Origin of the sequence: Terriglobus saanensis SP1PR4 (assembly GCF_000179915.2) — a bacterium.
GTDB classification, from domain to species: Bacteria; Acidobacteriota; Terriglobia; order Terriglobales; family Acidobacteriaceae; genus Terriglobus; species Terriglobus saanensis.
Window position 1 is genome coordinate 3,566,857 of the sequence record NC_014963.1, and the last position, 56,164, is coordinate 3,623,020.

57 protein-coding genes and 1 pseudogene (1 of these 58 cut by a window edge) are annotated in these 56,164 nt (G+C 55.9%); 33 read left to right on the plus strand and 25 right to left on the minus strand.

Annotated elements, in window-relative coordinates:
• Window positions 1-400, plus strand: partial view of a DMT family transporter gene (locus ACIPR4_RS14245; protein WP_013569364.1) — the 3' portion only. It extends 53 nt beyond the left edge of the window; only the last 400 of its 453 coding nucleotides appear in the window; the start codon falls outside the window, past its left edge; the stop codon is at window positions 398-400.
• Window positions 401-723: 323 nt separating this feature from the next.
• On the opposite strand, the gene ACIPR4_RS14250 is transcribed toward ACIPR4_RS14245, so the two are convergent.
• A complete protein-coding gene (locus ACIPR4_RS14250) occupies window positions 724-1,815 on the minus strand; it encodes a two-component system sensor histidine kinase NtrB (protein WP_013569366.1) in 1,092 nt (363 codons plus the stop codon).
• Between the two features lie 396 nt (window positions 1,816-2,211).
• Here ACIPR4_RS14250 and ACIPR4_RS23540 point away from each other — a divergent pair.
• Both ACIPR4_RS23540 and ACIPR4_RS22770 read left to right on the plus strand, forming a co-directional pair.
• A pseudogene (locus tag ACIPR4_RS23540) lies at window positions 2,212-2,379 on the plus strand (PepSY domain-containing protein); the annotation flags it as partial.
• Window positions 2,367-2,513: a hypothetical protein gene (locus ACIPR4_RS22770; protein ID WP_187290187.1), complete on the plus strand. Its 147-nt coding sequence runs from the start codon at window positions 2,367-2,369 to the stop codon at window positions 2,511-2,513. The pseudogene ACIPR4_RS23540 and the gene ACIPR4_RS22770, both read left to right, overlap by 13 nt.
• Window positions 2,514-3,241: 728 nt before the next feature.
• Here the strand turns inward: ACIPR4_RS22770 and ACIPR4_RS14260 are convergent.
• The 3 genes from ACIPR4_RS14260 to ACIPR4_RS14270 are packed head-to-tail and all read right to left on the minus strand — an operon-like array spanning window position 3,242 to window position 6,122.
• Window positions 3,242-3,940 carry a VIT1/CCC1 transporter family protein gene (locus ACIPR4_RS14260; protein ID WP_013569368.1) on the minus strand — a complete coding sequence of 233 codons (699 nt, stop codon included), beginning with the start codon at window positions 3,938-3,940 and terminating at the stop codon, window positions 3,242-3,244.
• Between the two features lie 57 nt (window positions 3,941-3,997).
• Window positions 3,998-5,467: a sensor histidine kinase gene (locus ACIPR4_RS14265; protein ID WP_013569369.1), complete on the minus strand. Its 1,470-nt coding sequence runs from the start codon at window positions 5,465-5,467 to the stop codon at window positions 3,998-4,000.
• Window positions 5,448-6,122, minus strand: coding sequence for a response regulator transcription factor (locus ACIPR4_RS14270; RefSeq protein ID WP_013569370.1), 675 nt, complete (start codon window positions 6,120-6,122; stop codon window positions 5,448-5,450). Before ACIPR4_RS14270 ends, ACIPR4_RS14265 begins: the two co-directional genes overlap by 20 nt.
• Before the next feature lie 565 nt (window positions 6,123-6,687).
• On the opposite strand from ACIPR4_RS14270, the gene ACIPR4_RS14275 reads away from it, so the two are divergent.
• From ACIPR4_RS14275 to ACIPR4_RS14290, 4 genes are read left to right on the plus strand one after another with little or no spacing between them, the layout of a single operon-like run.
• Complete coding sequence (locus ACIPR4_RS14275; protein ID WP_245536351.1) at window positions 6,688-7,041, plus strand: c-type cytochrome; 354 nt, start codon at window positions 6,688-6,690, stop codon at window positions 7,039-7,041.
• A 56-nt stretch (window positions 7,042-7,097) separates the two neighbouring features.
• Window positions 7,098-7,343 (plus strand): hypothetical protein, encoded by a 246-nt coding sequence (locus tag ACIPR4_RS14280; RefSeq protein ID WP_013569372.1) that lies wholly within the window; start codon window positions 7,098-7,100, stop codon window positions 7,341-7,343.
• A gap of 25 nt (window positions 7,344-7,368) precedes the next feature.
• Window positions 7,369-8,061, plus strand: a complete 693-nt coding sequence (locus ACIPR4_RS14285) for a methyltransferase domain-containing protein (protein ID WP_245536352.1) — start codon at window positions 7,369-7,371, stop codon at window positions 8,059-8,061.
• A complete protein-coding gene (locus tag ACIPR4_RS14290) occupies window positions 8,058-8,687 on the plus strand; it encodes a DUF2306 domain-containing protein (protein WP_013569374.1) in 630 nt (209 codons plus the stop codon). The genes ACIPR4_RS14285 and ACIPR4_RS14290 overlap by 4 nt, the downstream gene beginning before the upstream one ends.
• Window positions 8,688-8,730: 43 nt before the next feature.
• Here the strand turns inward: ACIPR4_RS14290 and ACIPR4_RS14295 are convergent, their stop codons facing one another.
• Window positions 8,731-9,492, minus strand: coding sequence for a hypothetical protein (locus tag ACIPR4_RS14295; RefSeq protein WP_049780942.1), 762 nt, complete (start codon window positions 9,490-9,492; stop codon window positions 8,731-8,733).
• A gap of 166 nt (window positions 9,493-9,658) precedes the next feature.
• Between ACIPR4_RS14295 and ACIPR4_RS14300 the strand changes: the two genes are divergently transcribed.
• Window positions 9,659-10,828 carry an NAD(P)/FAD-dependent oxidoreductase gene (locus tag ACIPR4_RS14300; protein WP_281046806.1) on the plus strand — a complete coding sequence of 390 codons (1,170 nt, stop codon included), beginning with the start codon at window positions 9,659-9,661 and terminating at the stop codon, window positions 10,826-10,828.
• Window positions 10,829-10,885: 57 nt separating this feature from the next.
• Window positions 10,886-11,449: a YceI family protein gene (locus tag ACIPR4_RS14305; RefSeq protein WP_013569377.1), complete on the plus strand. Its 564-nt coding sequence runs from the start codon at window positions 10,886-10,888 to the stop codon at window positions 11,447-11,449.
• 170 nt (window positions 11,450-11,619) lie between these two features.
• Here the strand turns inward: ACIPR4_RS14305 and ACIPR4_RS22965 are convergent, their stop codons facing one another.
• From ACIPR4_RS22965 to ACIPR4_RS14335, 6 genes are all read right to left on the minus strand, one after another.
• Window positions 11,620-12,108, minus strand: coding sequence for an MFS transporter (locus ACIPR4_RS22965; RefSeq protein ID WP_222829234.1), 489 nt, complete (start codon window positions 12,106-12,108; stop codon window positions 11,620-11,622).
• Window positions 12,047-12,841 carry a Bcr/CflA family efflux MFS transporter gene (locus ACIPR4_RS14310; RefSeq protein ID WP_222829235.1) on the minus strand — a complete coding sequence of 265 codons (795 nt, stop codon included), beginning with the start codon at window positions 12,839-12,841 and terminating at the stop codon, window positions 12,047-12,049. The genes ACIPR4_RS22965 and ACIPR4_RS14310 overlap by 62 nt, the downstream gene beginning before the upstream one ends.
• A gap of 501 nt (window positions 12,842-13,342) precedes the next feature.
• Entirely contained in the window at window positions 13,343-15,712 is a 2,370-nt protein-coding gene (locus ACIPR4_RS14315; protein ID WP_144312690.1) for a zinc-dependent metalloprotease, read from the minus strand.
• Window positions 15,713-16,374: 662 nt separating this feature from the next.
• Window positions 16,375-16,656, minus strand: a complete 282-nt coding sequence (locus tag ACIPR4_RS14325) for a transposase family protein (RefSeq protein WP_041586111.1) — start codon at window positions 16,654-16,656, stop codon at window positions 16,375-16,377.
• A 146-nt stretch (window positions 16,657-16,802) separates the two neighbouring features.
• Window positions 16,803-17,453 (minus strand): Crp/Fnr family transcriptional regulator, encoded by a 651-nt coding sequence (locus ACIPR4_RS14330; protein ID WP_013569379.1) that lies wholly within the window; start codon window positions 17,451-17,453, stop codon window positions 16,803-16,805.
• Window positions 17,454-17,974: 521 nt separating this feature from the next.
• Window positions 17,975-18,424, minus strand: a complete 450-nt coding sequence (locus ACIPR4_RS14335) for an ester cyclase (RefSeq protein ID WP_013569380.1) — start codon at window positions 18,422-18,424, stop codon at window positions 17,975-17,977.
• A 328-nt stretch (window positions 18,425-18,752) separates the two neighbouring features.
• On the opposite strand from ACIPR4_RS14335, the gene ACIPR4_RS14340 reads away from it, so the two are divergent.
• Both ACIPR4_RS14340 and ACIPR4_RS14345 read left to right on the plus strand, forming a co-directional pair.
• Window positions 18,753-19,172, plus strand: coding sequence for a very short patch repair endonuclease (locus ACIPR4_RS14340; protein WP_041586819.1), 420 nt, complete (start codon window positions 18,753-18,755; stop codon window positions 19,170-19,172).
• Entirely contained in the window at window positions 19,165-19,668 is a 504-nt protein-coding gene (locus ACIPR4_RS14345) for a methylated-DNA--[protein]-cysteine S-methyltransferase (protein ID WP_187290188.1), read from the plus strand. Before ACIPR4_RS14340 ends, ACIPR4_RS14345 begins: the two co-directional genes overlap by 8 nt.
• Here the strand turns inward: ACIPR4_RS14345 and ACIPR4_RS14350 are convergent.
• A complete protein-coding gene (locus tag ACIPR4_RS14350) occupies window positions 19,655-20,329 on the minus strand; it encodes a DNA-3-methyladenine glycosylase family protein (protein ID WP_013569383.1) in 675 nt (224 codons plus the stop codon). The two genes, ACIPR4_RS14345 and ACIPR4_RS14350, sit on opposite strands and share 14 nt — an antisense overlap.
• 107 nt (window positions 20,330-20,436) lie before the next feature.
• Between ACIPR4_RS14350 and ada the strand changes: the two genes are divergently transcribed.
• The 7 genes from ada to ACIPR4_RS14390 all read left to right on the plus strand — a co-directional run bounded on the left by ada (window position 20,437) and on the right by ACIPR4_RS14390 (window position 27,957).
• The gene (ada, locus tag ACIPR4_RS14355; protein ID WP_013569384.1) at window positions 20,437-21,516 is read left to right on the plus strand and encodes a bifunctional DNA-binding transcriptional regulator/O6-methylguanine-DNA methyltransferase Ada; all 1,080 of its coding nucleotides are present in this window, start codon (window positions 20,437-20,439) and stop codon (window positions 21,514-21,516) included.
• A complete protein-coding gene (locus tag ACIPR4_RS14360) occupies window positions 21,513-22,286 on the plus strand; it encodes a 2OG-Fe(II) oxygenase (RefSeq protein WP_013569385.1) in 774 nt (257 codons plus the stop codon). The genes ada and ACIPR4_RS14360 overlap by 4 nt, the downstream gene beginning before the upstream one ends.
• Before the next feature lie 8 nt (window positions 22,287-22,294).
• Complete coding sequence (alkB, locus tag ACIPR4_RS14365) at window positions 22,295-22,948, plus strand: DNA oxidative demethylase AlkB (protein WP_013569386.1); 654 nt, start codon at window positions 22,295-22,297, stop codon at window positions 22,946-22,948.
• Window positions 22,949-23,389: 441 nt separating this feature from the next.
• Window positions 23,390-24,154: a TMEM175 family protein gene (locus tag ACIPR4_RS14375; protein WP_013569388.1), complete on the plus strand. Its 765-nt coding sequence runs from the start codon at window positions 23,390-23,392 to the stop codon at window positions 24,152-24,154.
• A gap of 355 nt (window positions 24,155-24,509) precedes the next feature.
• Entirely contained in the window at window positions 24,510-25,319 is an 810-nt protein-coding gene (locus ACIPR4_RS14380) for an AraC family transcriptional regulator (RefSeq protein WP_144312691.1), read from the plus strand.
• 121 nt (window positions 25,320-25,440) lie between these two features.
• The gene (locus ACIPR4_RS14385) at window positions 25,441-26,616 is read left to right on the plus strand and encodes a 4-hydroxybenzoate 3-monooxygenase (RefSeq protein WP_013569390.1); all 1,176 of its coding nucleotides are present in this window, start codon (window positions 25,441-25,443) and stop codon (window positions 26,614-26,616) included.
• A 213-nt stretch (window positions 26,617-26,829) separates the two neighbouring features.
• Entirely contained in the window at window positions 26,830-27,957 is a 1,128-nt protein-coding gene (locus ACIPR4_RS14390) for an IS110 family RNA-guided transposase (protein ID WP_013567006.1), read from the plus strand.
• A 390-nt stretch (window positions 27,958-28,347) separates the two neighbouring features.
• Here ACIPR4_RS14390 and ACIPR4_RS14395 read toward each other — a convergent pair whose 3' ends face one another.
• The 5 genes from ACIPR4_RS14395 to ACIPR4_RS23180 form a co-directional block, all read right to left on the minus strand.
• Window positions 28,348-28,788, minus strand: coding sequence for a LysR substrate-binding domain-containing protein (locus ACIPR4_RS14395; RefSeq protein WP_041586112.1), 441 nt, complete (start codon window positions 28,786-28,788; stop codon window positions 28,348-28,350).
• Complete coding sequence (locus tag ACIPR4_RS23545) at window positions 28,763-28,888, minus strand: DUF4113 domain-containing protein (protein WP_083812001.1); 126 nt, start codon at window positions 28,886-28,888, stop codon at window positions 28,763-28,765. Before ACIPR4_RS23545 ends, ACIPR4_RS14395 begins: the two co-directional genes overlap by 26 nt.
• Window positions 28,889-28,918: 30 nt before the next feature.
• Window positions 28,919-32,194 carry a DUF3857 domain-containing protein gene (locus tag ACIPR4_RS14400; protein ID WP_041586824.1) on the minus strand — a complete coding sequence of 1,092 codons (3,276 nt, stop codon included), beginning with the start codon at window positions 32,192-32,194 and terminating at the stop codon, window positions 28,919-28,921.
• Between the two features lie 224 nt (window positions 32,195-32,418).
• The gene (locus ACIPR4_RS23175; protein WP_245536354.1) at window positions 32,419-32,811 is read right to left on the minus strand and encodes a PDDEXK nuclease domain-containing protein; all 393 of its coding nucleotides are present in this window, start codon (window positions 32,809-32,811) and stop codon (window positions 32,419-32,421) included.
• A 27-nt stretch (window positions 32,812-32,838) separates the two neighbouring features.
• Window positions 32,839-33,243 carry a DUF1016 N-terminal domain-containing protein gene (locus tag ACIPR4_RS23180; RefSeq protein ID WP_245536355.1) on the minus strand — a complete coding sequence of 135 codons (405 nt, stop codon included), beginning with the start codon at window positions 33,241-33,243 and terminating at the stop codon, window positions 32,839-32,841.
• 154 nt (window positions 33,244-33,397) lie between these two features.
• Between ACIPR4_RS23180 and ACIPR4_RS22555 the strand changes: the two genes are divergently transcribed.
• From ACIPR4_RS22555 to ACIPR4_RS14415, 3 genes are all read left to right on the plus strand, one after another.
• Window positions 33,398-33,547, plus strand: a complete 150-nt coding sequence (locus tag ACIPR4_RS22555; RefSeq protein WP_187290189.1) for a hypothetical protein — start codon at window positions 33,398-33,400, stop codon at window positions 33,545-33,547.
• Window positions 33,548-33,930: 383 nt separating this feature from the next.
• Complete coding sequence (locus tag ACIPR4_RS14410; protein ID WP_013569392.1) at window positions 33,931-34,551, plus strand: DUF433 domain-containing protein; 621 nt, start codon at window positions 33,931-33,933, stop codon at window positions 34,549-34,551.
• Window position 34,552: 1 nt separating this feature from the next.
• Window positions 34,553-34,972: a DUF5615 family PIN-like protein gene (locus ACIPR4_RS14415; RefSeq protein WP_013569393.1), complete on the plus strand. Its 420-nt coding sequence runs from the start codon at window positions 34,553-34,555 to the stop codon at window positions 34,970-34,972.
• 251 nt (window positions 34,973-35,223) lie between these two features.
• Here ACIPR4_RS14415 and ACIPR4_RS14420 read toward each other — a convergent pair whose 3' ends face one another.
• From ACIPR4_RS14420 to ACIPR4_RS14445, 5 genes are all read right to left on the minus strand, one after another.
• Window positions 35,224-35,598: a winged helix-turn-helix transcriptional regulator gene (locus ACIPR4_RS14420; RefSeq protein WP_013569394.1), complete on the minus strand. Its 375-nt coding sequence runs from the start codon at window positions 35,596-35,598 to the stop codon at window positions 35,224-35,226.
• A gap of 102 nt (window positions 35,599-35,700) precedes the next feature.
• Entirely contained in the window at window positions 35,701-36,024 is a 324-nt protein-coding gene (locus tag ACIPR4_RS14425) for a hypothetical protein (RefSeq protein ID WP_013569395.1), read from the minus strand.
• Window positions 36,025-36,091: 67 nt separating this feature from the next.
• Entirely contained in the window at window positions 36,092-37,438 is a 1,347-nt protein-coding gene (locus ACIPR4_RS14430; RefSeq protein WP_013569396.1) for a TolC family protein, read from the minus strand.
• A 338-nt stretch (window positions 37,439-37,776) separates the two neighbouring features.
• Window positions 37,777-39,366: a DHA2 family efflux MFS transporter permease subunit gene (locus ACIPR4_RS14440; protein WP_013569398.1), complete on the minus strand. Its 1,590-nt coding sequence runs from the start codon at window positions 39,364-39,366 to the stop codon at window positions 37,777-37,779.
• A 25-nt stretch (window positions 39,367-39,391) separates the two neighbouring features.
• On the minus strand, window positions 39,392-40,564 hold the full coding sequence (locus tag ACIPR4_RS14445) for an HlyD family secretion protein (RefSeq protein WP_187290190.1): 1,173 nt from the start codon (window positions 40,562-40,564) through the stop codon (window positions 39,392-39,394).
• A gap of 176 nt (window positions 40,565-40,740) precedes the next feature.
• Here ACIPR4_RS14445 and ACIPR4_RS14450 point away from each other — a divergent pair, with 176 nt between their 5' ends.
• The 3 genes from ACIPR4_RS14450 (at window position 40,741) to ACIPR4_RS23345 (ending at window position 42,762) form a co-directional block, all read left to right on the plus strand.
• Window positions 40,741-41,655: a LysR substrate-binding domain-containing protein gene (locus ACIPR4_RS14450; protein WP_013569400.1), complete on the plus strand. Its 915-nt coding sequence runs from the start codon at window positions 40,741-40,743 to the stop codon at window positions 41,653-41,655.
• Window positions 41,656-41,806: 151 nt separating this feature from the next.
• Entirely contained in the window at window positions 41,807-42,223 is a 417-nt protein-coding gene (locus tag ACIPR4_RS23340) for a phytoene/squalene synthase family protein (protein WP_281046811.1), read from the plus strand.
• Between the two features lie 68 nt (window positions 42,224-42,291).
• Window positions 42,292-42,762, plus strand: coding sequence for a squalene/phytoene synthase family protein (locus ACIPR4_RS23345; RefSeq protein WP_281047450.1), 471 nt, complete (start codon window positions 42,292-42,294; stop codon window positions 42,760-42,762).
• Window positions 42,763-42,786: 24 nt separating this feature from the next.
• On the opposite strand, the gene ACIPR4_RS14460 is transcribed toward ACIPR4_RS23345, so the two are convergent.
• Entirely contained in the window at window positions 42,787-43,521 is a 735-nt protein-coding gene (locus ACIPR4_RS14460; RefSeq protein ID WP_013569401.1) for a siderophore-interacting protein, read from the minus strand.
• A 200-nt stretch (window positions 43,522-43,721) separates the two neighbouring features.
• Between ACIPR4_RS14460 and ACIPR4_RS14465 the strand changes: the two genes are divergently transcribed.
• The 9 genes from ACIPR4_RS14465 (at window position 43,722) to ACIPR4_RS21775 (ending at window position 54,174) form a co-directional block, all read left to right on the plus strand.
• Window positions 43,722-44,504: an AraC family transcriptional regulator gene (locus ACIPR4_RS14465; RefSeq protein WP_013569402.1), complete on the plus strand. Its 783-nt coding sequence runs from the start codon at window positions 43,722-43,724 to the stop codon at window positions 44,502-44,504.
• 305 nt (window positions 44,505-44,809) lie between these two features.
• Window positions 44,810-45,850 carry a tetratricopeptide repeat protein gene (locus ACIPR4_RS14470; RefSeq protein ID WP_013569404.1) on the plus strand — a complete coding sequence of 347 codons (1,041 nt, stop codon included), beginning with the start codon at window positions 44,810-44,812 and terminating at the stop codon, window positions 45,848-45,850.
• Window positions 45,847-48,396: a TonB-dependent receptor gene (locus tag ACIPR4_RS14475; RefSeq protein WP_013569405.1), complete on the plus strand. Its 2,550-nt coding sequence runs from the start codon at window positions 45,847-45,849 to the stop codon at window positions 48,394-48,396. The genes ACIPR4_RS14470 and ACIPR4_RS14475 overlap by 4 nt, the downstream gene beginning before the upstream one ends.
• A 4-nt stretch (window positions 48,397-48,400) precedes the next feature.
• Window positions 48,401-49,084: a Fe2+-dependent dioxygenase gene (locus ACIPR4_RS14480; RefSeq protein ID WP_013569406.1), complete on the plus strand. Its 684-nt coding sequence runs from the start codon at window positions 48,401-48,403 to the stop codon at window positions 49,082-49,084.
• 71 nt (window positions 49,085-49,155) lie between these two features.
• Entirely contained in the window at window positions 49,156-49,467 is a 312-nt protein-coding gene (locus ACIPR4_RS14485; protein WP_013569407.1) for a DUF3649 domain-containing protein, read from the plus strand.
• Complete coding sequence (locus tag ACIPR4_RS14490; protein WP_013569408.1) at window positions 49,464-51,065, plus strand: PepSY-associated TM helix domain-containing protein; 1,602 nt, start codon at window positions 49,464-49,466, stop codon at window positions 51,063-51,065. The genes ACIPR4_RS14485 and ACIPR4_RS14490 overlap by 4 nt, the downstream gene beginning before the upstream one ends.
• Window positions 51,065-51,364: a DUF3325 domain-containing protein gene (locus tag ACIPR4_RS14495; RefSeq protein WP_013569409.1), complete on the plus strand. Its 300-nt coding sequence runs from the start codon at window positions 51,065-51,067 to the stop codon at window positions 51,362-51,364. The genes ACIPR4_RS14490 and ACIPR4_RS14495 overlap by 1 nt, the downstream gene beginning before the upstream one ends.
• A gap of 12 nt (window positions 51,365-51,376) precedes the next feature.
• Entirely contained in the window at window positions 51,377-51,622 is a 246-nt protein-coding gene (locus ACIPR4_RS14500) for a hypothetical protein (protein WP_013569410.1), read from the plus strand.
• 503 nt (window positions 51,623-52,125) lie between these two features.
• Window positions 52,126-54,174 (plus strand): PAS domain-containing sensor histidine kinase, encoded by a 2,049-nt coding sequence (locus tag ACIPR4_RS21775; RefSeq protein WP_013569411.1) that lies wholly within the window; start codon window positions 52,126-52,128, stop codon window positions 54,172-54,174.
• Here ACIPR4_RS21775 and ACIPR4_RS14510 read toward each other — a convergent pair.
• Together ACIPR4_RS14510 and ACIPR4_RS14515 are read right to left on the minus strand one after the other, a co-directional pair.
• On the minus strand, window positions 54,149-54,841 hold the full coding sequence (locus ACIPR4_RS14510; protein WP_013569412.1) for a transposase: 693 nt from the start codon (window positions 54,839-54,841) through the stop codon (window positions 54,149-54,151). The genes ACIPR4_RS21775 and ACIPR4_RS14510 overlap by 26 nt on opposite strands.
• Window positions 54,842-55,205: 364 nt before the next feature.
• The gene (locus ACIPR4_RS14515; protein WP_013569413.1) at window positions 55,206-56,138 is read right to left on the minus strand and encodes a GGDEF domain-containing protein; all 933 of its coding nucleotides are present in this window, start codon (window positions 56,136-56,138) and stop codon (window positions 55,206-55,208) included.
• Window positions 56,139-56,164: the final 26 nt, after the last annotated feature.

The window sequence follows — 56,164 nt, forward strand, 5'->3', positions numbered from 1 at the left end:
ACAGAGTTGCGGAGCGGCCATGAACGGTCAACTCAACAAGCATGTCGTGAACCCGTGGCTTGCTTCGGCTATTTCCTTTGCGCTCATAACCTTCTTTTTTGCAGGCGCTACGCTGATTCATCCCCAACCGCTGCCCACACAGAAAGATTTGGCTGAATTACCCTGGTGGGCAGTCGTCGGAGGTCTCGTCGGAGCAGTACAGGTCTATGCAGGTCTCACGTTCGTTAATAAGGTTGGCGCTGGGCCGTTTGTTGGCTTTACCGTGACTGCCGCCCTTATTACGTCACTGTTGATCGATCACTACGGCTGGTTCAGGATGCAGCCTCACCCGCTGAACGCCGGCCGTATCATAGGCGGCGTTCTCTTGGTTGGCGGCATCAGCCTCATCGCCAGATTCTGAGGCGCTCTATGTCGGGCCTGGCTGGCCAAAACCGGTAGTCACGGGTGGAGCGGAGTTAGTGACCGACTCAAAGGTAGATACGCGAATATCGCCTTCGATGCTGCACGCAGCAGAGGGGACGTGTAGGAAGGGCGGAACGAGTTGCCACGAAACCTGCTGGCTGAGGTCGTTTACGACACCATCTTAGTTGTTGCGGCGGCAATCCAAAAACCAATGGCCCATTTCGGGGCCGTGAATCGTGCGAGAGGTCGAACATCCAGACGTGCCATCGGTCGGGCGGATGATAAGGTATTCCATCCGACCCCTCTGCCAGTAAACATACCCTAAGAGCGAATCTTGGGCTCAGCCCCTTCAAGGGAGAGCTCGAAGACCGTGCCGCGTCCTACGGCACTTCTCACTTGCATTGACGAACCGCACCTCTTGAGAATCTCAAGACTGAGCCAAAGTCCAAGACCGTTGCCCGCCGCGCCCTTGGTTGTATAAAAGGCTTCGAATACTCGAGCCAGAACTTCAGGGCTCATCCCAATACCCGTATCCGCAACGGTCAGACGAACACATTGCTTACCCGTTCGGCTGTTCACGAACTTCCGGATGCGAAGGATGAGACGGCCACCGGTTGGCATGGCATCCAATGCATTACCTACGAGATTCGCGACCACCTGCCGCAACTCTCCCTGCGGCGCGGAGACGAAAACACCGCGAGGCAGCTCCGCCTGGACTTTCACTCGCGAGGTGCTGATGCGTCCGCGAAAGAGATTGAGTACTGTGTCTGCAAGATCGGCCAAGTCGAATGTCGTAAGGCCAGCCGGGTCCTGGTAGAACCGAAGCGTGTTCGTGGCAATTTCCGCCACCCGACTCAGCTCACCCTCAGCTTGTTCGATGTACTCCGAACGCTTTGTCTCCGAGGATTCCGAGCGAATGAGGTAGAGGAGACTCATGACAGCGTCTACCGGATTTCTAATCTCGTGAGCAATGGATGCGGCCAGACGTCCCGTGACGGCAAGCTTTTCAGCTTCGATGAGCGCGTCTTGGATCTTCCGACGCTCTGTTCGATCAAGCACAGTACCGATGAATCGTGTGGCCACTCGTTGCCCGTTCTGCTCCTCAAAGAAAGCTTTGCCTTTGCCTCCAACCCAACGAACGGTGCCGTCTGGGTAGAGGACACGGTAGTCCAGCTCGTACAACCCTGTTCCTTTTGGATCAAGGGCGTGCTCGACCATAGCCTCGACCAGAGCGCGATCATCAGGGTGTACGGCTGATAGAAAGTCTTCGTAGCGGAAAGCAGCGTCAGCAGAGAGACCGAAGATCTCTCTACATCTGGGCGAACTGCGGAGTTCATTCTCTGGAAGTGTCAGGTGCCAGGTACCGACACCAGCTGTCTCCGCAGCCAGTTGCAGCGTTTCTTCGATTTTCACGGGGTCCTGGCAGATTCTAAGATTTTGTGCGGTACCTCGGGACTTCGCCAAAACCGCCAGTCGTTCGTCGTTCTGTCGGATGGCACACTTTGCAGGCAGCTTTCCGCTTCAGCACTTCCTGACTTCGGATGACCGCCAACTCTCGTGCGTGTAATCAGATAGATGCCATATAGGAGCACCTTGTTGTTCGGTGTCTCTGGAGGACTTTGAAAGGAACCCCAAACGCCGAGGATTTGTCTATACCATTTGGCACATCACAAACAGCGCCGCAGGCAGTAACCGTACGCTTCGCGACGTGCTTCAGGCAGATTCGCAGAGTGGGACGATCGTAAGCCGCCAGAACTTCAACCAGCGTTTACTTTTGGATCGCATGGTCGGAGTAGGGTCGCTGCGCATGAGGGCCAGCTCTTTGGCCTCTTCAATCAGCTGCTCGGACTCACAACCGCCATGGGCCTCGTTTTACTGAGCGTGAGCGCAGTTATCCTCTGGTGGAGGCGCAGGCAGGTTAGTGTCCTCGGTGCTCCTATACCGGTCGGGAAGCCACGCTGCCCGTGCCTCTCATAGCAAGTGTTCTTGCCCTAGCGCTTTATCTTCCGGCGATGGCCGTCTCCCTGATTGCCGTGATTCTGTTGGAAAGTCTTCTGTTGTCCCGTATCCCTGCTGCGAGCCGTTGGCTCGGTCTGGCTTCGTCGCCCTAGCGCCCATCCTATGTGCCTGCTCTTGGACGCACGAACCTTGCTCATTTATCTCTTGTTACGAATCAACCCTTTCGAAACCGCCTGATGAGAATCTCTCACTTGAATCGAGGTCTTTTCGCAGCATCTTCATTACTCCCCTTTGATTCCTTCCGAATCTGATCTCCGATTGAGTGTGCCTTTTTGAACGTGCCCTTTGCGCGTGCACTCCAACCGCGCCTGCGTCTCCACGCCCGAGCAGCCGGCACTTTCCCGGAGACAAAAGGATGTCAGCTTCAACGATCGTTCATCATTGTGTGTTTCCGGTAATCTGGGTAGCTTCGTTCATCGTTTTCACAGCCCAGGAGCTCCGCTTAGAAGAAATTCGAAATCGCAAAGGAGAGCAAATGAACAGATATCAACAAGGGGGCCTCTTTAAGGCAAGGCTCCGCTCTTAATGACCCAAAATCCAGAAGATTCGCAGGACGTACCGGTAATATCCTTCTAAAACTTCAATGCACAGAAGAACGCTTACAAGAGTGGGTCATCCAGCACCCTGAGACACTCCACCCCAACTCGATTAGCCGCGATTATGTTACGGATCAAGAATGCGTTTCGTACGTCAAGATTGAGGATTGGCCGCATCTGGAAGATGCGGTGCTGGGATGCCATGAAGACTGGGATTTTGGGACCTTCGACGTGCCGAGTCCAACCAATCAACGGACGTTTCCCCAAGCCTTGCCCGCAAGCCGTCACAGCCCTCTCCTACCCATCGCAGCTCCTATTCCGGCGGTTACTGCCATCGCAAACGCTCCCCAGAATGTGACTCTTAAAGAGCCCTTCCAGATGGAAGCTCCGCCCACGTACGAGGCTAACCCCCCTAATAGGGCAAGCGTGAGCAGCGATCCAAGGACGATGAAAGTAGCCGCGTGGGACTCAGGAACCAGTAAGGCGATACAAAGAGGAAGCGCCGCTCCAGCAGTGAAACTGGCAGCAGAGGCGAGCGCAGCTTGAACTGGCTGTGCGTTCGTTTCTTCTGTGATGCCGAGCTCGTCCCGAAGGTGCGCGCCAATCGAATCGTGCCGCATAAGCGCACTTGCGACCTGGGTGGCCAAACCGTGATCGAGGCCTCGGCGGACATAGATTTGTGCGAGTTCTTCGTGTTCGGCATCAGGATACGCAGCCAATTCTGATTCTTCCCTCGCACGTTCGGCGGCCTCCGTATCAGCCTGGGAGTGGACAGAAACGTATTCCCCAGCAGCCATTGACATCGCGCCGGCCGTAAGGCCCGCGATTCCCGAAAGGAGAATGCTGCTGTGCGATGCGTGCGCACTGGTAACGCCAAGCATGATGCTGGAAACAGAAATGACACCGTCGTTGGCGCCCAAGACGGCAGCGCGCAACCACCCGATTCTGTCGTTCTTGTGGTGTTCATGATGTCCACGAGTCATTTCATCTCCTGTGTACGGACCGACGAGAAACGTCGCGATAGCGCAGGGGCCTTGAAACTATTGGCCGACCAGGGCAGCGACGGCGAGCTCCGAAGATCCATGACTCTCCAGTGAGGGGAGGGATACCGTAATACGGATTCCGCCGCCCTCACGGTTCGCGGCTTCGACCGATCCTCCATGAACACGAACCACCGCCCGCACAAATGCGAGACCCAAACCATGACCGCGTGAGTTCTTGCCCTTCACTCGACGTTCAAAAAGATGAGGAAGAACATCCGAATCGAACCCAGGACCGTCGTCTTCGATAATAAGAAGCGCCACCTCGCGAGCTGCTTGAACAGACACCCATACCGTTCTGGAGGGTGGAAGATGCTTGATTTCGTTGTCCAAGAGATTCGCAATCACTCGATGCAGGAGGGCCGCGTCCGCTGATACGTAAACAGCTTCCATGATGCGGACCTGGAGCGAACACCCGCGTTCGCTAAAGCTCGGCTCGAAGAAATCTGCGATTGCGCCGACCAAGCTTGCGAGATCTATTTCGGCAGGCGAAACCCTCAGTGCATCAGCCTTCGCTTCTGACACATCAAGGGTTGTGTTCAGGAAGTTGTTCAGGCGGTCTAACTCCTCGATAGCGGAGACGATTCGTTCCGTCGGATCGGTGGATGCACCAGGCAACAATGCAGCTTCCAACTTGCCGCGTATGGCTGTGAGAGGACTCCGCAAATCATGCGCGAGAGCGTCGGTAATGGTATGTAGTTGGCCTACCGTCGCTTCGATGTGGTCAAGCATTTGATTCAGAGTGCGTGCGAGGCGTCCGATTTCGCCTTTTTCTTCTGGAGCAGGAACTCGGCTGCTCAAGTCGGCCCGTCCGATATGAGCTGCAACGACTGCTATGTTGTCTACCTTTCGGAGCATCCTCCATGTCGCATAAAACACAACGAGGAAACCGAGCAGAACGATGACGAGCCACAGCGCGAGGAACCGCAGTCTTAGATTCCTGAGGACGCGGAGTTCATCCCTCTCAGAGAGGCCTAGATAGATGTAACTGCCGTCCGCTATCTTTACGCTCGCAACACGAAACGGAGTCGCAAAACCTCTGATCCGAACGTCGTAAGGGGAGTCGCCTCGTGCAGGAACCGATCGTATTGCCGCGACGGCGGACGCTCTATCTTCGGTTCCCACCCAGAGAGCATCGTCACCACCCGTGCCAACCTGCAGGAAGAAGACGGAATCACTTCCGTTGCCAGAAGACCGATCTCGATTAGGCACTTCGCGGCTAGCCAGTTCAGCAACTTCTCTAACGACCTTGTCGTAGAGTCGGTCCTTAGGGGTCCGGCCAGCGACATCCCCGAGCACTTCAACTTCTCCGGATAGCCAGGTATCGCTTCTGCGTTGAATGTCTTTGGCTACAAAATTCTGCAAGCCCCAGAAGACGAGCAACGATCCGATTGCAAATGCGAGCGTGGCCCACAGGGAGATACCCCAAGCCTCGCTATGAATCAGCGATCTAGTGCGTCTGGAAGACATACCCAACACCTCGTAGAGTCTTGATGCGTGACTCCGAACCTTCAGGATCAATTTTTCCGCGGAGCCGATACATATGGACGTCGACCATGTTCGTGTCGGGTTGAAACTGCATACCCCAAACCTCGGCAAGCAGCATTGAACGTGTAACCACTCGACCAGCGTTGCGGCAGAGATATTCGAGCAGTAAGAACTCTTGCGGGGTTAGGTTTAGCAGTTGCCCGTTCCGAGTCGCCCTACGTTTGACGGCATCGATCTCCAGATCATGAATCCGAATATGGCTGATGTTTTCCTTTTGCGATGCCAATCGAACTAGATTGCGGATGCGAGCGACGAGCTCAGCGGCGGCAAACGGCTTTGTAAGGTAATCATCCCCACCCAGTTCGAGACCCTTCACGCGTTCGTCGACCGAGCGTCGCGCAGAAAGGATAAGTACAGGGGCCTTAATCCCTGATCTGCGAAGCCGCAGAATGAGGTCGATTCCGTCAAGGTCAGGTAGGCCAAGGTCGATGATCAAGGCATCAAAGACGTGCTTCGTCACCTCCTCGAGTGCCGAAGTAGCATCGTCAGCCGTTTGCACGTCCCACCCAGCATCAATCAACGATTGTTTGACGAAGCCTTGAATCTCCAGTTCGTCCTCAACCAGCAAGAGTCGCATATGGGCATCGTAAGCCAACTGGCGCTGTGCCGCACAACGTCGGTTGCAGATGGCACTCTGCACACACGACTTATCGGTAAGTCTCCTCTCAATCTGACCAAATCGTAATCGAGTGTCAGTCGTCCGAGTGCAATCACCGATGTGCTCTCCCGTCTAACGAACTGAGCACGTGGGAATGACAGGCCTTGGCTATTGAGAACGGAGGTTGTCCGTGTTTGCTTGAGTTCTCGGCTCAGAGCCGGTCTTACCAAACTGACCATAACGTCATCGTTGCGCTCGTAGGGATGTTCTATAAGCGAACTAGCAGCCCGATACGGACAGGCGTTTGCGATTTATAACTCTGAGGTCTTGCAGAACGATGAGAGAAACGGCTGAAGGATCGATGTCACGGAGTCGCCAGATTGGTCTTATCGCAATAGGCTTCGCGGCGGCCGTTGTGGTGCTTTTCGGCGGTGCGGACGTTTACTTGCGATTTGGGCATCCTCCGGTCGCAGCAGTGGACCCATCGTTTCCGATGGAGGCGCAAATTGTTCACGTACCGATGAGAGCAAGAATCGCGAGAGAGATGGAATCACCCCCTTTCGAAGGTAGCGAGCAAGCTTACGAAGCGGGAGCCGTCGTCTATAAGGCGCAGTGTTCGCAGTGTCACGGTCTCCCCGGGCATGACGTGGATTACACAAAGTGGATGTACCCGCGCGCACCGCAGCTCTTCAAGAAGCATTCCAAGGGCAATGTCGTTGGTGTAAGCGACGATGAGCCGGGCGAGACGTATTGGAAGGTAAAAAACGGCATCCGGCTCACGGGGATGCCCGCTTTCCAACACATACTGAGTACCGAGCAAATGTGGGACGTCACGCTGCTGCTGAAATCTGCCGACCATCCCATGACGGAAATCACTCAAGAGAAACTCAAGAATTAGAACTCCGCAAAAAAGAGTCAATGCGTTCACGCATTTCGGCTGAGGGCCTACTTTAGATGACGACTGCTCACATTAACCGCATCGCAACCGCTGTACCAGAGCACGAGGTGTATGACTCATTCGTCGTCTTTGCAGAGAACATGCTGGAGGATCCCAGATTGCGCTCGGTCTTTCGTCGCATGGCGAGCCCGTCGGAGATATCCCACCGGCATTCGTTTTTGAATCCTCACATCGAACCTGAGTGTGCGATGGCGTTTGGACCTGGTCTGACGGCAGAAACGATGCGCTTTCATGTGGTCTAAACCAAAGATCGATTTGAGTCAGAGGGTGTCTCCACGTGAACTGCCCGAGTTGATGGATGGACCTTGTACATATGAGGAATTCCGTGACTGCCTACGCAGTCTGGGAAGAGTAAATCGTTGGTTCCTGGGGTATCGGCCCACACTGGCTTGGCTGGAGGGGATACCGCGCGACCTGCGGGAACCCATTCACATCGTTGATGTGGGCAGCGGGGGCGGCGATCTGCTGCGTGAAATTGCGATTTGGTGCAAGAAGTGGGGCGTTGCCGCAAAGCTTACGGGAATCGACATGAACCCTCATGCAGCGCGCGCAGCGGCGGAGTCGACCCCGGCAACTCTCGGAATCTCATGGGTGACGGGCGATGCCATGCGGTACTGTCCGGAGAACAAGATCGATGTGATCGTTAGCTCGCTGATGACCCACCATCTGGAGAATGAAGAAATTGTTGCTCTGCTCCGGTGGATGGAGACGACGGTGCAGCTAGGTTGGTTCATCAATGATCTAGAGCGAGCGGAGTGGAGTTATCGCATGTTTAGCTGGGGCCGGTGGCACTCCATTGTTCGACATGACGGGCCTGTGTCATTCCGAAGGGCCTTCCGAAGTGAGGACTGGAGTCATCTGCTGGCCGAAGCTGAGGTCCCGCAAGAGGCGATGACGCTGGAGCATTGGCGGCCTGGAAGGTTGTGTGTGGGGCGATGGAAGGGAGGTCAACCACTATGAGCCAACTTGTTCGCGTGAGTTCCGGCGGCTCGAGATTCAAGACGGTTCTCTGGATTTCGCTCGGTATCACAGTGCTGTTCGTGTTCATCACTTCAGAACTGCTTCTCATTACCGACTATCCGATGTACCACGCCTACCGGCTGCAGGTGATTGCTGACCGCGGCCTGCTCATTCCGCATACGGTCGCAGGTACCCTTGCTCTCGTGATCGGCCCCATCAACTTGTCTTCGCGATTCCGTCAGCGCCGACTTGGACTGCATCGCATCCTCGGTCGCGTGTATGTCGTATCGGTGTTTGTGGGTTCATTTACTGGAATTGCTCTCGCCGCAGGTCGCCCGGGTCTGCCCGGAACGTCCATGCAGGCTGCTGCTTGGATGGTCTGCACCACCGCCGCTTTCATCACCGCCCGCAATCGGCAGATCATGCAGCATCGTCAGTGGATGACGCGCTCGTACGCGGTCACGTTCACCTTCGTTTCTAGTCGAGTGCTCAACCTCTGGCCGCGATACTGGAGCCATCTCGGAGACGTACTCTCCGCTGTTGGAGTGATCGCTTTCACGCTTGCCTCCCTGCTCATTGTCGATATTGGTTTCAACTGGCACGAACTCACCACCCGTCGCGACTGATTTGGGCAAGACACGGTTTCGAATGGAGATAGAAGCGACATCGTTATTTCGCGAAGTCAGTTCCTACCAGGTCAGAACTGACAACAGGCCCATAGCCCCCAAGCTGTCCGATGACTACCGCCACCGCAGGATCGTCGCCCTCCAAGACCCAGACAGTCACATCTTTCGGCTGGAGCCCGATCATTCGGGCAAACAGGCTCACGATACTCCCCAACACCGGATGAACGCGAAACACTGTCGCTTGGAAGGTCTGTCCTCCCAACTGAACCGTCTGATCGCTCTGTGGCGAAACTTCGAGATGAACTAAACGACCACCTCCAACTGCAGCTAGCATTCCCACCCGAAACGGTGCCGTATCATGCGGCACATTGAGTAACAAAGTACCGACCATGCCGTTCGCCAAATCAGCCGGCAATGCCATGTGCTTGCTTTGGTCGTGAACCTTGCCATCTCTGTCTACGGATCTGAAGGTTACTGTGCCTGTGGCGGCGTGCACCGTGAAGTCGACAGGCTTCGTAAAGAACGGGCCCTTCTGTAGGTGATGGTTGCTCACTAACCGAAACGTTCCGCCTTGGGTATACGTTGTCTCCTCGTCATCAATCGAGCCATCGCCAAAGCGATATGTCAGACGCATCATTACTTGAGAGCCATGCACAACCTGCGTGAACTCACCACTCGCAATGGTCTTTCCGTCGTCTGAGCGGGCCACCATAAATCGGTGCATAGGCTTTTGATTATGCCTCACCGGGATGGACTCCGCGATCGCCTTTGCCGCAAAGGCGAATACCGCAAGCACGACGATCAAGAGGTCACTACATCTCATCGAGTCACACCGTCCTTCATCATTAGACGGGTTAGCAAAACCTGCTCATCCTGCCCAAAATGACGATTCGGCCAGAATGTCATGCCGAAGCGTTTTCTAGTCGTCTACTACATACAGCCGTCCACGAAACAAACCACGTGGATCGCGAGTGTATGAATGCGTCCTCGAAGCGCCAGGAGAGATAGAGTTGCAAAGCGAAGTACTTATAGTCGGCGGTGGAGTGGCAGGCTGTGCAGCCTCGATAGCACTCGCTCGAAAAGGAAGAATTGTCACGTTGATTGAACGTGAGGCGACCCCACGCCATAAGGTCTGCGGAGAATTCTTGAGCGGAGAAGCCTTAGAGGACCTTCATGGACTTGGGATAGACGTTTCCACGCTAGGTGCTGTTTCTCTGGGCTATGTTCGTCTAGCTGCGGCAAGACGGGCCGCCGAGGCTCCCTTACCGTTTCTTGCGGCTTCACTCACACGCAGAGCCCTCGATACTGCGCTCATCGCCGAGGCTATCGCTGCGGGAGTTCAAGTCTTGCGTGGCCGGAGTGTGAAGTCGCTCACCCGCACGATCACCGGTCTCTGGCAGGCTACGCTCGAAGACGGTACCAGCTACGTAGCTCCAACGGCCTTCCTCGCTAGTGGTAAGCACGATCTCCGTGGACACGGGCGGCCCAGGGATCCTCACCAATGGGTAGCCTTCAAGATGTACTACCGACTGTCTCCTACGCAAACCGCCGACTTGCAGGGAGCATCGGAGTTGACTCTCTACTCCGGAGGTTACGGTGGTATCCAGCCTGTCGAAGATGGCGTTGCTAATTTTTGCTGCGTGGTCAAGCGGCATTATTTCGCACAGGCGGGGCTGCGCTGGGAGGGACTCATAGCGAGGATGCAAGAGGACTGCCCCCACCTTGCTATGCGTCTCGCCGGCGCCGAACCCCAGATCGATAAGCCTATAGCCATTACGCACATCCCGTATGGTTACTTGCGCCGCACAACCGACGAAGGGCTTTACTGCATTGGAGATCAGGCCGCGGTTATTCCCTCGTTCACCGGAGATGGCATATCTATCGCACTGCATACGGCTCGGTGCGCTGTCGCCGCCTTCACCGCGTCGGAGTCCGCCCCAGTGTTTCAAGCGAAATTGCGGTCGGCGATGCTTCCCCAGATGTGGCTGGCGGAAGCTGCTGCAAATGGATTGAACAACCCATTCGCACGCGCCATCTTGCCATTCGTTTTGGGAGCGTGGCCCGGAGCGATGCGCGTGACTGCTAGGCTCACACGCGTAACCCAGCCTGCGGTTGTTCTTCCACAGGCCTTAGCAAGCTGAGGTGAGCTGCGACCGAAGCGATAGTCGGTAGTAGCGGCCATTCAAAGGGGAAATGAAATGAAGTTCTTCAGAATCATGTCTCTCGTGGTCAGCCTGGTTCCAGCCGCATTCGCCCAACACCAGACCTTCACCGTTACACCGGACGCGAGCGAGGTCAGAATCAAACTGAACACAACCCACGAGGTTGTGAATGGAACCTTTCACGTCCAATCCGGGTCGATCAGTTTTGATCGCGCCATCACCCAGATCTCAGGTCTGGTTACTGTTGTAGCTGGCAGCGGAAAAACGGGAAATGACAGCCGCGACAAGAAAATGAATAAGGACATCCTCAAAGTCGACCAGTTCACCACCGTGTCGTTCGCGCCAAAAGCGTATCGCGGAATGATTGTAGCCTCGGGCGATTCCACAATCCAGGTGAGCGGGGTCTTTACATTGCTGGGCACTGGACACGACATTACCGTTCCAATGCAGATACGTATCGTTGGATCCACGGCAACGGCAAAGGCTCAATTCGCTGTTCCGTATGTTCAGTGGGGTCTCAGGAATCCGAGCTTTCTCTTTTGGAAGGCGGAGAACGACGTTGCGGTGGATCTGAGCTTAGTCGGTTCGGTGTCAAAGTAGGCTAAGAACGAATCTGGGAAAGGAATACGTGGATTTTCTTCTAGCTATCGGTGTTCTGCACTCAATCTTCCAATATAGCCGAGCATCGGAAATTCCTTGCATCTCCTACAACTGCAACATCGTTCTCAGCCGACTCTTTGTTGAAACCGCTAGGCTTAGACGTTGGTACTTCAGTGCATGACGACAGTTTCGGCGTCGTGGTTCATAACCATGGACGCAATATAGGGACGCCCCAGCAACAGCACGGCTAATGCAGTGGCCGCTGTGCCTGATAGCAGCGCGACAATGGAACTGGCACCGAATGTGCCAATGCCCACGGAGACAAGCGCGCCTGTGCCTGTTTGCAGGAAGCCCATCAGTGCGGAGGCGCGTCCGGCGTTTTGCGAAAACGGCGCAAGCGCCAAAGCAGCCGAGTTCGGATAGGTGAGGCCAATGCAGAAGAGGAAGACAAAAAAAAGTACGAGTGTTGCTTTGAGGCCGACGAGATGGCTTTCAATCCCGGCGAAAAAGATGCTGCCAATGAGCACCTGAAGAATGAGTGCGAAGAAGAAAATCTGCTGGCTGTTGAAGCGGCGCAGAAGAAAGATGTTCACCTGACTACCACCAATGAAGCCCATGACGAGCACGGCAAAGACGATGCCGAAAGCCTTGGTGCTCATGTGGAAGCCGTCCATGAAGATAATGGGCGAGCCTGCGACGTAGGCAAACAGGCCGGCGAAGGAGAACGCGCCAGCAAGCGTAGATGAGAAACTGCGGCTGACTGAGGATGGCCCAGAAACCACCCAGCAACGCTCTTGGCCGCAAGGAAATGGAATGGTCCGGCTGGTGGCCTTCGGGTAGAAAGAAGAACGTCGCCGTCAGGATAACGAGAGCGATAAAAGCCAGTGTCACAAAAATCCAGCGCCAGCCAAAAGCCGACATCAGGAGACTACCAACCGTAGGTGCTGCCAGAGGAGAGACGCCGATCATCAGGAAGAGCAACGAAAAGATGCGCGCGCTTTCCTTGACAGGAAAAAAGTCGCGAACCATGGCGACAGCGGCTACCTGGGCAACGCATCCTCCGAGCGCCTCGAGAAAGCGAAGTGCAATGAATAGCTTGAGCGTAGGAGCTGAAGCACAACCGACGGAAGAAAGAATGTAGAAAGTGAGACCGACGTAGAGCGGGGGCTTCCGGCCGAAGCGGTCCAGAAGAGGGCCATAAATCATCTGTCCGAGTGCAAAGCCCACTAAATACGTGGAGAGCGTCAGCGAAATCGCTGCGGTGGAAGTCTTGTACTGTGCGGCAATGGTGGAGAACGCTGGAAGATACATGTCGATTGCGAAGGGCGTTACAACGCAAAGAGATCCAAGAAGTATGAGGATTAACGTGTTACGGCGTTTGTACTGCACCATCCTGCGAATCTGCTCCTTTAACAGCGATCCCGTGTGATTTGCGGGGGTTCCGCAAGGGGCGGAAGGCCTCAGATAACAGACTCCTCAAGGGAGCGATTGGGTTCAAGAATTGAGGACTGAAGCAAAGTCCCACAGAAAAGCCCCGGACGAAATCCTGGGCCTGAAGCAAACAGACGTTTCGGCCTCGACTAAGCTGCCTTCTGCTTCCCTACGTGTGTTCTTTTTGGGGAGGCCTTCACGAGCGGAGATTTCTCGGATTTGCTTATGTTTCTAGGCTTGGATGGCTTCGGTTGCTTCGGAGCGAAGAGCAGACTACAAGATTACAGGCATCGTACGATGCCTACGACGATCATACCGTTCTGGCGCCGCCAGCCGCAGTCTCTTCACACAACTGGCGTGGCTCACCTGAGCTGACGTCGTGCTTGGTATGTTCTGTTCCGAACTGCGGTCTGGTTTTTCCGCGACATCGACATAGCGAAGCTGCAAGTGGGGAACGGTGGACTACATTTCCTCCTCATCACCAATCGGCATACCAGGTGGTGTTGTAATCGCCTTCGCTCGAACGAACTTGTCCGGGCTCTTGTTGAACTCGTTGATTCGTTCGATCATCGCTAAGCGATGAATGGCCTCCGCGCTGTCAGAAGGCGGGGGCTCTGTTGTCCACTGCTTGAGAAGGTCTTCAATGTGGTAACGCGCGATGGCTCGCGCTTGCGAGGCGGCGTCGGCGTTCACCGCCAAGGAAAGCATTGCTTCAAGCCCACGAAATTCGACCGCGCGCATCACTTCTGAACTGACGGTATGGCCTCCTTCGGTTCGCTCTGCAGTCGTCTTGGATACCTTCTCCATCATGACGCGGAGGCTAGGTCCTTTGCTGCCGTCTGCGGTGTCGCGCATATGGTATTGCAGTAGCCGGGACGCGCGCGCTGGATCGAACAACACATTCAAAGTGAGGTCGGCCGCTGCTTCGGCCGCTGCTATCGGATCGAACGCCAGACCGGTTTCACTTGGGAAAGATTCCTGCGTCCGTGGGTATCCAGGCGGCACGGGCGGGAGGATTGTCAGCAACGACTCTGGCAGCGTCAGCGTATCCGGCTCCAGGGTCTTCAACACGGCGGTCAAAGCGGCATCCTGTTCCTTCAAGGGAACAATCGCCGGAGCCGGCTGTCCGTCGCCGCGGAGGTTGTACTCGTAACGCAGCCCGCCGATCAGTTTGATCGTCGCCTCCGTCTGATAGCGGTGGAGCAGAAACAGCGGCACCAGCGTCTGCTCAAGCTGCGCCATCGGTGTACCCTTGCGGATTGCATCCTCGCCGAAGTGCGCGAGTGCCACTTTGCGGACATCGAGAATGCGATTCAACTCTGCTGTGGCATCCGGCCCGTTGTCCCAAAGATGCGCAACCGGACTTGCGGAGCCGAAGGGCCGTGCGTCATCGTCGCTAAGGAAGGAAAGTTTCCGATTCTGGGGATCCTCTAGAATTCGCGACAACGCTGACTGCTCGTCGATGTGTGGTGCGAACTGACGGTATCCGTAATCGATCACGAGCCTGTCCCACGCACCAATACCCGTTGCGTACGCGTGGGATAGATCCACGTTTCCTTCTTTATCCAACTGGATGTTCGGATGCGGATAGTCCATTACGCTAGTTCCCTGCCCAGAGCTGGATGCTGCGAAGTTGTGCACCAGGCCCAGTGTGTGCCCAGTCTCATGCGCGGAAAGTTGCCGCAATCGTGCCAGCACCATCGACAGCATAGGATCGTTCGCCGGCACTTTGCCATTCTTGTAGGGAGAAAGTAGCGCTTCGGCTATGAGATAGTCCTGGCGCCCACGCAGAGAACCCAACGTCACGTTGCCTTTGATGATCTCGCCCGTCCGTGGATCGATGACGGCAGAGCCATAGCTCCATCCGCGCGTGTAGCGATGAACCCATTGGATGATGTTGTAGCGGACATCCATCGGATCCGCGTCGGCCGGTAGCAGGTCGACGAGAAACGTGCCCTTTGCCCATCCGGCCGCTTGAAAGGCTTCATCCCACCAACGGGCACCTTCCAGAAGCGCCGTACGGATTGGCTCTGGCGCTCCGCGATCCACGTAGTACTGAATAGGTGTGACAGCCTCGCAAGCTTTTTGGCAAGAGGGGTTTCTCTTCAAGAGTCGATGCCGTACCAACAGCTTCTGATCGAGGACTTCACCCAACGGAGCCGTGTAGTCGCGGTAATCCGAGCTGAAGTATCCGGCGCGCGGGTCGAAACGCCGGGGAACATAACCCTCCTCCGGCAACGCTACGAAAGAAACCCGTTCGTGCACGGTCATCGCGTGCGCATCCGGCGTCACATCCTTGACGAATTTCGCATCCGTCGTGCTGTCAATCGCAAACGTCAGCTTCGCTTCCACCTCGGTATTCTTCGGAAACGCACGCGTGTCGTCCATAGCGATCACCGAACGGGAAGCGTCCAGGTGATATGCTCCCTGCTTGGTCTCCGCGAGTCGGTTGACCACTCCGTGCACGTCACTGAGAAAGAAATCCGTTGCATCAATGAGTACGGCACCGTTTGTTTCCGCTTCGACCTTAAAGCCCCATAGGACGGACTCCGGAAACGATTGCTTGACGGCCAAGGCTTCCGAAGGGTCCGCTCCAACCCCTCGAAACGCTACGTTGGGTTGTACCAACAGCACCTTCGGTCCACTTCGCTCAAACCTCACAATCCGGCTGTCCCCGATCTGGCCGCGATCAAGGGACAGATCGTTCGAGCCTGTCCCATAGGGCAGTGAGTCGACATAAATCATGTCACTATTTAGCTTTGGCACTTCGATGTACAGCTTGCCTGATTGCGCGTCCCAATCGAGTGGCACGAAACCATCCAGGTGTTTCATGCCCTTTGTTTTCTCCACAATGCTCGCAGGAATAGGGATATCCGCAGCATGAACGAAAGAGAGGGGAAAGACCATAAGCGAAGCGAAAAGGACAAGATTGCGCATGCCGGCATTTAAGCACGTTGCAAGCGGATAAAAACAAAAAAATGGGTCGCCTAACAGTGGCGCGAGGTATCGGATTGTTTCATGCGACAATCCACACTGTTGTTGCTTTGCGAGCTATTTGGATTCCGGCTCACTTTTGGTGAAGCGGATATGAGAGCTTGTGTTCGCCTTATCCGTCCGCGAATTTGGACTGGGTTCAGGACCCAGGGTCTGAGCAGACCGAAGCCGGCGCGGCCGTACATTTGTCGCTTGAGCGGTTTCAGTCGGCGGATGTGACCTTCGACCATGTCGTTGCTCCAGGGCATCTTGAGTGCGGCATCCACAGCGGCGTTCTGGCCCGTCTCAGTCTTGTACGAAAGAAGCAGGAGGAGAGTTCTGTGCTTCCTGGAGCCACCGTGGCCGATAAGTGCGAGACAGTTGGAGGCTCCAGCAGATCGCGTACCTCTCTCATTAGAGGACGATGACGCTGAAGGGATCTGGTCTGAGTCTCGAAGAGTATTCACCAGATGCCAGCGGTCCGCCAACTGTGCCGCAGCAGGTGCACCTCTGGCGATGGCTCAGCCGAAGCTTCCTGCACGGTCACGGCTCACGACTTCCACGCTCGCACAAAAGAACTTGCGTGCCTGGAGCAGGATCGTTACCGGAAAACCCTCCCAGGGCAGGTCTGCGATGGTGCGCCAGTACCGGCGATGTACCCTGGAGGAATGGTGGTTGCAACCTCGGCATAGAGAGGAAGCCTGGTACGCATGGAGTTCCATGTGGATCGTTCCTGCCTTCTGGTGAAGACAGATCAGCTTCACTTCCGCACTGTTCGGATTAACCTGCCTCGGTTCATCCATACAGATCTACACCCGACGACGCTCCTTCGCCAAAAGTGAGACTGAACCCAAATGATTAGCACAGAGGTGCGCCACAATTTAATAAACAACGGGCGTTGGTGCCATAAAGTATGGCTGCGAAGGTAGTCAGCGCGAAGGGGTTGACCCTAATCGCGGAGCACTACATTGAGCAAAGCTTTGCGAACAACAATGCGGCCGTGGTAGTCGATAAATCCGAGTTTGCGAAACCTGTTCATAAAGAAACTCACCCTAGAGCGGGTAGTACCGATCATCTCTGCAAGCGTTTCTTGTGTGATGTGCGGAATTAACTTTTCCTGATCGTCTGGCTTGCCGAACTCAGCCATGAGCAGGAGGATCCTTGCGAGACGCTTTTCGCTTGAGTTGAAGAGATGATCCACCAAGTCTGCCTGTGTCCGCATACTGCGAGCAAGAAGAAGTGCCATGAACATCGCAGAGAAGGTGCGCTCCTCATGGATCACACGGATCATCTCGGATCTCTGGATCTTGAGTGCAGTACATGGACCAATGGCTGTTGCCGTTGAGAGGCGTAAGCCCGGAATGGCTCCGATCGCTTCTTCCCCTACAAATTCTCCGGCTCCGAGAAGAGAGACGGTAGCTTCTTTACCGGCGGTCGAAACCACCGTAATTTTTACGCGACCCTTCTGCAGGTAGAAGACCGAATCGGCATCTGAGCCTTGAGCGAATAGAACGCTGCCGCCCTTCGCCGTGATGAGCTTTCGTCCCAGACCGGCACTCGCTAGAAAGACTACGGGATCGAATACTGTAACGATTTCCATAAGATTGCCTCTCGCCATTTCGTGATTGTCTATCGGCAAGGTTGACGAAGAGCAGGAGATCGGAACATCCCCATCCTTCGGGCAATCCACAAACAGATATCCGCCAGGCCGACGTGGGCTGAGAACAGCTCCCACATCAAACCTGACGGATAAGATTCAAGATCAACAAGACGAGTTTTACATCATTAGGGCAACCGCTTCAGACAGAGTGGAACTTTAGTTGTAGTCGCTCTTTAGTTGTCCAGGGATAGGGTAGTTATTTTTTAGCTTCTTCCTGGCCTCTGCCCCGGTGGGCTTCTGCTGGCTGAGAAGGATCATTGCATCCCGGCATTGAAAGGATATTGCCGCAGGGAGTGTTGCGATGTCGTGCCTAGGTTTCCAGCCCGACTTCCTACTCGAACGCTCGTTGGCGATTTTCCAACAACTGACACGCCCGAGCAGACTTGTTTTCACAGACTCCGGATTAAGGCGCGATTGATCGTATAAGCGGCCGCTGTCTGGGCAACGGCCGCCGCTATTGATTAGACAACCCGAATTAGGCCGAGTTGAGTGAGTGCGGTGACGCCGTCGTCGAGTCCAATCTCTTCCGCGATCTTGCCGTTCTCAAGACGCAGCACTGTCGTTCCGGTGAAGTGCATCTTGCGGCCCGTCGCAGCTGGCAACGCCCCTGCCAAGAAGTCGGAGAATGCGGCCCCGCTGTGCGTGCCGCCACCGACCCAGCGACCAACGACATAGTCGCCTTCTGCGATGAGGTCTGCCGCTCCGCCGAAGCTGAGGTCTGGGAATGCGGCACGGAAATCAGTCATGAACGCCTTGATGTCCGCGTGTCCGCGACGGGGCTCGTGCAACGAATACTGCAAGAGCATGTCCGGTGCGGCGAGCTCGTCAACGATGCTGAGGTTGCATGTGGGTCCCCAGAAGCTGGTGAACCAACGACCTACGATAGCTTTATTCTCTTGTTCTTTCGACATAATGTTCTCCATATGCAGCGGATGTTGGCGAAGGCCAGCATGGCGTCCGCCTCTGCATCTCGAAAGTTATTCCGATATCGGTGGAGAGACACTCCGTATCTTGCCTTCAAATTCGAGGACGGATTTCGCTCAAGAAGATTGGAATTTGGAAGCAAGGAACGGAGTGAGATGAAGGATTGAAGTTGCTACCTTCTGAGAACGCTTGCAACAGAAGCGAAAGGAGGAGGCGATGTTAAATAGGAACGCATCAAGGAATCCCGACGGTGCCGTCGTCCCAGCTCAAGTGCCTAGTGGCTCGTGGGCCAGTACGCCAGTTGTACGTCGAGTGATGCAGGGAAACAAGTCCAGAGATACAAAACCTGAGATCGCTGTGAGGTCAGCAGTGCATGCGTTAGGGATGCGCTATCGCGTTTCGGCGCGGCCGCTACGAGACCTCAGGAGAACTGCCGATCTGGTCTTTCGAAACGCGAGGGTCGCAGTTTTTATCGATGGCTGCTTCTGGCATGGGTGCCCGCAACATCATGCGCCACCCAAGACAAATGCGAGCTATTGGGCAACGAAGATCCAAGGCAACAAGAGTCGAGACGAGGACACGACAGAACAGCTTCGTATGGAAGGCTGGACTGTCCTTAGATTCTGGTCACACGAAGAACCGCTGAGTGTGGCAGCGCAGATCGCAAAGGTCATCGCAACAAACGTTCGCGCGGGCAAGCCCATCGCTGGAAGGAAGCACAATGTCAATGATTGAGCATTTCCTGATGGAGTCGCCATTGGGCACTCTGACGCTGGTAAATACGAACGGAGTTCTGAGTGGCTTATACATGCCGGATCACCTCAGAGGGCCTAAAGCGCATTCGCTGGGATCGAGGACAACCACGGGCTTCGACGTTGTCCGCTCGCAGCTTGATGAGTATTTCGAACGCAAGCGAGTTCACTTCGAGGTGCCGATCCTGCTGCACGGAACGGCCTTCCAGCAATCGGTATGGAAGCTGCTGCAACCCATCCCGTATGGAGAGACGCGCTCTTATGGAGAGCTTGCGGACCTGCTGGGCAACCACCTCGCCATCCGTGCCGTGGGACTTGCGAACGGCAGGAACCCAGTCAGCATTATCATTCCGTGCCACCGCGTTGTCGGCAGCAACGGAAGCCTCACGGGCTATGCTGGTGGCCTCGAACGAAAGCGTCGACTGTTGGAATTAGAAGCGACCGACTTGACATTGCAGAAGCAGTTCAGCCTTTCGTAGAACCATCGCGCGGTACGCGCCAAAGGTACCACGCGGCAATGGTTCGATAGGGACTCCACCGCTGTCCTTCTCTCGTGATTTCCTTCGCCGAAAGCGCCTTGGGTAGCGACTTCAAGCGTCGATGTCCCTCTCTCACTCCGAAGTCGTCCGCGGGTAGGACATCCATTCGTTCCAGGGTGTAGATCAGGAACATCTCAACGGTCCACCGACCAATCCCTTTAAGGGCCACCAGCCGTGAGATGAGATCTTCGTCGGACATCTTGTCCGCGTCTTTCCGGTCCGGTACCAAGCCACTCAGGGAGCCCGACGCAATCTCGCGAATCGTCTCGATCTTCCTCCCTGAGAATCCGCAAGCCCGAAGCGAGTCGAAATCCGCTGCCAAAATCTGGTTTGGAGATGGAAAGTTAGACCCTCCGAACAGTGCCGTGAACTTTGTGAGGATGGCGTCCCCCGCCTTGGCATGCAGTTGCTGGTAGGCAATTGCACGTATCAAGGCCTCGTAAGGTTCCCGTGCGGGTTTGGGTAGGTGCGTACACGGCCCGATCTGCTTGACGAGCTGTCTCCAATCCACGTCGATTGAAGCGAGATGAAGAGTCGCCGGATGGAATGGTTGTTGCTCTGTTGATAGCTTCAATTCGTTGGGTGTAAGGGGCTTGGTCACGATCTCTCCAATCGTGATCCTACCCTTTGAATTCGAAAGCAAGATTCGGGGTGTTGCGGTCGAGACATCTCGCTAAGGTTGAGAAGTAAGGTTTGAAGGAGTACGCAATGAACAGGCAGATGGAAATCGAGAAACTTGCGGCTGAGATAACCAACGATCCTCGTTGGCTGTCCCTCCTAGCGAGGGACAAGGAATCGGATGGGAAGTTCTTCTATTCGGTGAAGACGACGGGGGTGTACTGCCGCCCGTCGTGTGCTGCTCGCCTCGCCCGCCCGGAAAACGTGCGCTTTTATACGACAACCGAGGCAGCAGAGAGAGCAGGCTTCCGAGCCTGCAAACGATGCAAGCCGGCTGGGCCCTCGCTGACCGAAGCCAACACCGCAAAGATCGAGAAGGTATGCCGACTCATCGAGCGTTCCGAGGAGACTCCTTCTCTTGAGAAGCTGGCCAAACATGCGGGGATGAGTGTCTTTCACCTGCATCGCACGTTCAAGGCGATCACCGGGCTGACGCCGAGCGGCTACGGCGCTGCTCACAGAACCAAGCGTGTCCGCAAGACCCTTGGCAAAAGTCAGTCAGTAACAGACGCAATCTACGATGCCGGATTCAATTCCAACAGCCGTTTCTACGAAAGCGCAAACGAAGTTCTCGGGATGACGCCAACCAGCTTCCGCGACGGCGGCATAAATACCGTGATTCACTTCGCGATTGCGGAGTGCTCCCTCGGCTCCATCCTGGTGGCCAAGAGCGAGCGCGGCGTTTGTGCTGTCCTCATGGGGGATGATCCGCTCCTGTTGGTACGCGATCTGCAGGACCAGTTTCCCAAGGCAGAGCTTGTCGGCGACGAGAGCGGTTACGAAGATCTGGTCGCGAAGGTAATTGGCTTCATTGAAAGGCCCGGCGTCGGACTCGACCTGCCCTTGGATATTCGCGGTACGGCCTTTCAGCAAAGGGTCTGGAAGGCATTGCAGCAAATCCCTGTCGGTACGACTGCGAGCTATGCGGATGTTGCGAAGGCTATCGGGATGCCGAAGGCTGTACGGGCGGTCGCCCAGGCATGCGGAGCAAATACGCTGGCTATCGCAATCCCATGCCACCGTGTCATCAGAAATGATGGAGCGCTCTCCGGGTATCGCTGGGGCGTGGAGCGCAAACGAGCACTGCTGGATCGCGAGGCACAGGCATGAACACCTTATTCGCAGATGAAGTTCAAGTAGCCAGGGAAGCCAGCGCAGGCTCGATTCCGTCCGAAGGAGCTGTTACACGCGTCAATGCGCTCAATTGGGGTCAAATCAGGAAAGACCTCGATGAGCAAGGAAGCTCCCTGCTGCCGAGCGTGCTCTCCGCAGACGAGTGCAAGGCGGTCGCGTCTCTCTATCCGGAGGAGTCGATCTTCCGCAGCCGCGTCGTCATGGGACGGCACGACTTCGGACGTGGCGAATACAAATACTTCAGCTATCCGCTCGTACCTATCATTTATGGTCTCCGCACGGCGCTCTATCCTCAGCTCGCTCCAGTCGCGAATCGCTGGAACGAAGCAATGGGAATCGAGGTGCGCTATCCAGAGAGCCACGCCGATTTCATCCGTCGGTGCCACGATGCAGGACAACTGCGACCCACTCCCCTGTTGCTGCAATACGGTCCCGGCGACTACAACTGTCTGCATCAGGATCTTTACGGGGAACATGTCTTTCCGATCCAGGTCGCGATCCTGCTCTCCGAACCAGAGCGAGATTTCACCGGAGGCGAATTCGTGCTCACGGAGCAACGGCCTCGTATGCAATCGCGACCCGAGGTCGTTCCGCTTCGCCAGGGTGACGCCGTGGCCTTCGCGGTGCACCACCGGCCCGTACAGGGTACGCGAGGCACCTATCGCGTCAACCTCCGTCACGGCGTCAGCCGCTTGCGTTCGGGAGAGCGTCATACCGTCGGCATCATCTTTCACGATGCCAACTAGAGGGAGTCATGAGCACATCGCTTTTTGAAATGGAGCCACCCGCACGGCCATCGAAAGATATCCTCGGTGCTGGCACGGCTGTCCTTGCTGGCTTTGCACTGGACGCTGAAGAGGAGTTGCTTGCTTCACTCAAGGATGTGGTCGAACGGTCGCCGTTTCGCAATATGGTGACGCCGGGCGGATTCCGCATGTCGGTCGCCATGTCGAACTGTGGCCCGCTTGGGTGGGTCACGGACCGCACCGGCTATCGATATGACCAGATCGACCCAGAAGTGAATCGCCCCTGGCCCGCCATGCCCAGGGCGTTTCGAGAGCTCGCAACAGCTGCCGCAGAAGAAGCAGGCTTCCCGAACTTCGTCCCGGATGCGTGCCTGATCAATCGATACGAACCTGGTGCGAGATTGTCGTTGCATCAGGATAAGAATGAGCGTGATTTCACGCAGCCTATTGTCTCTGTCTCGCTGGGACTGCCCGCGACCTTCCTCTTTGGCGGTTTGGAGCGCGGGGACAAGACACAACGCATTCAGGTCATACATGGCGATGTGCTTGTGTGGGGAGGTTCTGCGAGGTTGTGTTATCACGGCATTGCGCCGTTGAAGGAGGGTGAATATCCGCGGCTCGGCCGAGTTCGTTACAACCTCACATTTCGAAATGTCGGCTAAGCCGAATGATCTTCAACTCAACCTTGCCTATCAAAACCCCGGACAAGACTTCCGCATGTCCTGTCGTATTCACAAGCACAATGCAGTGACGCCTTGGATGAAAACTATGAACAGTCGCAGCAGGCAGGAGCCAGCTACCTCGTCCTCTCCATTGGATCGGACCATCGTCCTCGAAATGTGCGCCGAGCTTGCGCGAGTGGGATACGGCATTCTTGAAGACCTCCCCGTCGTAAATTCACAGAATTTCCATCTGAAGTCTGGGGAGATCTATTGGCTTGGCCCGCACGAAGTTATGAGAATCCAATAGTCAAAACTGAATATGCGGCCGTTGCGCTCGCTAGGATGTAGAACCGAATTCCAAAGCAAGAACCGGAGTTCTCATGTGACAGAGCGTTGGTATGGTCTGTTACAGAAACGATTCTTTCGCGCGATGAGGACCGAATGACTCCGATAACTAGACTCCCCGACGCGTGTGCCCTTGATCTCAATCACAAGGCTGTAAGCACCTTCTCTCCTCCGGATCTTCAGTCCTCGAATTCTGCAGCCACTGAAAGTGAGGCTGAGACACCCAAGGACAATGAACCCAATTTTGCTGAGCCCGCTCGCCTGGAAGCACTCAGCGACGGTGCTTTTGCCATCGTCATCACCCTGCTCGTCATTGAGATTCATCGTCCGAGCGCAACGCCGGGGAGATTGGCAGGAGAGTTGCTGAAGGAATGGCCATCCTATCTTGCTTATGCAGTGGCTTTTCTCAACGTGGGAGTCATTTGGTGCAATCATCACTATCTTTTTGAACGTCTTCGCAAGGTAGATCTGGCCATGAATTGGATCAATCTCGGCATTCTTGGGACAGCGGCACTGATCCCGTTTCCGACGGGCGTATTAGCGAGCGCCTTTGTAGAAGGCAATCTTATGGATCAAAAGGCCGCCGTAGTTCTTTACGCACTCATTGCTGGGCTCATGTCGGCGGCGTGGTTACCGGCGTTTTCGTATCTGCATCACCATTCGAAGCTCGTAAAGCCCTGTGTGCCGCTAGGCATGTTCGCAACGCAACTAATACGTCCGGCTCTCGGTGTCCTACTCTACTTCTTGGCTGGCGTGCTCGGCTGGTTCGTACATCCGGTCGCGGCAGTGGCGATTTTCATTGTGATGGTGGCGTACTATGCCTGCACGAGCCAGGGTATACGTTGCACAACTAGAAGATGAAAGCAGGTGCGACCGAAGATCAAAGCATCTCATTCTCAACGCCTTTCGGGACACGAAAGACTCGTTTGGTCTTTCGTTATCAATTGGTGATTACAGGCCGATGCAATCATCGACGACGCGTCACTGAGCGCATTGGCGATAATCCACTCTTTAAGAGCCGAGAATCGGTCAACATGATGAGAGAAGATAAGCGCGTTCCACTGCGAAATCGGCTGTTCCCGGTTATATCTTCGGTGTGCGTCTCTCTGGCATCATCCTCTGCGCGAAACCACTTGGTACGCAGAGACTAAACTCATCTGAGGGGGAGATCGCGCTGGTCGCTTCTGGACTAGGGCGACTCCAAACACCGATGCCTATGCCAATCTCGATCGAATACGACCATCTACAAGACTTGTTGAAAACAAGCTGGGCGGCGCAGCGTAGGGTCGTGACCGTAGGCGGAAAGGCGAATACGGAAGGCTGGGAGCTTGGCTTTCACTCTCATACGAAAGCGCAGCTCCTGCTGGTGCTATCCGGCGTAGTGACCTGTGAAGTTGAACCTGGTATCTGGCTTGTGCCGCCAGGTTCCGCGCTCTTTATCGCGGGTGGGTTGTCACATCGCTTGGCAATCGCCGGAGAGGTTAGTACCTATGTCACTCTCGTCAGCGCAGAGGCCGCACGTCCTCTGCCTTCCAAATGCTGCACGATCACGGTCACCCCATTGCTGCGCGCCTTGATCGTACGGTCCGCCGAATTTCCAATGGACGGCGACCAGACAGCAACGGAATCGCACGTCAGTGAATTGCTGTTGAGTGAGCTGGCTGCTGCCGACACCGGCGACCTCCATCTCCCTATGCCGTCCGATCCACGCTTACGCGCGATCTTCGTCGGCATCATGGCAAATCCTGCTGAACGCGGGACGATTGAAACGTGGGCGCGGCAGTCGGGTCTCGGTCAACGGACGTTAGAACGATTGATCCTTTCGGAGACGGGCTTGAGTTTTGGCCGGTGGAGACAACAGTTGAACATCTTACTCGCGCTGCGTTGGATGGCAGAGGGGAAAACCGTTCAACAAGTGGCCTTCGATCTTGGCTATGAGAGTGTCGGCAGTTTTATTACCATGTTCCGTAAGATGCTCGGCAGTTCCCCAGGACGGTATATGTCAGCACGCTCAGATTGGCATTGAGGTTCGTCCATTATCGGTAGAAACCCGTTCCGTCTGATGTCGATTTACTTTGGCGGGAAACGCGAATCACTTGACGGGATATCGCGTTGTTGTTGAGCGCAGCAGCTCCTATCTTTGATTCATGACAGAGACAGGGATTAACCAGGCGGGTGTGGAATCAGGCGGTGAACAGACTGCAGTTGTTATCGTGGGTGCCGGTGTAGCCGGGTTGACGCTCGCTAGTTTCTTGCGAAAATCCGGAGTGGCCTGCATCGTTCTCGAACGCCGCAATCGCACCTACATCGAAGCGCGGCAGCGTGCCGGATTTCTTGAACCGCGCGCGGTGAAGATGTTCGAACGGTGGGAGATGGAGACGTTACTTCCCGAGGGGCCGATCGCGCAACATGGTGAAATACGAATCAACGGTGCAGCCCGCCCATTCGGAAGTGTGGGCGATAATGCTGAACAGGGTCGTTTCTGTACGCAGCAGCAACTCGTAAGTAACCTGCTGCGGAAACTGATCGATGAGATGGACGGCGATGTCCGTTTCGACGTCGCTGAAATGAGCATCGTCAACGAAGAGCTCGACCAACCGCGCGTGAGCTACTCTGACGCAAGCGGGCGGCACGAGATCGTTTGTAACTACATCGTCGGTTGCGACGGAGGACACAGCGCAAGTCGCAACACCGTTCCACATGGCGTTCTTACGAAGTACAGCTATGAGTTCGGCTACGCATGGCTTGCCGCACTTGTAAGCGCCGCTCCGCTCTCGGGGCAGGCGATCATGGCTGTGAGCGATCACGGTTTCGCCGCACAGATCACGCGTGGCCCGAACAAGAGCCGCGTCTATCTTCAGTGCGATGTCAGCGACAGTCCTCAGGACTGGCCAGCGGAGCGTATCTGGGATGAACTCAGGCTTCGTCTCGGCGATGGATCGATCCCCGATGCTGACGTTTTGAGTCGAGATGTCATCCCGTTACGCTCGGTCGTCTATGAACCCATGCAGTATCGCAAGTTGTTCCTCGTTGGTGATGCAGCACACCTTGTGCCGCCTACGGGCGCAAAGGGGATGAACCTCGCACTCCACGACGTAGACGTTATTTCGAAGGCACTTTTAAGCGCCGTGCACGATGGAGATGAAACACTCTTACAGGGCTACTCCCACGACGCGCTGCCAGACGTCTGGAAGGAGCAGGAGTTCAGTGTCTCGATGACCGACCTGATGCACGACTCCGGTGACCCGAAACAGCACGGCACATTCCGGCAAATGATCGCAAGGACCCGCATCGAAAAGTTCTTCGCCGCAGCGAAACAATAGGGTCGCAATCCTGAACATCGATGCCGCAAGCAGGGCCGTGCGCTGACTTCGGTACCAATAGTCAACCTGTGCCTGCTGACTGCTGACGCAGCCGAATCTCAACTGACGAGAACAGTCAGTATGGAGTGACCGGCGCCGATGCGCCGACCGTGGGTTAAGCTGTGAGCGTCGAAGGGCGCGCAGTTCAGAGCCACAAGCGGAAGGAAGCCGGTCATGAAGGAGAAGGTACGATTTCTAGGTTTGGATGTCCATGCTGAGACGATCGCCGTGGCGGTCGCGGAGCCGGAAGGTGAGGTTCGGAGCCTGGGAACGATTCCCAACCGTGCTGAGTCTATCCGCAGGTTGATCAAGAAGCTTGGTCCGGCCGCCAAGTTGAGAGCCTGTTATGAAGCCGGGCCGACGGGCTACGTCGTGTACTGGCAGCTCGCGGAACTGGGCGTCGAGTGCGAGGTTGTGGCACCTACGCTGGTACCAGTCAAGGCTGGCGATCGAGTGAAGACGGACCGGCGGGATGCTGAGAAGCTGGCACGGTGCTATCGGTCCGGGGATCTGACGGCGGTGTGGGTTCCGGATGAGGGGTCGGAAGCGTTACGCGATTTGGTGCGAGCCCGCGAGGCAGCCAAGCAGGATCAGACCCGAGCGCGGCATCGCTTGAGCAAGTTCCTTCTGCGCTCCGGTCAGCGTCCACCGACCGGAGTCAGGCCGTGGACACGACCCTATCTAATCTGGGTCGCGCAGCTGCGTTTCACCCAGATCGCGCAAGAGTCTACGCGCCAGGATTATCTGCACGAGGTCGAGCACATGCGGGAGCGGGTCGCACGACTGGAGCAAGCCATCATGGAAGCGGTGAAGCTGGCATCTCCGGCGCTGCAACAAGTCATCAACGATCTACAGGCACTGCGCGGTATTGCAGATATCTCGGCGGTCACCATTGCGAGCGAGTTGGGCCAGGTATCTCGCTTTGAGAGCGCTCGCCAGCTGATGGGTTACTGCGGCGTTGTACCGAGCGAGGATTCCAGCGGCAAGCGAACCAGACGCGGAGGCATCACGAAGACCGGCAACGCGCACCTCCGACGCATCGTTGTCGAAGCCGCATGGAGCTATCGTCGTCCACCAGGTATCTGGTACGGTCTGCGCAGACGACAGGAGACCATTTCACAAGAGACCAAGGAGATTGCGTGGAAGGCGCAACACCGGTTGCATAAGCGATATATGAAGCTGGGCGCGGCCGGCAAGGATCAGAGGAAGATCGTCACAGCTGTAGCTCGAGAGCTGCTGGGCTTTATCTGGGCTATTGGAACCAGAGCAGAGACTGTCTCCAGGCAGCAAGTTGCAGCCTGACAATAACGCAAAAGAAAAACCTCCTAAGAAGGAAAAAGACAAGAACACTTTCAATGAACGCTGACATCCATCTCGAACACAGAGCCAGCAGCAGCCAGGGCAAGCACGAAGGAGAACCCTCGCTCGGCCTATGCGACAGGCTCAACCGGACTCGCGATAACAGTCAGAGGCAGCTCCCGACGGATCATGATTATGCGGTTTCGACCCGCGAATATCAGACTGATCAATCGTCGCTCAAAACTGCCCCGACTGCTGCTCGCTCTGTCTTCGGGAAAGGACGAAAGCAACGACAACGACAAAAACAAACCCACAGATTTGGCGGTGTTGACACGGTCACTCCATATCAGGCCGAGTCACTTGTTGAGTGTTTTAGAGGCATCCACAACAGAATTAGGCGCTAAAGCGCATAGTTGGCGATCCAGGCCAGTACCGGGCATGTGCAGCTTTACTCCCCATCTTTCGCCACCGACGGGACCTATCTCTACGTAGCAATCTAGATGCCGCTCCCCGGACGATGACGATTCGCAAACCGGTGGACGGGTCCACCTTCACATGCACAAAGTGCTGTGCGCTGACGTTACCCGATAGTTCTGGTCCCGCTGGGTGGATCATGGAAAACCTGCGAGTGAGCTTTAGTCCACGAACTATGGCGAACCTCACCGTACCGAGCGAAAGCTGATTGCGCACCGCCCAACGCGAGACGAAGGTAATGCCAAGCCCGGCCTCCACTGCATTCAAAAGCCCTTCCATAGAATCCAACTCCATGCTGATAGTCAAGTCCTTGCATCGATCCCTTTCAGCCCTGCTATGTCTGTATACAGACAATCTCATTAAGCAGCGTCGTATATCGCGGTGACAGGTGCTCTGCTTTTGCGCTCCACCTGCGCTCGATACCGGACAGATCAAAATGATTACGCGAGAAAGCACGAATGAGCTGGAGGGCCTTTCAGCATCGGTGAATCTACTCTGCCGCACCTTCGACTGCGATGCCGGAGTTCAGCATCAAGACGAAATCGCAAGTCGCACTTTTCTTTCCGCAATACACAACGGCATCGCGCAAAATACGCGCGGGCGATCCGGCTGGCTCCGCACCGGGCAGACGCAACGACTTTGTCTCGTCCAGCAGGGGCCTGAGTTTTGCATCGCCGGAGACAAGCATAGCGGCTGCGACCCCATCGGCGTTCAACTGCAGACGCACCGTGCCGCCGCCCTCTGCGCCCGCGCTATTCTTCACGTGGTAGCTGCGAAAGTCCTGCATCGACGTGGGAAAGCTCTCGCCACTCGCTGCCTTGACCCCGTTTTTCTCAAGGCGCGCAATGGCTGCGGCCACTTCGGCATAGTCCTGCTTCGCATCACCCGCATGCTCCGTCTGCCTGGAAAGCCGGTACATCCATAGCGCATCTGCATTGCGGTCCAAAGCCTCGAAGGTCTGGGCCAGGTGATTGCCGACGATTATGTTTTCCTGTGAAAACCATGCTGCGCGCAAGTATGGTGCGGCCTCCTTCGGTTTGCCCTCCAGCAGGAGAATGTAACCCAGCGTGTCCCATGAGGCCGTGAGGTTCGCCGATGCAGCAAAGGCCTTCGTATTCGCCTCTTCCAAAACCTGGGAGGCGGTCATTTTTTCCAGCAATTCGACCGAACGACGCGACTGGGTCTCCGCGAACGGCAGATCGATCTTCGTCTCCGACAGCACGTAGACGTTATTGTTGATGACATCCGGGTCATCGCTACCGTCCATCGCCTTTTTTGCGGCCATAGCAGCTTCTTCGTTGCGATGCAGCTCGTACAGCGTGCTTGCCACCTGCGAAGCCACTGCGCGGTCTTCAGGCTGGCGCGCCTGCAGATCGCGCAGAACTCCGAGCGCATGCGTATAGTCACCCTGTTTGTTATAGATGAAGACACGCATCTGCTGAACCCGAGCGTTGCTGCCGCCGTACTTGCCCAGTAATGCTTCAGCATCGCTGTAACGCTGTTTATTGCTGTACTCCTGGGCTAATCCGAGCACCATCGAGGGATCGTCATCCGGATGCGCCTTCATCTCTGCTTCGATGTCGCGGGCGGCAGCGTCGAGGTCGCCGTCACTCGCCTTGACCAGGCCAAGCATACCCAGAACGTAAGGCGCATCCGGCGAGCTCTTACGTAAAGCTTCCAGGCGGCTGCGTGCCCCCCCGATATCTCTTCGCTGCAGCATGGCGGCGATCTCTGCCAGTTGTTGTCTTGCATCGGAAGGGTTCGAGGGGTCGGCGGAAGGCATCGCATCTTTGGCCGGTGCGGTGGATGCGCTCTTCGCGCCCTCGTTGTTGATCGTGAGGTGATCGGGCGGAATGAGTCGCAGATAGGGCTCCCCGTCGTTCACCAGAGTTGCTTTCTGAAAGGCAAGGTAGTCCTTCCACCGGTCACGCGGTAGCTTATGCACCTTGACGACAAGCTTGCGGTCCGCGATGACCTTACCGTCGACGAGGCGATAGGTCTTATCGTAGGTAGCGAACTCCCGGGACACATGAACTGCGTCAGGCAGCTCGGCACGATAGCCCGCGGGAAGGGTAATGGTGCTGTGAGCCTCGACCGTACGCGGTGCGCCAAGGTCGATATCGTGTTCGGGCGCCTTCTCTTCGCTTACAAGAGTAAGTTCAACGACGGGAAAGAGGGGCAAAGATTGCTTGTTCTCCCACCCAGCGTACTTCTCACGGCTGTAGTCGTAGGTGATCTTTACGGGGGCGCTTGCGTCGGCCTGACGCATGTCCGTGCCGCTCACCTTGCCGCCAAACCCCATGGCCCCCGAAAGGTACTGCATCGCGTCATCCCATTGCGCAGGCGACAGCCGCTGCATCATGATGCGTAGATCCAGTTCACTGTCCGATCTCGCGGTGAGCACCATATGGCTTTTCATCAGGCCGTCGCTGTCCAGCGTACCCACAGCAACAAACTCTTCGTGATAGGTATAGGGTGGGTTGGCCGGAGTTCTTTCAAGTGAGGCCGGTGCCTTATCCGGGATAACGAGCGCCTGCTGATCGCGGATGATGGGCATGAGAACACGAAAGGGTGCGACCTCGGCGGTGGAATCGAGCCAGACTTGCTCCGGCTTGCCCGCTGCGTCAGGCAGTTCGACCGTTGTGATGGCGTGGTTGAAGACCGAGGGTGAGGGTACCTCCGTTACCGGGGCGATACCCGCCCCGATGAGTACGGGTGCCGTGGTCATCCCTTTGGAGCGCAGCAAACTCTCCAACAGGGTGTCCTTGTCTTTGCAATCGCCGTAGCCGTGGTCCAAAACCTCGTCGGGTGTATGCGGCTGGAAGCGGCCCACACCAAACGAGAGCGAGATGTAGCGGATCTGCGTCGCAACGAAGCGATAGAGAGCCTCTGCCTGTTCTTGAGGTGTCTTCGCGTTCTTCGTCAGCTCGTCCGCTTTGGCTCGCACGCTGGCGGTAGGCTGAAGGCGCTGCTCTGCCAGACTGCGGTACCAGTCACCCACCTCGGCCCAGCTACGGAACGTGGTCCATGCCACGCTGGGTAGCTTGCGTCCGTCGGCGTCCTCGTCGGGGTCTTTCACCTCGGCGGCGGTCATCTTGCCGTTCTCGTCGCGCGCGCTGGCCTTGATCTGCGACGAGGTCCATGTCCACACCTGCATTCCGTCGCGCCTCACCGGCGTCGTTTTGTGGTTCGGACTCCAAACCTGCACATAGGTCTTTTCCGGCACAGCGAGCGTTAGACTTTGTTCCAAAACGACGCCACCCTGCACCAGGAAATGCTCCGCCCCCCAGAATTGTCCCGGCGCTTGCGCCTTGGTAAGAACGGTGTGGAACTGGTATTCCAGCCGGTCGCCCGACGCAAGGCTACGCACAGGCAGATGTTTCTCCTTCAGGTCCGAGTACATTGGTGCCTCGCGGGTCACTTCGGCCGGCATCTCCATGGCTTCGTTGACTGGCGTGTTGATAGTGCTACCGTCCGGCTTGTGCACGCGTACGAATTCCATCGTCGCTGTCGAATTCGCTGAAGCGTAGGACAGATTTAATACGCTGAACTGCCGCGCTACGCCATCGGACTGAACGCGCACGATCACATGCTGCACGACGTCTCCGGTACCGTCGGCCTTCATCGTGGTGGTGGTGTCATACCGCTCAAAAACAAATGGCTCATCGCGGTACGGATCGATGGAGTACATGGGACTTTGAGTACGGGACGGCAGTGGCAGAGTCGCAATTATGGCAGCGGACAGCAGAATCAGACGGAGTTTCATAGGTGTATTGCGTGTATAGCAGATTTCGAAGATGCGGTACATGCCAAAACATTGCAAGTCTCAGACTGCTGCTGCAGGCAGACCGACAGCTCCTGCGTATACACGTGACGCTGGTTGGGACATGCCGGACTGGACCAAAAGAATTTATTGTCCTTGATCTCTGTCTTCCTTGGTGCTCGATAGTTGAGCACGCTCGCGTTCCAGTTCATTTCTCAATTCTTCTTCTAAAGGAAGAACCAGCTTACAATGGCTCGCGAACAACTGTTCGTTGTCATGAAGAACGGAGTAGCGAACCACCGATGCATCTTTTTGCGCACAAAGGATGCCCCTACGGTGGGATTGTCGTCGGGATCCTGCCTGAGTTCATCCATCACGCGTACGTACATATCCATCTGCCCTATGTCCTGATGCGTCAGTTCGCCGGATTTGAGATCGAACAGCACAAAACATTTGAGCAGGTAGTTGTAGAAGACCAGGTCTAGATAGAAGTCCTTCGATTCTGTGCTGATGCGATACTGCCGTCCGATAAATGCGAAGCCTCCGCCAAGTTCAAGAAGGAATGCCTGCAGATTATCCAGAAGGGTACGTTCGAGATCCGCTTCAAGAAGTCTCCCCACGCCAGTAAGACCAATGGAACTCGAGCATCACGGGATCGCGTACAAAATCCCGTGGGATCTGCAGAGTTGCGATCGCTCCCTTCGCTTCTTCTGTGACGGCAGCTCGATCTGAACTCGCGAGGAGCCGTTCATAATAGAGCGTGTTGATCTGTCGTTCCAAAGCCCGGGCGTCCAGCCCCGAGTCGCCGCTTCCTTCATATACAAGGACCGCGCGGCTTCGTTTTCTACTCGCAGGAGCGTTCGGTAGTGGGTCCAACTCAATTCATGACGCAATGCGTCACGAATTGGAAAAGCCTGATAAAACAGCCGCATATAGCGCAGATTCGACGTATCGAAGCCTCGTCCAAATTCTGCAGCCAACGACGCAGCGAGGGTTTGGAGTAAACGACTGCCGTATTCGGCGCGAGCAGAACCACCCTGCTCAAATTCCACAAAATATGGTGGCCGATCTCCCAGCAAGTCTGCACTTGAACGGCGTCGACGGCCCGCAAAGCTCGTTGCCGAGCAGTCTGGATTAGCTCTCTGAGGTTGTGGAGCAGAACCTCGGTTTCCCTCTCCTCCGCTGCTGTCGGAATATGGAGACGATGTGAAGGTGGTTCAGGAGCTCATGCGCCACGCCAAGATCAACACCACCATGGAGATCTACACGCACGCTCGGATGGAGAAGAAGCGACAGGCGCAGAGTAAGGTCGTGGACGTTCTGTTTGGGCGGGAAAGGGAGATGGCGCATCGATGAGACGCGAGAACAGTCAGATTTGGGTTTTGTGCCCTCTCTGTGCCCATTTGCGCCCTTGGGAAGGCATCGTTGCTCTAAGTTGTTGATCTGATGGTGGGCACAGCAGGATTCGAACCTACGACTTCCACCGTGTGAAGGTGCCGTGCCAAAGCTAAGTTATTGACGGCAAAGGGGATAATTGACGGCAAAACCGGCAAAACCGGCCTAAACGGCGGTATTTGCCACAAAAATGCCACAAAGCAATAGCACACCGAAGTGGGCATGGGTTGGTCCGCGGGGAACCAACCCAGCTTGGCTTTACGCTGACCTTCAACCACGCGTCACCGGTCAGGAATTAAATCTTCAGGAGCCCATGAAGACTTATAATCGGATCGAGGTGGCGAATGAATCAACTCATGGAAAACCTGACGACAACGGAAGCGGCGGTTGCGGCGGGCGTTTCCCTGCCCCAGATCAATCGGGTCATTGACGATAGGATTCTGCCGGATCATTGGTACAGCACCTCGCCCGTGCGTACCTTCCGCACCGATGCCTGTCTCTTCATCGCCTTCTATTACGAGACGGCGGATTGGTTGACGGCATCCGCCAGGTTGCAGACCATTCGCGATGCAGCAGTTCATCCCTCAACCTGGAAACAGTGGAAAGACTTCGTAGTGGGAGATCATTTTCTAACCGTCCGCTTCGACGATCTGTGGAAGAGCGTGGATCATCGACTGCACAGGCTCGCCGACGCCGAAGAGATGGTAGTGGAAGACCCAGAGATTCTGAGCGGCACTCCAGTGATTAGTGGAACCAGAATTCCGGTCTACAGCGTGGCCGCGCTCTTCGACGCCGAAACACCCTTAAAGGAGATTCTGGAGATGTATCCGCGTCTGACCGAATCTCAGGTGGAACTCGCATCCATCTACGCGAAGGCCGTGCCTCAGCGGGGTCGCCCCAAGCGCAGGGACTATCCGGTCTTGAGCATGAGGCGGGGCAACCTCAAGACGCGGATTGCAGGTTGAGGTGGTTCCAAAGTTCCTGATTGACGAATGCCTCAGCCCTGATCTGGCGCTGCTCGCGCGCGAGCGCGGCTTTGTCGAAAGCTCGCATGTGACCTGGCTCGGCAAAGGCGGATCGAAGGACTGGGAACTGAAGCAATTCATCCTGGACCACGACTGGATCTTCGTCACTCGGAACAGCACAGATTTTCGAGGCTCTGCCCATGAACCAGGTTCTCACGGGCAGTATGCAGACGTTCCAATACATGCGGGGCTGGTTTGCGTAAATGGCCCCGACCGAATGACCGCCAAGATCGAAGTTGAACTTTTTGGCATTGTCTTGGATGCGATTGGCATGACGGGGCTAGTCAATGAGGTGATCGAGATCAATCTGGAAGAAGTAGGAAGCGGGTATGAACTTGTGCGATACGCGCTGCCCACATAGGAACGTCGCCGTGACGGTGAACCGGAAGACACGTAACGAAAACCGGGACAACGGATGGCTGCTTTTGGCTCCGTGAGTCACCCACAGCACCGCTTATTGTCCCGCCAAACGTCGACCCCGGCCCAGCCCTCTTGTCCGTGATGAGACCGCTACTCGCGAATGATATCCAACATACTTGAGTATCCGTCTGAGGGGATGCCCATGCCGTGGATGACAGCGATTTGGTCGCGGACTCGTTCTCCACCAGATTGCTATGACCGGTCGTTTCTCGATACGTCAAGATAAAAGTTGCCCCACTCTACTAAGTGATCCAAGAGGGCGCAGACCCTCTCTCTCACTCGTTCATTCAGGTCATATTCGATATGAAGGACAAGATCGCTCAGGTCCTTACGGATAACGATGCCTTCGGATTCGAGTTTTCTTAGGTTTTGTGTCAGCATTTTTTTGGATGCGGTAGGCATGATCCTCGCCAATTGTCCAAGACGGATCGGGCCCGATCGCATGGCGCAAAGAATTTGGATTCTCCATTTCCCTTGGAAGAGGACTTCGAACGCAAGATTGGCGCGGTGAACGTAGCCTGCGTCTAGGTGCTGCGTTCGAGTCGCTTCTTTCTCTTTGCTCTTCAAGGTTCAGTTTCTCCTTTTCCAATGGGCGTTTTGAGCCGTGCTGTCATCCCACGTTGTTAATCAATCCCCATTAGTGGCCAGCCTTCCGGAGTGATGTGATCCCTAGAGATCGGCCACACGTCTCTCTGCTATATCGATCACTTCGTTGCAGCGAGCCACAGTTGCGGCACTAAATTGACACTCCAGCTTTGCAACGAGCTTCATCGATGAAAGGATGTTTCCGCACATTAGCTTTGCAGCGCCGCGTGGCTCGCGTTCCAGTTTGTTGAGTTTGATATACCAATGAACCTTCTCCGCATCCAGATACACCTCGATCATTTTGTTCAGAAGCAGATCGAGTGCTCTGCACACGCTTGATTCGGCGGACACGGCTGAGACCGCCTTGCGCGGCAGGGTTACGAGTTCGTTCTTACGTTGTGTCCTCATTTAGCCCTCCGCTGTGCTGAGGAGCGTTAGAAGTTGGCATCAAGGGTGATGCCAGACGGCTATGCCCCTATTTCCTATAGGTTTCTTCAATGTGGCCAAGCGCCCGCGCAAGATTCGCCCGCGCTTGATTTTCTTTGTACAGCGCAGCAATTTGTCCGTCGTAGGCTCGGGCGAGGATGTCCTGCGCTGTAACGACTTCGACGTTGTCTCCCACGCCGGACTGGAAACGATCCTGGGCCTGCGTGACTTCCTGCTGCGCGAGGTTCAGACCCGCATCAGCTACCAAGACTTCTTCCAATGCGGCCTTAAGCCTTGCTGATGCAGTCTTCACCTCAAGCGCGATCTGATTCTGCAGTTCGGACTTCTCTCTTTCCAGTCGATTGATTCGAAGGGTGGAAGAAGCGATCTCCGAGCGTATCCGTCCGCCTGTAAACACAGGGATCGAGAGAGAGGCTTGGTACTGATAAACCGGGATTGCGTTACCCGGCTGTTTTCCTTCTTCAGACCATGAACCATTGATCCACAGAGTGGGAAGTCTCTCACCGCGTGCCCCCGATCCTTCGAGGTGGGCAGCCCGCAACCGGTCGTTTACGGCAATCATTTCTGGACGTTGTGCATAGGCCGCCTCTAAAGATGCCTCCTCAGGTGCGAACACCTTTTTGTTTGCAAAAGCATCTTGATCGATGAGGACCACATTCGTCGAAGGCGGCAGACTGAGCAAACGTACCAACCCGAACAACGCCGTCTCTGAGTCCTCTCGGGCTACGATTAACGCCTGCTGCTGTACCTTGAGCCGCTGCTCGGCTCGTAGCGTATCGAGACCTGTGCCCGCTCCTGCAGACTCCTGATGAGAGGCTTGCTGAAAGAGCCGGTCCGCCAAAGCCGCTTGTGACTCTGCCGCGTTCACTGTAGCTGCCAAGCGGACGCAAAGCAGGTATTGGGTCACCGTGAGGGTCACGATCTGTTCGCGCACACTATTGGCGTCGGCAACGGCTGCAGAACGATTGGCTCCCTGAGCACGGTAATGCTGCCAATTAGCTGCATTGAACAAGGGAACACTAAAGCTCGTGCCGACATTCACGGCCTGGAACGGGCCTTCATGCTGAGGAAAGCCAGATCTCGTGCCGATGAGTGTTTCTACATTGATGCGTTGTAATCTTTCATTCATGCCCACGCTAACCTGCGGAAGCAAAGCTGAAAGGGCACGACGCTGATCTTCCCTGGCGAGAGCGGCGTCAATGAGACCTATCTGAACGTTGGGATTCTGCGTCGTGACGAGATGAACCGCTTCCACGAGGGTGATGTTCCGCTCCTCCATCGCTTGCCCGTGTAGAGGATGATGCATGCCCACAAATAGAGAGACAATAGCGAATGCGAGCAAGGAAGTTTTCTTAACTACGAACGTGGATGTCATGATTGTGTCCTAAGAGCTTGTCGACGATTGCGCGAACCTGATCCAGGCTCACTTGCGTCAGGTTTAGATCGGAGCGGCCGAGAAACTGCTCACTCAATTCCATAGGCGGCCGAGGGTTTTCTGCAATCTCACCGGTGAAGCCGATGAGCGTTGGCCCCTCATCACAGTGATGGATACATCCACAAGGACGAACATCAATGTGCGCGGCAGCCCGGCCTCTGCGTGCCAACTCCGTCCGAAGAGCAGGAATGATCTCTGCGCTTCCTGAGCTGGCACAACACTGCCGGCCTCGCGTACGTGTGGTCACGCAGACAAATACTCGCAGGCAAGGCTGGTCATTATTCGACATGTAGTTCCACCGGACCAGTGCTCTTCTTGCTGCGTATCAACAGTGGAATGGGTGCGGCCAAGAACGATGCAACCGCAAGAACCCAGAAGATGTCGATGTAGGAAAGCATCATCGCCTGCTGCTCCACGACACGAGCAACCAGCGCAATTGCGCCCACCTTCGCATCGACATATGACCAACCGTGCTGAACCAGTAACTGCGTGTTGGAACTCATGACGGCGCGATTGGCCAGGTCCGCCGGAGTCAGATGGCTCACCATCATGCTTTGGTGCGTTTGGACGCGTCGGGCTAACATTGCCGCAGCCATGGAAACACCAAAGCTGGCTCCCATGTTTCTACCGAGGTTGAGTAGACCGCTCCCGCTTGTTATCTTCGTCTTGACCAGAAATCCGTAGGCCATTACGTTGATCGGAATCATCAGGAAAACGACGCTCACGATCTCGAAGATGCGTGTTCCCAGTACCCTGCCAAAGGGAACATGAAGATTTGAGTGGACCAAAATCAAACAGACTACGCCGTGCATCAGAAAACCCAGCACGATCATGTAGCGAGGCGTCATCCGCTTGATGAGAAGTGGCATCGCCGGCATGAATACAAAAAACACGAGTGCACCTGGCGATAGGGCGAGACCCGCCGATGTCGCTGTCCACCCCAGCATCTGCTGGCAGAACAGCGGCTGCAGATAGGTCACGGCGTAGAAGACGAAGCCAAAGACTAGCATTGCGAATACCGAAAGCGAGAAGTTTTTGTTCGCGAGAAGGCGCAGGTCCACTACAGGATGGGAATGGGTTAATTCCCATCCCACAAACGCGATAAGCGACACCACCGAGAGGATCGAAAACGTGGTGATGGTGATCGATCCGAACCAATCAAGTACCTGACCGCGATCAATCACGAATTGCAGAGACCCCAGCCCCACGGCAAGAAACGTCAACCCCTGGTAATCGAACTTCCTGCTACGTGGTGCAAATCGCTCGATATGTGGGGGATCCTGAATGAGACGTGAGTTTGCGACGAAGGCGAAGATGCCGATCGGAATGTTGATGAAGAAGATCCAACGCCAACTGTAGTTGTCGGTGAGCCAACCGCCCGCGATAGGCCCAATGGCCGGCGCAACCGTCGCCACAACGGCGAACAGCGATTGCGCCGTACTCTTCTTTTCCGGTGGGAAAGCGTCCATGAGAATCGCCTGGGAGAGAGGTTGAAGCCCTCCTCCACCGAGCCCCTGAAGCACTCTAAAGAACACCAAAAAGCCAAGCGATGGCGCCAGACCGCAAAGAGCCGAGGCAATCGTGAAGATTACGACGCTCCAGAGGTAATAGTTCTTACGGCCGAGCAGGCCAGTAAGGTAACCGCTGAGCGGTAGCACGATTACGTTCGCCACAAGGTAGGACGTGAGCACATACGTTGCCTCGTCAACGCTTGAGGATAGATCGCCGGCAATATGTTCCACTGCCACATTCACGATCGTGGTGTCCAGAAACTCCATGAAGGCGGCGAGCGGCACCGTGGCGGCGAGGAGCCACGGGCTAACGTGTCGCTCTGACGGTCCTGGAAGTGCTATCGCTGTGGTTGCCATATCGGTTCCGATCTCGAATGCCGCTTCAGCGGGTGTGAATGGTTACGTCAACATTCGCTCCAACGCTCAGAGCGTTAGAACTTACAGCCTCTGGATCGAGCGCGATCTTAACCGGAATACGTTGCACAATTTTCACGAAGTTGCCTGTGGCGTTTTCGGGGGGAAGCAGAGAAAGGCGAGAACCCGTCGCATTGGAGACGGAAGCAACATGCCCAGAGAAGGTCCGTCCCAGTTGATCCACCTTCACCTCGACACGCTCACCACCGTGGACATTGCGGAGCTGAGTCTCTTTGAAGTTCGCCGTGACCCAAACATCGCGGGTAGGAACCAAGGTGAGGAGGGTTTGACCGGGGGCAACATAGGCACCGGCTTCGACCGTTCGCCTCGTAACCTTGCCTTCCTGCGGAGCTATGATCTCCGTGTAAGAGACTTGAAGCTTCGCCGCATCGAGGTTCGCATGAGCCGCCAAGACCGCCGCTTGCATCGCATCGGCGTCTTGGCTACGCATACCGACCTGTCCGCGATTGGTATGCGCTGCGGACAACTGGGCCTGCGCTTGCTGTACACGCGCAGCTGCAGCTTGCACTATAGCGTCGCTGATCTGAGCTGTTCCCCCTTGAGAGGCCAAACTCTGCTGCGCGGCTTCGAGCTGGCTCTTAGCCATGAGCTCGTCCGCTACAAACCGGTCGTACTGTAGGTGGGAGATTTCATGCTTGTCTGCGAGATCCTTCATTCGTGCAAGGTCTGCACGAGTCCGCTCATAGTTGGCCTGTCGGTCGGCCACGTTTGCCGATATTAAAGAAGTGTCCGCGTGATGCGCTTTCTCGGAGGTGGCACGGGCGCGAGCGTATTCCGCCCTTGCATCCGCAAGGTTTGCCTCCGCGCCTGCGACGGCGCTGCCGGTTACTCCGGCAGTGAGGGGAACATCACTTAGGGAAGAGGCAGCTTGCGCCTGCGCAACTTTGAGAGCAGCTAAGGCCTGATCCACACGAACTTGTGCGTCGCGCGGATCAATGCGGGCGATCACCGCTCCCTTATGGACAATCTGGTTGTCATCCACCAGGAGTTCGCTGATATAGCCGCTGATCTTTGGAGACACCGGGACAAGTCGACCGTCCACTTGAGCATCGTCGGTGCTGACTTGGCCATGCGTGAAGATAAGGTAGAGTCCCAATACACCAAGCAGCAGTACTGGCATCGCGAAAACAAGGGTGCGTCGGCCTCGGAATAGGCGAGGCATCTTAGACGAAGCAGCGGTAGATGTTGTTGACATTCGAATCGTCCTCTTGGACAGCATCGTCGCTGTCTAGAAGAACGATAAGTCTTAGGCGTTAATTACAAAATGGTCTCGCGGTAAATGTATACTTGCGTTCTATGCAATCCACCGATATGAACCTACTACTTGCGCTGGATGTTCTATTGAGGGAAGAGAGCGTGACCATCGCAGGAGAAAGGATGGGCTTGAGCGCCCCGGCGATGAGCCGAACGCTCTTACGGGCCCGCAAGCTAATGGGCGATCCGATTCTTGTTCGGGCAGGCAGGCGCCTTGTACCTACGCCCAAAGCGCTTGAGTTGAAAGCACGCATCCAGGCTTTAGCAGATGAGGCCCGTTCCATCGTCCACTCAGGACCGACTGCCTCACTTGCCGACATGAGACGAACTTTTACTATTCGTGCCGACGAATCATTCGCGGGCGCGTTCGCAACCAAAATCTTGGATCGGCTAAATGAAAAGGCTCCGCAGATGAATGTGCGCTTCCTCGCTAGACCAGACGAAAGTGTAGAACCGTTACGCGAAGGAAGCGTCGACCTCGACATCGTCTCAAGGAGTATGGCTGGACCCGAGATCAAGGTGCAGATGCTAGATCAAGTGAAGTTCGTCGGTGCGGTGAGGGCTGGCCATGTTCTTGCGCGAGAAAAGATTACAGCCGCGAAGTTCGCTTGTCACAAACACATCTCCTCGGGTCGGATGGGCAAACCGCGAGGTCCGATCGATTTTGAACTTGAAAAACTAGGCTTGAGTAGAACGATCGGCCTTTGGGTTCCGTCGTTCTTTTCAGCTTTAGTAGCAGCTGCAACCTCGGATTTGGTCGCCGCTGTGCCACGATACTTTACTTCTTCTGCAGTTTCGCTGTTTGGACTCCATACCTTCCGCATACCCTTAAACCTGGAACCCGTTACGATCTTTCAGGTATGGCACCCGCGATCAGATGCCGATCCTGCGCATCGACTCCTTCGCGAATGTGTTCGCGGCGCCTTCAAGGAAAAGAGCCTCGCCTTTGGGAGATAGGGCAGCCGAAGCACAGTCATCAGAGCAATCGCCACTTTGGGACGAAGATACATTGGCCAGAAACATAATGGTCTGCTCGCGAACCCCGCCTCCGGGTATCAAACCGGCTATCTTAACGGAAATTGACTCTCAAACACTTGGGTCTTCATCGATGATTTTCAATACGCCGCACACACGGCTTCAGGGTGCCCCTCCGGCGTTTGTCGAACCAGCCACTGCTCCGAACCTCCAGGATGCGCGCGCATGGTGTAAGGCGCTCGCAGAGTCGCATTACGAAAACTTTCACGTCACCACTTGGCTTCTGGCTACAAGGATTCGCGTCCACCTTTCTTCGATCTATGCCTATTGCCGTGTGTCCGATGATCTCTCGGACGAGGCAGGCGATCCGCTTTTGGCCCTTAGTCTTCTCGACGAGTGGGAACAGATGCTTCACGAGATTTATGATTCTCCAGCCTCCGTGAGGCATCCCGTCCTCATTGCACTTGCTGAGACCATCCATGCGTGTGGTATTCCGCGTGAACCGTTTATCCATCTTCTCGTCAGCTTCCGGAGTGACCAGGCCTCCTAGGGTATAAAGCGCTCGAAAATCTAGCCGCCTATTCCGACAGTTCCGCGAATCCAGTAGGCCGTCTCGTTCTGTACGTCTCCGGGTATCGAGACCCAGAATTATTAGCTCTGTCAGACAAGATTTGCACGGGATTGCAATATGCCAACATGTGGCAGGACGTCGGTGCCGATTTCACGGAACGTGGGCGCATCTATCTTCCTCAAGACGAGATGCGACGTTTTGGCGTTACGGAAACACAGATCCAAGTCGGGGAGTTTACCCCGGCCTATCGAGAACTGCTTCGCGATCTCACGGGAAGAACACGCGTTCTCTTCGCTGCTGGAAGGCCCATCGAGAACCGCGTTGACTCAGATCTTGCATCCACCCTTCGACTTTTCCGTTGTGGAGGTGAGGCGATTCTGGACGCCATCGAAGCAATAGATTTCAACACTCTCAACAAACGGCCGATTGTTACCAGGGCCACAAGGCTAGGTCTGCTCAGTGGGACTCTGATCAATAGGTTAGCGGCAGCACTTCGCTACAAAGGAGTGACTGCCTAATGATTAAGGACAATTTTCAACTTGTCAGCCTCTCTCCCTATGACCGGCTGCCCCAAGTTTCCAATATCCAGCAGCATGAAGCGCCGAACGGCTCAGTCCTAATTCCGTAAGGAGATATTTGCGGATCGTACGCACCATCGAAGACTCTCCGGCGAGCCAAATCTGACAATCCTCGACCTGGAGATTTGCTCGCCGAACTTCCTGCTCAAGCTGACCTGTGGTGCCCGGAGAACGATCATGCGCGTGCAGCCAGTTCACTGTAAGATTCGCTCGCGTGGAAAGAAGCTGCTCGTCGGCTGCGTCAGCTACCTCGATAAAAGCGCTAGCGTCCACACTCTCTGGAAGGGTCGCGAGAATCTCGTTCGCCGCAGGCAGAAAACTGGGGTCTCCAATGAGAACATACCGATGCTTGCCAAGGTCTACGTCAAAACTAGGGCGGGGTTTGGAGAGGTGCAGAATGTCTCCTGCACGAGCACGCAGTGCCCAGCCTGAGGCGCATCCAAGATCGCCATGAAGGGCGAAATCTATGGCCATCGTGCCCTTCTCCGCATCGAATGCTCGTATGGTGTAAGCCCTGTTTTGCTGCTTGTTTCCGGCAGTGGCAGGAAAGAGGATGCTGAGCCACTGACCTGGCTGCTTAACCTCTAGCCGTCGGAATTTCTCATGCGAGAGAGTTACTCGCCGCATGTGCGGAGTGATGTCTTCAATGCCGATTACAGTGGCTGGAATCATCAAGCCCTTCAATAAATCGAGAAGCATAGTACGTGTCTCCTTTGCTTATGCTGTCTGTCAGTGCCTCCGCGCGGCACTTCGCCAAATGACAATCACTTAAAGCACTTATCAGCCGCAGCTAAAGCACTTATCAGCCGCATATGCGACCGATTCAGTCTGTGTTTAGAATAGCCATAGGCAGTCTAGCGTGCTCCGCGTAATCCGACGCGCTCTACTTCAAAACGGTCATGGCAAAACGGCGTTCGCCTCATTTCGTATCTCTGAAGCATGTGCCCCGCTCGCTAGCGGCGATCGCCCATTCTTCCCTTGCTGGAGCAAAGGGTCCGTGGCACACCCACGATCGAGCGCAGTTCATCTATGCAGCATCCGGCTCGATGAAAGTGAACACCGACCTGGGCTGCTGGATCATTCCTCCCCAGCGGGCCGTCTGGATGCCTGCTGACTATCCTCATCAAGTAACCATGATTGGCGCGGTTGAACTCCGGACGGTTTACATCCGGGAGGACCTCTGCCCGTCCCCTGCTCCGAATGTGCCGCGAATGCTTGGGGTTTCTGCATTCCTCAGAGAACTGGTCTTGCGGCTGATGGAAATGCCAGTCGAATATGACGAGAGTGGTCAGGACGGTCAGATCGTCAAGACCTTCTCGGGCGAGATCGACTGGACTCCACTCCACCCCGTGAGCCTGCCACCGCTGCATGATCAGCGTTTGCGGGTTGTGGAAGCGGCGTTAACCAAGAACGCCGGCAGCACGCGGACGCTGGAAGATTGGGCAACACGGCTCGATTGCTCTCCGCGAACTCTGGCTAGACTCTTCCTGAAGGAAACGGGACTCTCCTTTCATACGTGGAGAGATCAGATCCGCACCTTCGCGGCACTTCCGATGATGGCAAACGATAGACCGCTTTCAGAGATCGCAGATGAACTCGGCTATGAAACAGCCTGGGCTTTCACTGCCATGTTCAAGCGAGTCACGGGTCAATTGCCGAGCCGCTATTTCTCATCCCACTAAGCAATACATCATTTCCGCTGTGGCAATTCGCCGCGTAAACATATAGCGCAGAGAAGTGCCCCTTAATAACTGCCGTCTCGCCGTCCGAAAAATCTTGCACTAACCGTTTAGCACATCGGCTTTCGCGCTCATTCTGGTCCGTCCGATAACTGTGATGTCCGATTGGCCGTAGGCACTGTCCAGTGTCACGGAGCATGCCAAATCTTTCCTCGCTAATCTAATCCAGACCCATTCAGTCGTATATCGCATCTGCGATGGATCGGAGCAGCGGAGTGCCAAATCGAACTTTTCAGGATACGTGTTCAGTGCCGTCCTCGGACAGCGTACTGATCCCGCCGCGCTGGGTCGTGCAAATTCGTACGAAGCGAGTCACTACAGACGAACTGCGGGACATGTTGGTCCGGAATCCAAGCGATGCAGCGCGATGGATCGAGACTGCCGCGAAAGCGGAAATGGTGGCAGCTCAGATTGTATGGGGTCAATTGCTGCTCGACGGGCGTGGCGTCGAACGCGATCCTACAGCCGCATTCGGCTGGTTCCAAAAAGCTGCCGCACAGGGCAATGTCGAAGCGCGCAACATGGTTGGGCGCTGTTACGAGCAGGGTTGGGGCGTTGCCGTCGATTTCAACCGGGCGACCGAGTTGTTCGAGAACGCCGCCGTGGCAGGCTATGCGTGGGGGCAAGTCAATTTCGCCCAGATGTTGATGCGCAAGGGTGACGCCGCAAACCGCCCACGATGCTTTGCGTTGTTCAAGGCGGCAGCCGAAAGTGGAACGAGCAAAGTAAATCTTAAGGCGATGAACTCGCTGGCTCGCTTCCTCGAAGAAGGATGGGCGGGACCGCGTGATCTGGCCGGTGCGGCATTTTGGTATCTCAAGGCGGCGCAGCTTGGCGATCACTGGGCGCAATACAATCTCGCCACCATCTTCTTCAGCCAGGGCCATCACAAAACGGCGGACGAACTGATTCGGAACGCCATCGCGATCAGCGATAACGGGTTTCGTCGGCGCATTGCGCCTCTCCTCTTGGAGCGACCGGAACTAATGCTTCGCCAACTTGGCCTAAACGCACTGGAGCGCTGTGCTGCAGGCAACGTGCCAGAAGATCTTTACGCTTATGGGCTGGCCCTCGATCAGGGCGTTGCGGGTCCCCGCGATTCGCACAAAGCTATCAGGCTGTTCAAGGCAGCGGCGGCCAAGGGAGATGCGCTTGCGTGCGCGCGGCTGAGGCCGCAAGCGCGCATGGCGCGGTTTTGGCTTCAGCTGCATACACACATCCGCCTCGTCACGACGCGTGTTGCCATTTCCATGTTCCACAACACCAATCCCTCCAAGGAGATTTCATGAAAGCGATCCAAACCTTGCGACCGGTCTTGTCCGGCCTTGCTGCCTCTGCCAGTCTCGCCAGCCTCGGCGGTGGTGTTCTGTTCGTCGCTCCGGAACGGGCCGATGCCCAGGGCACCCAGCCTTCGCAGAGTCATCTCTCGTCAACGGTTCGCCGGTTCGATATCCCCCCGGGGCCGCTGAGCGATGTCGTGAGCGCCCTCGAGCGCGAAACGGGCATTCATATAACGCTTGCGATCCATTCGATCGGATCGATTCACTCCCCGGGCGTCTCCGGCAGCTTCACCGCCGAACAAGCGCTCCATGCGATGTTGGCCGACACCGGCATTCGGGTTCGCGTCACATCGCCGACGATGGCTGTCGTGGAACTTGTTCCCGCAAGCGAGACCGTGGAGGTCACTGCCTCCACCAACGCGCTACAGACCACGACGGATGTCGGCCGCCTCCCCGACACTTTACAAAGCACGCCACAAACAATCACCTCGATCTCGCAGGTGATGATCGAACAACAGCAGGCGACAACGGTCGACCAAGTTTTGCAGTACGTGCCTGGTATCACGGTCGCCACCGGCGAGGGTAACGGCGGAATCAGCGGCGATCAGTTCCGCATCCGTGGCTTCGACGCCTCCGGCGACATCTATGTTGATGGCCTGCGCGACTTCGGTTCCTACGTCCGCGACAGCTTCGCCACAGAGAACGTCATGGTCATCAAGGGGCCGGCCTCCGAGAGCTTCGGCAATGGCACCACAGGTGGCGTGATCGAGCTCGACAGCAAGAAAGCGCATCTCGGCAATGCATCTTCGTACGAAGTAACCGGCGGCACAGGTCCGTATGGGCGCGGCGTGTTCGACATCAATCGACAGCTGAACGACACGACGGCGGCGCGCATCGTTGCCATGGGCAACGGTCAGGACGTGGTGGATCGTGACCACGTGTACTCGAACCGCTGGGGCGTTCTCGCCTCCGTAGGATTCGGTCTCGGAACCGACCAGACAGTCGTCGTGGATTATTTCCACCAACACAGCGATCAACGACCCGATTTCGGCGTGCCGATGAACAGCGGGGTGACAGGCGTCGTCGGTGTACCGGTCACGGAACTGGGTGTATCTCGTAAAAACTATTATGGCCGCGAGAGCGATCGTGATCTGATGGACGCCGATGTCGCCACAATCCTTTACAAGGGGCATTTCGGCGACTGGCTAACCCTCACGAACGATACGCGCGTCGGTCATTACACGCGCGATCTTAGATTTACTCCGAGCTTGTGCCTCGACGTCTCACCGCTTCTCTCTTATCTTTATGGCATCCCGGCGGGAACCTGCGCCACCGATGTGTCGAAGGGCAACCTCAACACCAACTATGTGATCTGGCCGGTCGGCGGCAACACGCCAAAAAGTTCCGGCGCCGAGAACGTCACCACGGCGCTCGTGCGGTTCCATACGCTTGGCATGCGACATGAATTGGTCGCGGGTGTCGATGAATATTATCAACACGCCAGCATGAAATTTTATACGCCCAGTGGAACTGAAACACCGGGGACATTGCTCAACCCTATTTATCAGAACTCGCCGGGATTCTCTCTGGTCTTAGCATCCACGGGTACGAACTCGAGAAGCTGGGATGTTGGTCCTTTCATCAGCGACCGGGTCTGGTTGACGCATCAACTATCTGTTTCTGGCGGCGTACGGTGGGATCATTACAGCGTCCGCGGGAACGCATCGGGGACGATATTCAACGCGCCCTCGCAGTTCGCCAGCCCCAAGGCGTCCTTACTCTGGGAGCCGACACTACATCAAACCTATTACTTCAATTTCGCGCGCTCGGTTACACCGTCGGGCAACAACATCACGTCGCTCAGTACGACCTCATCCATCCTTTCGGCGCAGAGTCAACCCAACCTCAAGCCGCAAGGATCCAATCTTTACGAGGTCGGCGGCAAGTGGAGCCTTTTGCAAGATCGCCTCGGAGCCACGGCAGCCCTGTACCGTCTCGAAAAAAATAATACGGCCTACACGGATGCCATAACGGGCATACAAACCACGACCGGTGACGTGGACCGCGTGCAAGGCATCGAGCTGGGACTGACCGGGAAGATCACGCGCGCCTGGGATACGCAGGCCTCCTACAGCTTGATGGACAACAAGATTGTCTACTCTGCAATCAGCGCCTTCACGCCAGTATCCGCTATCGGCAATAGGGTTCCTTATGTCTCCAAAAATGGCATCGCTCTGTGGACCACCTATGATGTGGCGACGCTGATTCCATCGCTTCACGGTCATCTGCTCGGTGGTGGCGGCTTCAACTTCCGCTCCGATTATTTTGTGGACAACGCCAATTCGTTACACATTCCCACCGCAACGACTGCCACAGCGATGCTGTCCTATGACCTCGAGCGCTATCATCTCGGGCTCAACGTGAACAACTTGACCAACACACTGGCCTACAACTCTGCCTTCGGCAATGGCTACGCCACTCCGGTAGCGGGACGGACGTTCCTGTTCACCTTTGGCCTCCGCCTCGCCTCTCCCCGCAAGCATGGAGGTTTCTGATCCCATGCTGATAGAAATGCCACAGATACTGTCGCAGGACGAAGTCGCAACCATCCGCAGCCTGATGGAGGCTGCGGAGATGGTCGACGGTAAAGCCACGGCCGGCGAGCTGGCGGCGAAGGCCAAACACAACCTGCAACTTCCGGAGGGTTCTGCAACCGCGCGGCAGGCCGGCGACATCATCCTTCGCGCGTTGGGCCGCAACCCACTGTTCAACAGCGCTGCGTTACCATTTCGCGTATTGCCGCCGCTGTTCAATCGCTACGACGCGGGCATGAAATTCGATTCCCATGTCGATGGCGCTATACGCGCGGTCCCAGGCGCCGGCATCCGCATGCGTGCTGACCTTTCTTCGACTCTATTTCTCACACCGCCGGATGATTATGATGGCGGCGAGCTGGTGATCGAGGACACCTACGGTGAGCATGCCGTGAAGCTGCCCGCAGGCCACATGGTCCTCTATCCAGCAAGCAGCCTGCACCGCGTCAATCCGATCACGCGTGGGTCGCGCTGGTCCTCTTTCTTTTGGACCCAGTCGATGATCAAGGACGACGGCTTGCGCGTACTGATGTACGACCTCGACCGTGCCATCATCGAGGTCCGCCAATCCTTGAATGGCGACTCGCACGGAACGCTCGCGCTCACGGGCGTCTATCACAACCTGCTCCGCCGCGAGGCAGAGCTATGAACTGCCACTTCATTCCGCGCTTGTTCGAGCGCTTGCTCTACACACACTTCCCCTCACGGAGTGCATGACGCATGGTCGAGCTGAACTTACCTATTCAAAGCCGTGCGCGCAAAAAAGATGTGACATCGCGGGTCTGCGCCGCGTTGTTCGGCGGCTACTTCGCGGGAACCGCCTTCAGCATGCTGGTGGCGCGCCTGGTGCCGCTGGCGAAAGTAGAAGCGACCACTACGGCCATCCTGTGTACGCCGATTCTGTACGTAGCAGCGATCCTTTGGGCATTCTCCGCCCGCTCGCCGTCCCGCGCCTGGCTCGTGCTTATCCTCATCGCCGTCATCGCGGGCGGACTGACCTTGGGATTAATCATCGTGAAAGGCCGGCCATGAAAAGGACATTCCGCCTATCCATGCAGTGGCTGCACACCTGGACGGGGCTGGTCTTTGGCTGGATCATCTTTCTCGTCTTCTTCAACGGGACCGCGGCTTACTTCAGGCAGGAAATCACTACCTGGATGAAACCGGAGATTGCGGCCGCTATCGACCCGGCGAAATCGGTTTCCGGTGCCGTCGCATTTCTCAAAATGAAAGCACCCAACGCCGAAACGTGGACCATCAGTGTGCCGGATAACCGCTATCCGGGTTCCGATGTCACCTGGCAGGCGAGACCGAAGCCTGGGGAGGCTCCCACCGAAGAGGAAGACGATCAGCGGCTGCCGCCCGACCGGCGCGCGACCATCGACGCCAATGGCAGACCTTTGGTGATACGAGACACCGAGGGCGGCGATTACTTCTTTCAGTTTCATTACGCCTTCCACTACCTGCCGCAATTTCTCGGCCTGCTTGTGGTCGGGATGGCAAGTCTTGGCCTGATGGTCGCACTGACGACCGGATTGATCATCCATCGAAGAATCTTTGCCGAGTTCTTCACGTTCCGTCCGGGACAGGGAGTGCGCTCACGGCTCGACGCGCACACCACGTTCTCTGTCCTTGCGCTGCCGTTCCATCTGATGATCACCTACAGCGGCGTAGCCATCCTGATGTTCTTCTTCATGCCATGGGCCATGTTCGCGAATTACTCCAACCCGCTGCCCTATTTCGAGATGATCATCTCACGAACTCACACAGCCCCCGCAAGCGGTCATACGGCACCGCTGGTTTCCGTCAATACGGTTCTGAGTGCGGCTGAAGTCGTATGGAAGGGCGGGCGCGCTGAAAGGATTCGCGTCACCAATCCGGGCAATACAAACGCGACCATCACGGTTGATCGGCATCTCAACGGGCTTGTCGCCGGTCCGAACGCGAACCTCACCTTCAATGGAGTCACCGGCGCCCTGGTCGGCCCGACTTCGCAGACGAGCGCGGCGGCCACTGCGATATTCAGCCTGCATCTAGCCCATTTTGCGCGACCGGCGTTGCGCTGGCTGCTGTTTCTCTGCGGCGCGACGGGAACCGCGATGGTTGCGAGCGGCCTCATTCTCTGGACCGCCAAGCGCCGGCGCAACCTTTTGGACCCCGAGTACAGTCGACGAGGTTTCCAGATTGTCGAAACTCTCAATGTGGCGGTGCTTGCGGGCTATCCGGCAGCGACCGCCGCCTTGTTTTGGGCCAACCGCCTCTTGCCCCTATCCATTGCTTCTCGCGCAAACGTTGAGATCCTGTGTGCCTTCGGCTGCTGGGGCCTATTGCTGGTCTGGTCCGCTGCGCGCCCGATGCGCAAAGCCCGGGTCGAAGTTCTAGGGGTTGCGGCGCTTCTCTTTCTTCTGCTTCCAATCGTCAATGCAGCAACCTCTGCACGTGGCACGCTCGCGAGTCTCATGCGTGGCGATCCGCTCTATAGCGGGTTCGACTTCGTCTCGCTCGTTCTTGGGCTACTGTTCGCCACGGCCGCAATGTTGACGCGACGGCGCACGTACTTGCCAGCGCCTCCCGCCTTGGCTGATCCCATTGCTGCGATTGGCCCAACGATTCTGGAAGGAACGGAGTAATGGGACTTGCCTTCATCCTCGCGCTGTTTGGCTTTGCCGCCCTTGCAATAGCGATGCGGCGTCACCACCGCGATTTGTTCGGAGTGGAACCTTCTCGACAGGGACGTGTGATTCTTCACGCAGTCGGCGCACTCGGGCTGGCAGCTTCCTACGGCCATCTCTGTCTCGCATGGGGCGCTGTCGAGGGCACGATCGATTGGCTGTGCCTCGCATCGCTGGCCGCCATCGTGATCGTCGCCGCCCTCGGCGCCATGACTCGCCTCCGCAGGGCTGGACCAAGGAACGGCGCGCTTCGCTGAATGCAGGTGAGGATGACGATCTTCCCTGGCGAAGACGGCCTCGACGTGCTGATCTGGGGCAGATGGAGTCATGGGTCGATGCGCTATCGTCACTTCGATGATCGAACCTGCATGATTGCCACACTGAAGAATCTGGGACTTCTCAGTTCCGAGCATGCACGGAAACTCGAAGCCTTTGTGTTCGCGAACCACTGCCCCATCTACTCGTCGGAGATCGAGGAAACCGTGCTTGCGGCGCACGGTTTCCTTCCAGCCTGAACGTCCGTCACGTTTTCGACAGCGGGCAAATCATTCTGTAGTGTCTCTATTCGGACCCGCCACCCATACTGACATTTCGATCAGGCAGTGTTACAGACTCGTGAAAGGCTTTGTTGAGGAAGCGCCTCTCTTCCGTCAGCTCCATCTCTTTTGTCTCGGCTTGAAGAGGACATGCCGCACGCCCATCGTCGCCTCACGGTAGCGTGGTCTCCAAGGGCATGGAGAGGGGCTACAGTCTGAATCTAACTTGCAGAAGATCTGCAGAATTAGAGATGAGCGGCATACTTCGCAACCACACATAAGTAAGTAGTCTGCGTGCTCGACTCCTGATGCTCGTCATCTTCGTGACATCGCGTTACTGTGCCTTCGCTGCGATCCTCATCGGGCGTCCTATCGACGAGCGTTGTCACACGATATTATCGTGGTTGTAGGTGCACTACCAGATTGATTAATTCCCAGCCAACCCGTAGCAAAGGTCTAAAAAGTAAGGAGAACGTGCTGATTTGAGAACGATTCCCGACCAGCTACTAGCGACAACCCTGCGTGCCATTGGTGATGGTGTAATCTCCTGCGACCTTGAGAATCGTGTTGTCATGATGAACGCAGTGGCCGAGCAACTGACCGGATGGTCTGAGGTCGAAGCTGCCGGACATACTCTGCGCGAGGTCTTCGTCATTGTGAATGAGACGACGCGGGAGATCGTCGAAGACCCGGTGGACAAGGTCCGGCGTCTCGGCACAATTGTCGGCATGGCTAATCACACGTTACTGATTCGCCGGGACGGGACAGAGATCGCCATCGACGATAGCGCGGCTCCCGTATGCACTGACCAGGGTGAGATGCGCGGTGTTGTCCTCGTCTTCCGGGATGTGACCGAACGTCGCCGTGCCGAATGGAATCTGGATTTGCTGGCCCGATCCGGCAAGGTCTTACTGGAACATCGGAAGTTCAGTCTGCTGCTCGACAGCATCGCGGAACTCACCACTGACCACTTCGCGGATTTCTGTGTACTGGACATGGTTTTACCTTCCGGTGAGATCGAGCGAAGCGTTGGCGTACATAAGGACCCCGCCCTCCGGGCTCTTATTGAAGAACTCAGCCGCTTTCCACCCGTTCCGGGGCAGAAGGCTCATCCCGTTATTCAGGTGCTTTCCGATGGCAATCCGCAATTGTTTCCAAGCATCGATCAAGCACTGCTGAAGGCAGTCGCGAAGAACGAAGTGCAGCGTCACCACTATGACAGACTCCGAATTCGGTCAGCCATCTATGTGCCGATTGTGGCGGATACGAAGATATTCGGCGTAATGACCTTCTGCCGCAACATCAGTCCTGTTCCGTTCGATGAAGAAGACCTTTCGACGGCAGTCGAACTCGGACATCGCATCGGCGCGGCCCTCGACCAAAAGAACGCGATTGAATCTCTTCGGAAGAGCGAAGCGCGGTTCCGTCAATTGGTTGAGAAGGGGAATATCGGAATCGTCATAGGAGACTTGGCGGGGGGCCATTCCTACATAAATCCGGCACTCATGGAGATTCTGGGATACGACAAGGTGGAGGCTCTGAATTGTGATGAAGTAACGCCTCCCCAGTATCGACGCCTTGATCTGATTGCGCTCGAACAACTCAAAACAAGCGGAAGCTGCGTGGCGTACGAAAAGTCTTATAAGGCGAAAGACGGTACCTTGATCCCATTTCTCGTCGGGGCGGCGGTAATTAGCGATGCATCGGGTGAGGTAGAAGAGGTCGCCTCGTTTCTTGCAGACCTTCGCCCCCAAAAACAGGCAGAAGCTGCCTTGTTGCAGAGCGAGAAGCTGGCTGCCGTCGGCAGGCTGGCCTCTTCGATCTCTCACGAAATCAATAATCCTCTCGCCTCCGTCACGAACCTGCTCTATCTCATTCGATCCGATGAAAGTATGTCCCCGCAATCGAGGGATTATCTGGAGACAGCCGACAGGGAGCTTATCCGCGTATCGCAAGTTGCGGCCCAAACGCTACGTTTTCACCGCCAGTCCACGCGGCCCATGACCATCGCTCCAGAGACGCTGATGGATGAGGTCCTTGCCCTATACGGTGGACGACTCGTTAACTTCAACATCAATGTCCAGCGAGAATACGCGCCGGATGTTCAATTGACTTGCTACGAGGGCGATGTTCGGCAGGTACTCAACAACCTTATCGGAAATGCGGTCGATGTCATGCGCAACGGCGGTTGGTTGAGAGTCCGAACGCGGCCCTCGACTCTGTGGTCAACCGGCCGAGCTGGTGTCCGTATCACAGTCGCGGACACTGGGGGCGGCATGACGCCGAAGGTTGCAAAACACATCTTCGAGGCGTTCTTCACAACCAAAGGCAACAACGGGACAGGTCTCGGGCTTTGGATCTCCTCACGCATCGTCCATAAACACCAGGGCGCGCTCAAGGTGCGAACATCTACGGCAAACGAACATAGAGGATCGGTGTTCACACTGTGGCTGCCTATCGATCTGGCGGAAACATCGCATGAACCATGGCATAAAAGCGAGGGAACTACCGTTGAAGCACCCGAGTCGTAATACCGGGCCTAATTTTGTTCATTCGGATTTTGGGGACTAGCTCCGAAGGGAAAGGTGCAGGAGAAGGAACTTGACTCCTGCCGCGCAGCCGGTTTGTGAGTTTCTCAAGCGCGTCTTGCACAGCAGATGGATCGACGGTTTCCTGATGCTCTTCGCCATCCTCCATACTGTCCAGGTACCGTTGAAGCTTGAATCTCTCGCGGGCAGTGTCGATGCTGGAGACAGCGCGGAACTTACTGCCATCGATGGCGATCCACTCCCCTCGGATGAGGCCACAGCTTTTTGCGAAACGGACCAACTCCACTCCAGCAAGAGTCACCGCTTCGCGGTGCATACGCCTGAACTCCGCAATGGATTTATGATCTGGATACAACCTGCTCAGCAGCCACATAAGCTCCACGTTGCGTCGACACTCCTGCTCTAATCGGCGTGACGAACGAATCTGATTCAAGTAGCCGTAGAGATACAGCTTCAGGAGATCGCGCGGATCGTAACCGGGCCGTCCTGTCTTTGCAACCTCCGCACGCTCGAAGCCCAGTTCGTTCATCTTGAGCCTGTCGACGAAAGCATCAATCACTCGGCATATATGATCGACCGGAACAAGATCATCCAACACGACTGGAAACAGCGTTCCTTGGCTTCGACCGTCGCCTTCGATGTATCCCATGAGACGGACCCTCGCTCCCACGAGGGCATCGTCTCATTTTTTCCTGTTTAAATCGCAGGAGTTTAGTAAGAGCCTCGTTCCTCCTTGTACGCTTTCGTCTCAATTGCTTGAGCGCTTAAGTAATGAGAGGTGCGTTTCTATCGACCCATCCCAAGGACTCCTGAGAAGTCTTGTAGATTTGATCGATCAGATGTTGCCGCCGCATAGCATCTCTGAAGTCGCGGGTTTCGGATGTGCCGTTCGCGTTGTCGCCTGCATAACCGCATACGAGGAGGCGATTCTCGACTCTCGGTGCAGTCGTGCATTAACGAAGCAGTGAATCTTTGCGAATGCTTTCGGATAAAGGTCCAACAACGTCGTGAGATTAGATATCTGTAGGCACCAACAGGAGAGCCGTGGCGACGCGATTGCGACCCTCGTGCTTTGCCTTGTAGAGAGCATTATCCGCGGCCAAGAGCAGGCTTTCCGGCATGCGTATAGTTCCACCCTGTCTGGCGAGGGCAGTCGCAATTCCAATGCTGACCGTAACCAAGTTTCCGCCTTCCGGATTTCCTTCATGGGTGATCTGGAGAGATTCGACAGCAGCTCTTACTTTCTCCGCTATTTCCATCGCGCCACTTCTGTCGGGAGCAGGGAGGATGATTGCGATCTCCTCTCCTCCATAGCGGGCGACAATATCGGTGGAACGCACGACCCCAACGATCAAAGAAGCTACCGTCCGTAGACAATCGTCCCCAACCTGATGCCCATATTGATCGTTGAACTGCTTGAAGCGGTCGATATCGAGGAGCAAGAGGGACATTTGTGAACCCTCTCTCAAGGTTCGTTTCCACTCCCGCTCCAAGGCTTCGTCGAATGCACGACGATTGGCTATGCCGGTCAGGCCGTCGGTAAGCGCTAGAGCGGAGAGCTTTTCCTCCAGGAGCTTTCGCTCACTGATGTCGCGTGCAGAGGTCACAGTCTCAATTGGTTCACCCGTAATAGGATCGCGAACCACACGAGCGGTGAATTCCATCCACACCAACGTTCCATCTTTTCTTCTCATCCGGGCTGCGACAGGCATAGCTGTAATGCCTGGAGCGAGGTTCCGTTCGATGGCTGCGACCACAACAGGTATATCTTCGGGGAAAATCAGGGCAAGCGGAGCCATTGCTATCATTTCTTCCGGCGTCCAGCCAAGGATATGCAATGAGGATGGGGAGACGTAATACAACCTTCTGTCCAGGCCAAAGCGGGAAATAATATCGGCACTGTTCTCAGCAAGAAATTGAAAATCGTTCTGGTTTCTGTTGGTCATGACACGCTCCATAGGCAGTACTCGTT

What these genes read in the sequence shown, in the direction of transcription:
- ACIPR4_RS23340 (WP_281046811.1), top strand. Translation starts at nt 41,807, where the DNA reads ATGATTTTCAATACGCCGCACACACGGCTTCAGGGTGCCCCTCCGGCG.
- ACIPR4_RS14340 (WP_041586819.1), top strand. Translation starts at nt 18,753, where the DNA reads ATGCAGGGAAACAAGTCCAGAGATACAAAACCTGAGATCGCTGTGAGG.
- ACIPR4_RS14445 (WP_187290190.1), bottom strand. Translation starts at nt 40,564, where the DNA reads ATGCCAGTACTGCTGCTTGGTGTATTGGGACTCTACCTTATCTTCACG.
- alkB (WP_013569386.1), top strand. Translation starts at nt 22,295, where the DNA reads ATGAGCACATCGCTTTTTGAAATGGAGCCACCCGCACGGCCATCGAAA.
- ACIPR4_RS14345 (WP_187290188.1), top strand. Translation starts at nt 19,165, where the DNA reads ATGATTGAGCATTTCCTGATGGAGTCGCCATTGGGCACTCTGACGCTG.
- ACIPR4_RS14490 (WP_013569408.1), top strand. Translation starts at nt 49,464, where the DNA reads ATGAAAAGGACATTCCGCCTATCCATGCAGTGGCTGCACACCTGGACG.
- ACIPR4_RS22965 (WP_222829234.1), bottom strand. Translation starts at nt 12,108, where the DNA reads ATGAGCACCAAGGCTTTCGGCATCGTCTTTGCCGTGCTCGTCATGGGC.
- ACIPR4_RS14380 (WP_144312691.1), top strand. Translation starts at nt 24,510, where the DNA reads ATGCCAATCTCGATCGAATACGACCATCTACAAGACTTGTTGAAAACA.
- ACIPR4_RS14385 (WP_013569390.1), top strand. Translation starts at nt 25,441, where the DNA reads ATGACAGAGACAGGGATTAACCAGGCGGGTGTGGAATCAGGCGGTGAA.
- ACIPR4_RS14290 (WP_013569374.1), top strand. Translation starts at nt 8,058, where the DNA reads ATGAGCCAACTTGTTCGCGTGAGTTCCGGCGGCTCGAGATTCAAGACG.
- ACIPR4_RS14485 (WP_013569407.1), top strand. Translation starts at nt 49,156, where the DNA reads ATGGTCGAGCTGAACTTACCTATTCAAAGCCGTGCGCGCAAAAAAGAT.
- ACIPR4_RS14440 (WP_013569398.1), bottom strand. Translation starts at nt 39,366, where the DNA reads ATGGCAACCACAGCGATAGCACTTCCAGGACCGTCAGAGCGACACGTT.
- ACIPR4_RS14310 (WP_222829235.1), bottom strand. Translation starts at nt 12,841, where the DNA reads ATGGTGCAGTACAAACGCCGTAACACGTTAATCCTCATACTTCTTGGA.
- ada (WP_013569384.1), top strand. Translation starts at nt 20,437, where the DNA reads ATGAACAGGCAGATGGAAATCGAGAAACTTGCGGCTGAGATAACCAAC.
- ACIPR4_RS14480 (WP_013569406.1), top strand. Translation starts at nt 48,401, where the DNA reads ATGCTGATAGAAATGCCACAGATACTGTCGCAGGACGAAGTCGCAACC.
- ACIPR4_RS14510 (WP_013569412.1), bottom strand. Translation starts at nt 54,841, where the DNA reads ATGGGATACATCGAAGGCGACGGTCGAAGCCAAGGAACGCTGTTTCCA.
- ACIPR4_RS14360 (WP_013569385.1), top strand. Translation starts at nt 21,513, where the DNA reads ATGAACACCTTATTCGCAGATGAAGTTCAAGTAGCCAGGGAAGCCAGC.
- ACIPR4_RS14305 (WP_013569377.1), top strand. Translation starts at nt 10,886, where the DNA reads ATGAAGTTCTTCAGAATCATGTCTCTCGTGGTCAGCCTGGTTCCAGCC.
- ACIPR4_RS14430 (WP_013569396.1), bottom strand. Translation starts at nt 37,438, where the DNA reads ATGACATCCACGTTCGTAGTTAAGAAAACTTCCTTGCTCGCATTCGCT.
- ACIPR4_RS14390 (WP_013567006.1), top strand. Translation starts at nt 26,830, where the DNA reads ATGAAGGAGAAGGTACGATTTCTAGGTTTGGATGTCCATGCTGAGACG.
- ACIPR4_RS14315 (WP_144312690.1), bottom strand. Translation starts at nt 15,712, where the DNA reads ATGAAACACCTGGATGGTTTCGTGCCACTCGATTGGGACGCGCAATCA.
- ACIPR4_RS14410 (WP_013569392.1), top strand. Translation starts at nt 33,931, where the DNA reads ATGAATCAACTCATGGAAAACCTGACGACAACGGAAGCGGCGGTTGCG.
- ACIPR4_RS14375 (WP_013569388.1), top strand. Translation starts at nt 23,390, where the DNA reads ATGACTCCGATAACTAGACTCCCCGACGCGTGTGCCCTTGATCTCAAT.
- ACIPR4_RS14325 (WP_041586111.1), bottom strand. Translation starts at nt 16,656, where the DNA reads ATGGATGAACCGAGGCAGGTTAATCCGAACAGTGCGGAAGTGAAGCTG.
- ACIPR4_RS14495 (WP_013569409.1), top strand. Translation starts at nt 51,065, where the DNA reads ATGGGACTTGCCTTCATCCTCGCGCTGTTTGGCTTTGCCGCCCTTGCA.
- ACIPR4_RS14400 (WP_041586824.1), bottom strand. Translation starts at nt 32,194, where the DNA reads ATGAAACTCCGTCTGATTCTGCTGTCCGCTGCCATAATTGCGACTCTG.
- ACIPR4_RS14395 (WP_041586112.1), bottom strand. Translation starts at nt 28,788, where the DNA reads ATGAGATTGTCTGTATACAGACATAGCAGGGCTGAAAGGGATCGATGC.
- ACIPR4_RS14460 (WP_013569401.1), bottom strand. Translation starts at nt 43,521, where the DNA reads ATGCTTCTCGATTTATTGAAGGGCTTGATGATTCCAGCCACTGTAATC.
- ACIPR4_RS14335 (WP_013569380.1), bottom strand. Translation starts at nt 18,424, where the DNA reads ATGTCGAAAGAACAAGAGAATAAAGCTATCGTAGGTCGTTGGTTCACC.
- ACIPR4_RS14475 (WP_013569405.1), top strand. Translation starts at nt 45,847, where the DNA reads ATGAAAGCGATCCAAACCTTGCGACCGGTCTTGTCCGGCCTTGCTGCC.
- ACIPR4_RS14450 (WP_013569400.1), top strand. Translation starts at nt 40,741, where the DNA reads ATGCAATCCACCGATATGAACCTACTACTTGCGCTGGATGTTCTATTG.
- ACIPR4_RS14270 (WP_013569370.1), bottom strand. Translation starts at nt 6,122, where the DNA reads ATGCGACTCTTGCTGGTTGAGGACGAACTGGAGATTCAAGGCTTCGTC.
- ACIPR4_RS14275 (WP_245536351.1), top strand. Translation starts at nt 6,688, where the DNA reads ATGGAATCACCCCCTTTCGAAGGTAGCGAGCAAGCTTACGAAGCGGGA.
- ACIPR4_RS14500 (WP_013569410.1), top strand. Translation starts at nt 51,377, where the DNA reads ATGACGATCTTCCCTGGCGAAGACGGCCTCGACGTGCTGATCTGGGGC.
- ACIPR4_RS14515 (WP_013569413.1), bottom strand. Translation starts at nt 56,138, where the DNA reads ATGACCAACAGAAACCAGAACGATTTTCAATTTCTTGCTGAGAACAGT.
- ACIPR4_RS14280 (WP_013569372.1), top strand. Translation starts at nt 7,098, where the DNA reads ATGACGACTGCTCACATTAACCGCATCGCAACCGCTGTACCAGAGCAC.
- ACIPR4_RS14465 (WP_013569402.1), top strand. Translation starts at nt 43,722, where the DNA reads ATGGCAAAACGGCGTTCGCCTCATTTCGTATCTCTGAAGCATGTGCCC.
- ACIPR4_RS14330 (WP_013569379.1), bottom strand. Translation starts at nt 17,453, where the DNA reads ATGGAAATCGTTACAGTATTCGATCCCGTAGTCTTTCTAGCGAGTGCC.
- ACIPR4_RS14265 (WP_013569369.1), bottom strand. Translation starts at nt 5,467, where the DNA reads ATGTCTTCCAGACGCACTAGATCGCTGATTCATAGCGAGGCTTGGGGT.
- ACIPR4_RS14425 (WP_013569395.1), bottom strand. Translation starts at nt 36,024, where the DNA reads ATGAGGACACAACGTAAGAACGAACTCGTAACCCTGCCGCGCAAGGCG.
- ACIPR4_RS14260 (WP_013569368.1), bottom strand. Translation starts at nt 3,940, where the DNA reads ATGACTCGTGGACATCATGAACACCACAAGAACGACAGAATCGGGTGG.